This is a genomic window from Moritella sp. F3 (assembly GCF_015082335.1).
Classification (GTDB): domain Bacteria; phylum Pseudomonadota; class Gammaproteobacteria; order Enterobacterales; family Moritellaceae; genus Moritella.
Genome location: NZ_BLRL01000022.1, coordinates 1 through 45,812, shown reverse-complemented (window position 1 = coordinate 45,812; position 45,812 = coordinate 1). Strand labels below are relative to the sequence as shown.

Sequence of the window (45,812 nt, the reverse complement as noted above, 5' to 3'; positions counted from 1 at the left end):
CGCCGATGGTAGTGTGGGGTTTCCCCATGTGAGAGTAGGGCATCGCCAAGCGCCAAATTAGAGAGAGCCGATATCAGAGATGATATCGGCTTTTTTGTGTCTAAAATTTATGAGTTCAGATAACGACTGTATCGAGTTAAGAAGTCAGTGCATCGAATATAATGATGAGTTACGATGCCAGACAATAAAAAACCAGCCTGCGGCTGGTTTTATTGTTTAACCTTATCGTGATTATATAGGCTTACAATGATTAAGCGTGCTCTTTTACACTCTTATAGGCCCATAAAAGCCAAGGTAATAGTAATTCAACATTGGCTGCCTCAACAGTTGCACCGCACCATATACGTAAGCCTGATGGGGCGTCTTTATATGAATTGATGTCATAGGCGACTTGCTGCTCAGCGAGTAACTTACCAAACATTTTCAATTGCTTGTCATTCAATGATAAACGTAAACATACGCTGGTATTAGAGCGATATTCAATTTTATCCGCAAGGAAATCAATCCAGTCATGTTGGCTAACAAAATTGCTTAAGATTGCTAAGTTATTCTCAGAACGAGCAATTGCCGCTTCAACGCCACCAATTTCAGTTATCCAATCTAACGCATCTAAATAATCTGCGACGCATAACATCGATGGGGTATTGATCGTTGCGCCAGTAAAGATGCCATCAATTAACTTACCATTTTGTGTTAACCGGAAAATTTTCGGTAGTGGCCAAGGCGGTGTATATGATTCTAAACGTGCCACTGCAGCAGGACTGAGGATAATCATGCCATGAGCACCTTCTCCACCTAATACTTTTTGCCAGCTAAAGGTTGTTACATCTAGCTTATCCCAATCCATTGGCATAGCAAACATAGCAGATGTTGCATCACAGACAGTTAAACCAGAACGCTGCGCGCTTATCCAGTCAGCGTTTTCCACCTTTACACCTGATGTGGTGCCATTCCAGGTAAAAACGATATCATGATCTGGATTCGTGAGAGACAGATCAGGTAATTGACCATAATCTGCTGTTAATGGATTAACGTCACTAAGCTGTAGTTGATTTTTAATATCACTGAACCAACCTTTACCAAATGATTCCCAGTAGCAAACATCGACGGGTCTTTCACCGAGCAGCGACCACAACATCATCTCCATCGCACCTGTATCTGAAGCTGGTACGATACCGACCTTGTAATCAGAAGGGATCTTTAACAAATATTTTGTTTGTTCAATGGCTTGCTGTAGTGCTGCTTTACCTATGTCAGATCGGTGTGAACGACCAAGTGTGGTAATGTCGAGTTGCGTTAGCTCATAACCAGGACGTTTACTACAAGGTCCTGATGAAAAGTTAGGGTTGTGAGGTTTATTTGTTGGGATCATTAGTTATTCCTTTACTAAAGTGCTATCCATTTTCAACGATTATAGCAATCGCGTTGTCATCAATGAAGTATTTAAACCGGTGATATTTTATCGTCTTTTTAATTACCGCTAGGGTTTGCTATTCACGGCAAATAAACGTATTTTCAACACAGTTTAAATATATAGGAATTGAACATCATGGCTAAAGGCTTAGACAAACATCAACATAGAAAAGATGAATTAAGTGCATTCGGTAAAAATCTAGCTCGACGTGCGCGTTCGCACTGTGAGACATGCGATGCATCAGGCGTAAAACTGAATATTTTCGAAGTTGCGCCAGTACCGACAACCCCTGATTTTGATGATTGTATTCTCATCTGTGATACTTGCAGTGAACAGCTTAATAACCCTAAGCGTATTGATGCTGACCATTGGCGTTGCTTAAATAAATCAATGTGGTCTGAAGTTGCTATTGTACAAGTTACAGCGATCCGTATGTTGCGAGTTCTTGCTGAAAAACATGATTGGGCTGCAGATTTGAATGAAATGGCTTATTTAGAGCCTGAAGTGGAAGAGCGTATTAACAAGGCATAATAAATCTGTTGGTATACGCGGTGAAGTCGTTTGGGTATCTGGATAATTAATGCTATTCTGCGGCTCCATTTTTGTATTGTAGTTTATTTCTGCTATTAAATAAGAGGTCTTTGATGAGCCAAAGTTGTGATGTGATTGTAATTGGTGCTGGTGCAGCTGGATTAATGTGTGCAGCAAGTGCTGGTTACCGAGGTCGCTCTGTATTGGTTCTCGATAATGCCAAGAAAGCGGGTCGTAAAGTTCTTATTAGTGGCGGTGGACGTTGTAATTTTACTAATAATGATCTTTCGACAAGTGCATTCATTTGTTCTAATCCGCACTTTGTTAAATCTGCATTAAGCCGTTATACCGCTTGGAACTTTATTGATCTGGTTGAGCGTCATGGAATTGCTTATCATGAACGTGAGCATGGCCAATTATTCTGTGATGATTCAGCAAAAGATATTGTTGATATGCTACATACGGAATGTGATTGGGCCGGAGTGAAGATCCAATTACGTACTGAAATCCTGTCTATTGAAAAAGCCGATGATGGTCGTTATCATTTACAAACCAGCCAAGGTGCGTTGAATTGTGCATCACTAGTCGTTGCTACTGGTGGTCTATCTATGCCAAAGCTTGGTGCTACACCTTATGGTTATAAGATCGCAGAGCAGTTTGGCTTGCAAGTCAATGCCACTAAAGCGGGCTTGGTTCCTTTTACATTGCAGCAACATGATAAAGACAAATATGCTGATCTATCAGGCGTGAGTTTACCGGCGCGTATTACCACTGAATCAGGTGTGAGTTTTAAAGAAGCGTTGTTGTTTACCCATCGTGGCCTTTCTGGTCCGTCAGTATTGCAGGTGTCATCTTATTGGAACCCTGGTGAAGCGGTTAGTATCAATTTATTACCTGATTCCGAGATAACTGAAACATTAGCTGCTATGACCGCATCGAGTCCCAACCAAGCGCTGAAAACAGCGTTAGCACGTGTATTACCAAAACGTTTAGTTGAGATATTTTACGCTGATGAATTATTACCTGAGTGCACACTTAAGCAATTACAGCATAAAGATCTTAATGATATCTCAACGTTGTTACATAACTGGCAAGTCAAACCGAACGGTACGGAAGGCTATCGTACCGCAGAGGTGACGCTCGGTGGTGTTGATACTAACGAGTTATCATCGAAAACGATGGAAGCGAAAAAAGCCCCAGGTCTATACTTTATTGGTGAGGTGATGGATGTAAGTGGTTGGTTAGGCGGATATAACTTCCAGTGGGCTTGGTCTTCTGGCTGGAGCTGTGGTCAGTTTGTCTAACTTAAAAGATTGATAATAAAATAACCTTCACGAGCAAAACGGAAATGAGGCTGTAGAGATAAATTAGCTGCAGTATTTTCCGTTTTTGGTATCCATTTATCTATCGATCTAGTTAAACGAACTGCACGATGCTCGTATTTATTCTATTGCGATGGCATTACTTTGGGTTAACGCCGTGGTGAATAATTTAACCTGAGTAAAGTTCGTCTCCGCTGCTAATTGTTTGGCTTTTTCCAATGTGGGATAGCTAATACCATCAAAATCGAGCTGTAGCCATTGCTGCTTGTTTTTTACCAATAAACTTTGCCATTGGTGTTGTTGCGTTTTACTTATCTGTAGTGGTGCTTGTACTTGTGCTATACGGCTAATAAATTTATATCGATTTAAGTCATTTTCAAAGATTAATAATACACAGCCGTCTCCTTCACACCAGTCGAGCATGACGAGCAAATCTTGGCGGCCGTTACCATTTAAGTCATATTCACTAAACCAATATTTGGTATTGTCTGTATTGGTTTTATGCATGGCAAAATAGCGCTTGATGGCATTGTTGATTGCAAGTGTACTTGTTGTCGGGGATATGACGTCTTGAGCCTGAAATACTTGCGTTAGCGTATTAAGGTTAGCGCTGCTAAATGATTCTGCTTCAACCTCATCGGTCATCCTATCGAGCGTTAATAGTGCGCCATTAAAACTATATTTCTGATTATTTCGCCATTGTTGGCTTGCTTGCAGTCTGACGCCATCACGTCGGAAGTGATAGATAACGTTGGCTTTATTATCTTGATGTTGGGTGAGCAATAATTTTAACCCTGATGAACCATAGAGGTGCCAGAATCCGCTACTTGTCTGTACTTTGCCATTGCTATATTGGTATTTCACATTGGCTTGTTGATATTTACCAAGTTCTAATTCAATGGTGAGATTGTTATTTTTGTAACGATAATTACCTAACCAAGCCTGTGTATCATCATGCTGATTTGGGTATTTACCACAGCCTGTTATTTGTTTGCCCTTTAAATATAGCTTGGTTTCATACTGCCAATAATTATTACTGCTATCGATACAACCGCTGCCAGTGAAAGACAGCTCTAGTTGTTCACCTTCGCTATTTTCGGTTTCAACGAATGCGCGTAAACCTTTGATAATAACACTTCTTTTAATGGCCCATTTACTATTTAAATCTTTGATTATGAATGTAAACTGGTTCTCTTGAGCATACCCTGTCCAATCTGGTTGTGAACCGCTTATCTCAAATTTTGGCAGCGTACTCTGCGGTCTACAGCTCGCCTTTTTCTGGCCGGACAAATAATGTAGCTCTTCAACACTGGTAATTGCACGCTGATGAAGTGGGTTGAGTGATTGGTTTATTTGACCTTCAAATTCAATATAGGCGGTTGGCTGATCTAAGCGTTTGATTTGAGTGAGGAGATGCTCATTAAGTCGCAGGTTGAATATTTTATCTGAGTGGCATAAACGCATAGTGCGTTGCTGCGGTGTTATCGTCACTATGCCGCTGAAATTGTAATATTTCGCTGGCACGATAGAGATATTTTCTCGTGTATTTACATCTGGTGTTGATGATTTAATGACAAGCGTCGTATCGGGTAGTTGTTTACTACTAGCGATAGAATAAGGACTGTCACTGACGATTGGTTGGTGCTGTTGTTGAGCACAACCTGTGATTAGAAAGAGGCAGAAATAGGTCATAACTCGAAGCATAATTCATCCTTGATATCGAGAGAGATTGAAACGTTGTGAATTAGTTACCGCGAAATCCTTTTCGAGTAACTAATTCATTATTATGCGTTTGCTCTTGAGTAACTACAATATATTTTTTTCTATATAGTGGGCAACGCCATCTTCAGCTGAACTGCCGATCATTTCAAAATGGGGAAGCGCTGCTTTAAGCATGTCTGAAGCATTTCCCATTATTAACCCTTTATCAACCGCTTGCAGCATTTCGATATCATTCATACCATCACCAAATGCGATAGTTTCTGCCATTGTGAAGCCTTTAATTTTGAGTACTTCAGTCAATGCGAGAGCCTTGTTGACATTAATGTCCATGACTTCTAGGCATTCTGGTAATGAGAATGACACATTAAGTTGGGCGCTGTGCTGTGCGTTAATTTGTGCAGCTAAGATAACGAGATCTTCGTGTGGACCACAGAAAAAGAATTTGGCGATACCTGCTTTTTCTAATGTGGTGAGATCAGTCACTTGATAGCTAAATGTAGAGTCTTGACTAAAGCTGAGGATCTCAGGGTTTGGCTTGTCGACAAACCATTCGTTATCACGGTAAATATTGGTTTGAATTGTCTCAGGTAACACAATCTCTGTGATCGTTTGTGCGATCTCAATAGGCACATTTTTACTGTAGATCAAGTCACCTTTATTGTTGTGAACTCGAGCTCCGTTTGAGGTGATGAGATAAACTTCAGCATCAATCGTTTTTCTAATTGCTTCAACATCGACGTTATGTCGACCGGTAGCAATGATGAATTTTTTACCCTGTTTAAGTAACTTGTGAATGGTTACTTTGGTCTGTTCTGAGACAATATGTGCAGGTGTCAGTAACGTACCATCTAAATCAGAAACGATAACTTTATACATCTTAACCTCAATATTTACTGCGTGTATCTAGCGTAGTGCTTGTCGTGAAACTGTCCGTAGTATGTACTCAATATTTGGCAAAGTAATTCAATGCCACTGTGAGTGCTGGGATCCTAAAAATATCCGTTTCTAAGAATAATTCATGTGCAGCGCCAGGGATTAAAACAGGCTCAGCGGGTTGATGCTGATTATGTTCATGGCTTAATGCGCGGCAAAATTGTTGCTGTGCTTCGGCAAGTACAACTTCATCGCCACCTGCTTGCAAGACTAACGTGGGGGTTTTGATATCTCCAGCGTATTGGATTGCGCGGCGACAGGCTTTAATACTTTGTTGCAGCCAGTTAATTGTTGGACCACCTAATTGCGTTTGTGGATAAAAACCATAGCTACGACGGAAAATATCAAAACGCAGTGGGCTATGCGTTAGTTGGTTATTTTCAAACGGTGAATGGACAAAATCCCCTTTACCGGGAGCATAAAATGATTCGGTATGGATGATCTTGTTCACTACCTGCATCGCACGGCTATAAACATTCGCAATAGGGCGTGGTATTTGGCCGAAATTAATCCCAAACATAGGGGATGCAAGTACTGCAGCATCAAAGTCATGGTGGTAGCTTTGCAAGTATAAACTGCCAATTGCGCCTCCCATCGAATGACACAATAAATACTGCTTACTGTGTTGGGTAGGGCTAATGACTTTATCGATAAATAATTTTAAATCGGTGACGTAATCACGAAAATGTTCTACATGGCCTTTATGTAGATTTTTTAATAATCTATCTGACATACCTTGGCCACGATGATCTAAGCAATATACCGAGTAGCCTTGCTGGCAAAGGTCATAAATGAGTTCGCGAAACTTCTGATAAGACTCTGAGCGCCCCCCTAACAATACTATCGCTGGACCGGTTGCATTGGTCACTGCTGATGCATAACGTAGCGTTACATTATCAACACCTTGCAGCGTGTTTTCGATAATTGTTGCATCCCAAAATTGTGCTATTTCATCATGATATCTATCTGCGAGTTGTGATTCAGTCGTTAAATTATATGGATTATCAAATTCGACACATGGGTATTTGCTGGACATGGTTGCAGGAGCTTCTTGTTAATTTTATTGGTGAACATCTATCACTAGACTACCATAATTTAATGAATAAAATGGTGACTTAACTAGCTGTAAATATGTTTAGCATCAAAAAATAACCGTGCGATTGCAGTACTTATCGCTTATTTTATTGTGAACAGAGGCTAAGTAGCGTTAAAAATAGCGAATGAGTACTCATTTAAGTTGGCGATTATCGAAAGCTAAACTAGTCTTGTTTCATTGATAATCGGAAATTTTTGACACTATATCTCGACAATCAAAGGGGTTGCCAATGAAACGTACTCGACTCAAGAAAAAACTTAACTCACTACGACGAACTCGTTGCCACTGGTGTCAAATTACAGAAAAGCTAAAACCGATAGAGACAACTTACAGTACCTTGTTGCAAAGGCGCTAATACCTTAACGTGCAACTAAAAAAGGCGCTTATGATAAGCGCCTTTTTGTTATTTTTAATTTACCGCATTGAGTTATGGGTAAATTAAAGAATGTAGCGGCTTAGATCTTCATCTTCCACTAATTCATTGAGGTATTTACCAACGTAATCACCGTCAACAAGTAGGTTTTCACCATCCTTTTCTGATGCATCGAATGAAATTTCTTCCATTAAGCGTTCCATTACTGTGTGTAAACGACGAGCACCGATGTTTTCAGTTTTTTCGTTAACGTTCCAAGCGGCATTGGCAATGGCATCGATACCAGCTTGAGTAAAGTCGACGTTCACGCCTTCCGTTTTCAGCATCGCAACGTATTGTTCTGTTAGTGACGCTTTTGGTTCTGTAAGAATACGGACAAAATCTTCTGATCTTAGCGCATCTAATTCAACGCGAATTGGTAAACGACCTTGTAGTTCAGGGATCAGGTCAGACGGTTTTGCAACTTGGAAAGCACCTGATGCGATGAATAAGATGTGGTCTGTTTTCACCATACCGTGTTTAGTTGTTACCGTTGAGCCTTCGATAAGCGGTAGCAAATCACGCTGCACGCCTTCGCGTGATACGTCACCGCCAGTTGAATCGCTGCGCTTACAGATCTTATCAATTTCATCGAGGAAGACGATGCCGTTGTTTTCGACTGCGAAAATCGCTTTTTCTTTTAATTCTTCAGGGTTAACCAGTTTTGCAGCTTCGTCTTCAACAAGCTGTTTTAATGCATCTTTGACTTTCATCTTACGGGCTTTAGTTGTAGAGCCGCCAGATAGGTTTTGGAACATGCCTTGTAATTGATTGGTCATTTCTTCCATACCAGGAGGCGCCATTATTTCTACGCCTACTTGCGGTGCAGCAAGTTCGATATCAATCTCTTTATCAGCTAATTTACCTTCGCGTAATTTTTTACGGAAGATTTGACGTGTATTGTCATTACTGGCTTTTTCTTCTTCGCCCCAGTTGTTACGTGGGTTAGGAAGTAGGGCATCAAGTACACGATCTTCTGCATTTTCTTCAGCACGAACGTGGTATTTCTTCATTTCTTGTTCACGAGTCAGTTTTACTGCAACATCGGTTAAATCTTTGATGATTTGCTCGACTTCTTTACCTACATAACCAATTTCAGTAAATTTAGTTGCTTCAACTTTGATAAATGGGGCGTTAGCTAATTTGGCTAAACGACGTGCTATCTCCGTTTTACCGACACCCGTTGGACCGATCATCAAAATATTTTTTGGTGATACTTCTTGACGAAGTTCTTGGTCTAGCTGCATGCGGCGCCAGCGGTTACGTAGGGCGATTGCCACTGCGCGTTTGGCATTTTGTTGACCGATAATATGGCGGTCTAATTCAGAAACGATTTCTCTTGGTGTCATTGAAGACATAATAAGCGTCCTTTAATTCGGTAAAATTTAGTAATCGATAGTTTCAACTGTTTGGAAACCGTTGGTGAATACACAGATATTACCTGCAATAGTCAGGGATTTTTTAGCGATTTCTTCAGCGTCTAGCTCGGTATTTTCTAATAATGCCATGGCTGATGCCTGAGCGAAATTACCACCAGAACCGATAGCGATAAGGTCATTTTCAGGTTGCACTACATCGCCATTACCGGTGATGATAAACGAACTGTTTTTATCTGCTACAGCCAATAAGGCTTCTAGATTACGTAGCACTTTATCGGAACGCCAATCTTTCGCAAGCTCTACAGCCGCACGCTCTAGGTTACCTTGGTGAGCTTGTAATTTTGCTTCAAAACGTTCAATAAGGGTAAATGCGTCAGCGGTGCCACCGGCAAAACCAGCGATAACTTGGCCATTGTATAAACGGCGTACTTTTCTTGCGTTGCCTTTCATTACCGTGTTGCCAAGAGAAACTTGTCCGTCTCCGGCCATTACGACTTTGCCTTCACGGCGTACAGATACAATAGTAGTCACGATAAACTCCATTCTAATAAATTCGAGTGCCACTGGGTCGAAATGAGTGGTACTACATTATGCTAGGTAAAAAAAACGCCTCATATGATATGAAGCGTTTCATTACAATATACCAACTAAGGTGGGTATATTTATTTAGTTTTTCAAGGTTTCCACTGCCAAATTTCACAAGTTGTGACGCCTGCGCGTTTAATTTGGTGGCGTTCTTTTTCTGCTGTTCGTTTACGCTCGTAAGGACCTAAAACGACACGATACCAATTACCAGTATGGCGAACGTTAGCTGTATAACCTTGGAAGGCTATCGTTGCTTTCATCGCCTCTGCTTGTGATTGTTGACGGAATGAACCACATTGCATTTGATAACGAATACCCGTGTCTTGTTGTGGCGGTATTTCGACAATGACTTCTTTATCTTGTAAGTCTTGTGGATACTGCCACACTTCCTTTGGCTTTTCGGGTAATGGTTTTACCGTTAGCTTTTTCGGTTGTGCTTTTTTAACAGGCTCTGGCTGCGTTTCTTCTGCGGTGCCACTGACTTGCGCTAAAAAATAGCCAAGGCCAACAGCAAGCAATAAAAACACTAAGATTGCCAACACTGGGCGTTTCTTTTTCGCCGGAGGTGCCTTTTTAGCTCCCCGCTTTGTTCTCGGCTTCGGGGCGTGCCCCGCGTAATCCTTACGAGCCATAATTTACATACGTTCCAATGTTTCAATGCCCAGTAAATCTAGACCCTGTTTAAGTGTTTTAGCTGTTAATTTAGCCAGTTTAAGACGGCTTAATTTAATTGCTTCATCTTCTGTGCTTAAGATTGGGCAAGCTTCATAGAAACTAGAGAACACGCCAGCCAGTTCAAACAGGTAAGTACATAATGTGTTTGGTGTCGCGCGTTTTGCTACTTGGTGAACGATCTCGTTAAACTGGATTAATTTACCAGCTAACTCTTGCTCTTTATCTTCGTTCAACTGTACTTTTGCAGTTGCTAGTTTAGCGACTGTTTCAGCATCTACCTTGTTGAAGATACTGCCAACACGTGTGCAAGCATAAAGTAGGTAAGGGGCTGTATTACCTTCAAAGCTTAACATTGAGTCGAAGTTGAAGATGTAATCGCTGCTACGGTTCTTAGATAAATCTGCGTATTTAACCGATGAGATACCAACAACGCGTGCGATGTGTTTTAGTTCTTCTTCTGTTAGCGTCGGGTTTTTCGCTTTAACAAGCGTGTAAGCGCGTTCTTCTGCTTCGATAAGTAAATCGACAAGTTTTACTGTGCCGCCTGAACGGGTTTTGAATGGACGACCATCTTCACCATTCATGGTACCAAAACCAAGGTGTTCAAGTGATGTTTCTGGTTTGACGAAACCTGCTTTTTGAACGACAGAGAATACTTGTTGGAAATGCAGAGCTTGGCGTTGATCAACAAAGTACATGATGCGGTTTGCATTCAGTTTTTGTTGACGGAAGCGCATCGCGGCAAGATCTGTTGTCGCGTAAAGGAAACCACCACCATTTTTTTGGATGATGACTGGTAACGGGTCGCCGTCTTTATTCTTGAATTCATCTAAGAATACGCATTTAGCGCCGTTTGATTCTGTTAATAATTCTTGTGCTTCAAGTTCAGCAACAATGTTATGTAGGTCGCTGTTATAGAAACTTTCACCACGCACGTCTTCACGCGTTAATTTTACGTTTAGACGTTTGTAGATTTCATGACAGTGTGCAAGTGACACGTCATTGAATTCTTGCCATAGTTTGTTGCAGTCTTCATCGCCGGATTGCAGCATTACAACCATTTCACGTGCGCGAGTGGCAAAATCTTCAGATTCGTCAAAACGGCCTTTTGCTGCACGGTAGAATACTTCTAGATCAGAAAGCTGCATGCTGATTTCAGCGTTTTCAGCACGTTTTTCTTCCATGTACGCTAGTAGCATACCGAACTGAGTACCCCAATCGCCTACGTGGTTTTGACGAATAACGTTATGGCCAAGTAGTTCAAGTGTACGTGCTACTGAATCACCAATGATTGATGAACGTAAGTGACCTACGTGCATTTCTTTCGCTAGATTTGGCGATGATAAATCAACAACGACATTGTCTGGTGTTATGGCTTTTTGTACTGATAAATTGTCGTCTTCAAGTGCAATGTCAATCTGTTGCGCTAACCAGTTTTGGTTTAGGAAGATGTTGATAAAACCTGGGCCGGCGATTTCAGTACGACTAACTAAGTCTGATTCTGGCAGGTTATCAATGATTAACTGGGCTAACTCACGCGGATTCTTTTTCGCTGGTTTTGCCATCATCATTGCTAAATTCGTTGCTAAATCACCATGAGCCTTGTCGCGGGTACGATCTACTGCGATGCGTGGTTGTGCATCTGCAGGAATGATTTGTTGTTCTTTTAAGATCGTAACGGTTTGCTCGAGTAGCTGTATAATATGCTCTTTCATGGATTCTCTTCGCTAGCAATGATGAAAAATAGATCCAACATTTTAGCGTGATTAGGGCCATTTGACTAGCTAATCAACGGATAAATGCCGATATCCTTACAACATTTCAGTTGGATCCACATCTAACGACCAACGGGCTTTACGTGCAGACTTTAATGCTTCAATTTTGGGCATTATTTGGCGTAATAAATGAGTGATATGCTGACGTTGCGGGCTTTGCAGTAAAAGCTGTAAACGATACTTTCCTGCGCGTTTCTCCATTGGTGCAGGCATAGGGCCTAAACAAAGCAGTTGTGGGTTGTGATTATATTCTTGCACCAGTTGTTTTATGTCGACTAAAAAAGCGTTGGCTTCACTGAACTGGTGTGCTTCTGATCGGAATAAAGCCTGGAAGCTATAAGGCGGTAAACTCGCCATCGAACGCGCATGTAATGCGGTTTGAGCAAAGTGGCTATAGCCATTATTGATCAAATCTTGGATCAGCTCGTGTTCAGGGTGGTGGGTTTGAATCGCAACTTCACCTTGTTTAGCTGCTCGGCCTGCGCGACCTGATACTTGTACAAACAATTGCGCGAGCTTTTCTGGCGCACGAAAGTCGCTGCTGAACAGGGCGCTATCGACATCAATCAAGCCAACTAAAGTAACGTCGGGGAAGTGATGCCCTTTGGCTAACATCTGAGTGCCAATCAAAATACGGAACTCACGTTTGCGTACTGCTTCTAATGCTTTTTCTAAACTGCCTTTACGGCTGGTACTATCTCGATCAATACGGATAATCGGGTATTGCGGAAAATGTTCGGTAAGCATGGCCTCGAGTTGCTCGGTACCAAAACCTGCAGTGATGATCTCGTTGGAATCGCAGCTTGGGCAGCGACGTGGTTTTGGAAACTGTTCATCGCAATGATGACAGTGCAATATATTACGAGACTGATGGTAAGTGTAATAAGTATTACAGCGCTGACACTCTGCCATTGAACCACAGGTATGACACATGACCGCGGGCGCATAGCCTCGGCGATTTAGAAACAGCAGAACTTGATTTCCCGCTGCTAAGTGCGTTGCCATTAACGCGATAAATTCAGTCGACAACCCTGAGTTTAAAGACTGATTCTTAATATCGATCAGGTGATGAATTGGCATCTGGGCATTACCCGCGCGTTGAGTCAGCTGCAAGTGACGATATTTACCTGTCTTGGCATTGTGCAGGGTTTCTAGTGCTGGTGTTGCAGAACCTAGTACCACGGCAATATTATTACGATGCGCTCTGACAATCGCCAGATCGCGGGCGTGATAACGGAATGTTTCTTGTTGCTTCAGTGACCCGTCATGCTCTTCATCAATAATTATCACGCCTAAATCATGCATCGGAGTAAAAATGGCAGATCGCGTACCAATGACGATACCTGCCACACCAGCTTGCGCCTCTAACCAAGCTTCGCGACGTTCTGCGTCATTTAGACCTGAATGTAGGGCTACAATGGGTACATTGAAACGGCGTTTGAAGCGTGAAATGGTTTGTGGCGTAAGACCAATCTCGGGCACGATGACTAACGCTTGTTTACCTGTTTTTAATACTTTTTCGATCACATTTAAATAAACTTCAGTCTTTCCACTGCCTGTCACACCATCGAGTAGGTAAGTGGCAAAATGGTTGATATCAATGGCGGCAATCGTGATCGCTTGTTCGGTGTTAAGTGAGGGGCGATTGTCACTGACAACCAAGTTTTGACGCCAATGTTGGGCATCGTTATCTTGGATCTCAATATACTCTTGGCTGATTAGGCCTTTATCTTGCAGTGCCTTGATGGTCGTTGATTTTATATTAGCTAATTTTAAATGTGACTGCGTTAACCCTGTTTCTGCCAGTAATTTGATGGTCTGTAACTGCGCAGGGGTTAACCGGTTTAACTCCGGCATTGTTAATTGGTGAGCGTTATCGGTTAATTGCCAAAAAGTGTAACTGTTTAATTTAGCGGATTCTAATTTACGTAATAAAACCGGCAATGCTTGTGCAATGACTTCACCTATTGGGTAATGGTAATAGTCGGCGCACCAATTAAAAAAGGCCAACATGTCTGTTGATAAAATAGCATTCTCATCAAGTACATTGATAATGGACTTGAGTTTTGCCAGTGGAAACTCACTGTCGTTTTTAGTTGCCAGGGCAATGCCAATGAGTTGCTTATTCATAAAAGGCACACAGATACGCATACCTGGTTCGATGTGAATATCATCTGAATAGATATAATCAAAGCTTCTGCTTAAATGTACTGGAACGGCAACGGCGACAACGGGCATGAACTCAACTCTCTTTTACGACTTAAATCGGTATTTCAGTAAACAGTTTACGGCGGTTAACTGGGTAATGTCTTGATATTTTCTATTTAATGTTCTAAATGCAGTTTATTTATGCATCAGCTATTGATATTAGGGGGTAAGATCCTATATTATTCGCAGCCTAAAAATTCTATAACTTTATGTGGTGTCTGGCAGTGTTTCAGATGGCGACATAACCTAAATTGAGGTTTCTATGAAACAAGGTATCCACCCAGAGTACTCAGCTATTGAAGCTAAATGTTCATGCGGTAACGTTTTCACTATGGGTTCTACTCGTGGCAAAAATATCACTCTAGACGTATGTTCAAACTGTCACCCATTCTACACTGGTAAGCAACGTACTGTTGATACTGGCGGTCGTGTTGACAAATTCAACAAGCGTTTTGGCGCTCTTTCTGCAAAATAATAATTGTATTTATACAATTTATTGCAGTGAGTCAAAAAGGTACCTTAGGGTGCCTTTTTTTATACCTAGAAAATAATTTGAAACATTTATAAAACTTAAATTTAACCTCATTAATTTCATTTCTATAAAAATCTTCTTCTAAAATTAGCAAAACATATAAAAATAAACACTTCGTACCAGTGCAAAGGTAGAATAAACAACTTAAATTAATGTAGAATCATGCCAACAATATTATTAACCGGTTTAGCTCAGTGTAAAACAAAAGTGAGCTGTGTTAAATTAAAGTTAAATATTTGGCGTTACATTCGATTATTAGTTAATTCCCCAACGTTGTTTCTCACTGCTTGTTATTCTTGAACTAAGACGGTGAGTTATGTGCATTCATTTCATTCAGGATACTGCGTATGTCAGACCTTAGACAGCAAGCATTGGATTACCATGCGAACCCAAAACCAGGCAAAATTGCTATTCAACTTACTACATCTGCAGAAACAGCCGATGATCTTTCGCTAGCATATAGCCCAGGTGTCGCTGAACCAGTGCGTGAAATCGCTGCTAATCCTGATGATGCTTATAAATATACAGCTAAAGGTAACTTAGTTGCTGTTATCACTAACGGTACCGCTATTTTAGGCCTAGGTAATTTAGGTCCATTAGCGTCAAAACCAGTCATGGAAGGTAAAGCGCTATTGTTTAAACGCTTTGCTGATATTGATTCAATTGATATTGAAGTTAAACACCGCACGACAGAAGAATTTATCGATACGGTAGCTAATATTGCTGATACATTCGGCGGCATTAACTTAGAAGATATTAAAGCACCAGAGTGTTTTGAGATTGAAAAAGCCTTGATTGCGCGTTGTAAGATCCCGGTATTTCATGATGATCAACACGGTACTGCTATTGTAACAGCAGCTGGCATGATTAATGCGCTCGATATCCAAGGTAAAGACATTGCTGAAGCTGTGATTGTTTGTATGGGGGCTGGCGCAGCGGCAATCGCTTGTATGGAATTATTAATTTCATGTGGCGCGCAGCGTGAAAAAATCTACATGTTAGATCGTAAAGGTGTTATCCACACTCGTCGTGATGATATTAACGAATACAAACAGCGTTTTGCTAACAACACTGATAAACGCACGCTACAAGATGCGATTAATGGTGCAGATGTATTTGTTGGCGTATCTGGTCCTAATGTATTGTCTGCTGAAGATGTGAAATTAATGGCTGATAACCCAATTATCTTTGCTTGTTCAAACCCTGATCCAGAAATAAAACCTGAATTAGCACATGGTGCACGTCAAGATCTTATCATGGCAACGGGTCGTTCTGATTATCCAAACCAAGTGAATAACGTGTTGTGCTTTCCGTTCATTTTCCGTGGTGCATTAGACGCGCGTGCTAGTGTGATCAATGAAGCGATGAAAGTGGCAGCTGTACATGCCATTCGTGAAATTGCGAAAGAAGAAGTACCGCAATCAGTACTGGCTGCATCTGGCACTACGTCGTTAGTATTTGGTAAGGAATATATTATTCCTAAGCCAATGGATCCACGCTTATTACCACGTGTTGCACGTGCGGTTGCGCTCGCCGCAGTTGAAACGGGTGTATCACGTATTGAGTTACCAGAAAATTACATGCTGTAAATTTACTCGGTAACGCGATCAAATAATTCTATTTGATCGCTCTGACAAACGCCAAGGTCTTTCCTTGGCGTTTGCATTTCTGCGCTTATACTTGTATAAAGAGCCGCTATATTGCCCACATTTAAGGTTTCCATGTCTGAAGAATACGAAATTGAAGTCATCCCTGTTGTTGTTTCTGAAGAACCAATTGAATTATATAAAATTTTAAAAATTGAGAACCTAGTGACCTCGGGCAGTGAAGCAAAGAATCATATTGCTAACGGTTATGTTTATGTCAACGGTGAAGTTGAAACACGTAAACGTAAAAAAATTATGTTTGGTGACATCATCGGTTTTGATGGTGAAGCGTATCAAGTTATGTCTGCCGAAGAGTTAGCATCATATGATGACGCTGATTATGCAGAGACTGATGATGGCGAAGATTTTTCTGAAGATGAATTTGTTGATCCGGCTGCACTTGAGTCAGATTCTGTTGCAGCATACATGACTGAACATGAGCTGACTGAAGACGATTTCATTGCTAATGATACTGCTACAAGCACAGATGTTGAAGCTGATGTTGCCTTTATCACGCCAACTCCTGTTGTAAAACCTGCAGCTGTTAAGCCTGTGATTGAAAGCACTGCCGCGGATACTTGGGAACAGCCTGAGAAGAAGAAAAAGAAAAAACCTGCAGCAAAACAAACGCAGACAGCAAAAGTGGCTGAACCTAAAAAAGCCGAAAAGAAAAAAGGCCGAGCGGCCCCTTTTAGTTTTTAGGGCTTCACCTTTAGAAGTCAGCTTTCGAACCTATCTTTAGGCTTAATGATTAGGTTCTGGCTTGAATTTATTCACGGGCTGCATTGAGATAACGTATGCAGACTGTTGAGATCAAAAAAGGCACTCCTTGCATAAAGGAGTGCCTTTTTTATAACTGCTTCGCTATTCTTTATCGCTTATTTACTGATTAGTCATCTTGCTCTAGATAATCATCAATATTAATGCCTAACGCTAACATTTGCGCTTTCGCTTCTGCAGGGATGTTATCTGGTTTATCTTTTGTTAGATCTTCGTCAGCAGGTAGCGGCTGACCAGTGTAAGCATGTAAAAATGCTTCACATAATAATTCACTGTTAGTCGCATGACGTTGATTATTAATCTGACGGCGAGTTCTTTCATCTGTCAGAACTTTTAATACTTTCAAAGGAATTGAAACAGTGATCTTCTTAACCTGTTCACTCTTTTTCCCATGTTCTGCATAGGGACTAATATACTCGCCGTTCCACTTCGTCATTTTCGACCTTTGCGTAAATTATTATTTAATGAATAAGTAATAAGTCTACCTTTGAATTTGATTGTTGGCAATCAGTATGTAAAGAGCTCTAGACGTCTATTGACCTATTGTGACTTAATGGTGTATGTTTTGAGGTACTAGTCATACATCAATTCGATATTAAGTTCGGGAGAACGCATGGACGCAGTGAAGCGCAGTATTCATAAATTTGGTGGCAGTAGTTTAGCGGATGCCACTTGTTATCGTCGCGTATCGGCGATTATTAGTGAACATACCCAGGCTCAAGATCTGATTGTTGTTTCTGCGGCAGGTAAAACAACTAACCAGTTGTTAGAGTTGTTACAGCTCGCGGAAGATGGTGATCAAGCTGCGCCTGAACGACTTATTGCCACGTGTGAATACCAAGCTAAGCTCATCGCTGAATTATTAATTGATGAATTATGTGCAGAGCTCACCGCTGCGCTGCAAGATGACATTCATACTATCAGCCATTTATTAGAAACTAACCTTGATGTTTACGCTAAAAATCAAATCCTTGCCCACGGCGAAGTATGGTCTGCACGATTGCTAGCGGCTTTGTTGACTCAAAATCAATTACCTGCAGATGATTTAGATTCACGTTTGTTCTTCACTACGGAATTAGCAGCGCAACCTGTTGTTGATGAAATCGTATCGCGTCAAAAATTAGCGGCGTGTTTAGTCACACTCAATAATCGTGTTGTCGTCACTGGCTTTATTGCAGGCGATAGTCAACAGCGCACCGTCACATTAGGACGTAATGGCTCTGATTATTCTGCGACGTTATTAAGTGCATTAGTTGATGCGAGTCAAACCACTATTTGGAGTGATGTTGCCGGGGTATTTAGTGCAGACCCACGCCGCGTTAAAGATGCTGAATTACAAACTAAATTATCGCTGGATGAAGCGGCTGAATTGGCTCGTTTAGGCTCTCCTGTATTACACGCCCGTACCTTACAACCGGTAATGGCGAGTAAACAGCATGTCCAGTTACGCTGTAGTTATACGCCTAGCGAGGGCTCTACGCAGATCCACCGTCGTTTGCCCAAAGGCAAGGGCGCTAAAATTGTTACCTCGATTGATGACCTGTATTTAGTCGATATTGAATTTTCACAAAGTGCTGATTACCAAGCCCAATATAATCAGTTGATTGCTTTATTAGCACTGCAACAGCTGTCGCCAATTTGCATTAAACGCCGTCCAACCGAACATGTTGTGCGTTTAGGTTATACGGCTGAGATAGTTGAATTTGCACTTTCTGCATTACTAGCTTACCAGCAAGCACAACCACAGATCAGTGCTATTGATTCCCGCAGTGGCTTTTGTATGGTGGCGTTAGTGGGCTCGGGTGTGACTGAAAACGCGTTGCAGTCCCATCAGTTTTATCAGCTAATTTCTGAACATAATCTCAGTTTCGTACAAACTGGCGATAATCATTTAAGTATTTGTGCAGTATTGCAAAAAGTTGTACTCGAGCCGTTATTAAAAGAATTACACACTGTGCTATTCAAACAGCCAAAGCGTGTTGGCGTGGTGCTATTTGGTAAAGGTAATATTGGTGCTGGTTGGTTATCGTTATTCGCCCAGCAAATGCATAAAGTACCCGAGCAACAAAACGTCGAGTTGTACTTATGTGGTGTATATGGCTCACAGGGCGGGGTACTCGATTTCAATGGCCTAGATGCAGCGACGATACTTGATAACTTCCAACCGGAAACGTTTGTCTGGGAACAGTTATTATCTAACTTAGCCTTGCATCCGTTTGACGAGTTGGTGGTGATTGATATTACGGCGAGTGAAGCGATTAGCTATTATTATCCTGAATTTGCCCAACATGGTTTTCATCTTATTTCGGCAAATAAATTTGCCGGCGCGGCGAGCAGCGAGTTTTATAATCGCGTTAAGCAAAGTTTTAGTGATAACGAAAGTCACTGGTTATATAACGCCACTGTTGGCGCGGGCTTACCAATCCAGTCATCGATGGATATGCTGCAACACAGTGGCGATCAAGTTACTGCGGTGAGTGGTATTTTCTCGGGTACCTTATCTTGGTTATTCCAGCAATATAATGGTGAAATCGCATTCTCACAATTAGTTGAACAAGCTTGGCAGCAAGGTTTAACTGAACCAGATCCTCGTGAGGATTTATCGGGTAAAGATGTGCAACGCAAATTGCTCATCTTGAGCCGTGAAGCCGGTTACGACATGGAACTGAGCGACATTAAATTAGAGTCGTTAGTAACTGCAGAGCTAATGGATTTTAAAGTGGATGAGTTTTTAGAGCATTGCGAAGAATTAGACGACAAAATACTACGCATGTTTAACAAAGCTAAAAAGCAGGGGTTAGTCTTACGTTACGTGGCCAGCTTTAGCAATAAAGACGTTGCTCAGGTTGGTTTGGAATTTTTAGAACCGACACACCCGTTTGCTAATTTACTGCCGTGTGACAATATCTTTTCGATTAATAGCCACTGGTACCGTCATAATCCATTAGTTATCCAAGGACCTGGCGCGGGTAAAGAAGTGACTGCAGGGGCGATTCAGGCTGACTTGTTCCAATTGTGTAAGCTATTCGCCCGCTAACGACAGTATTTCCTAGTGTTAAACCCTAACACGCACATAATTCATGTTTAAGATGAATTATGTGCGTTGACTTTAGGGGGGAAAGTTGTGATGATTGAGACGTACAGAGCTATGGACGTCTAAACATCTTAAGGGAAGAAGAGTATGAGTTTTCACAACGCACAAAATATTGAAGTATTGAACCAAAGTGTTTCTGAATTGGGGCGTGACATTAACGTTTCATTTGAATTTTTCCCACCAAACTCACCTGCGATGACGTCCACTTTATGGGAGTCAATTAATCGCCTGAAAGCACTAGACCCTAAATTTGTCTCTGTGACCTATGGCGCTAATTCTGGTACGCGTGACCTTACCCATAATATTATCAAACAAATTAAACATGAAACGGGCTTGATCGCGGCACCACATCTCACTTGTATCGATGCAAATCGCAAAGAACTAAAGCAGATCGCAACAGACTACTGGGATAACGGTATTCGTAATATTGTGGCTCTGCGTGGTGATTTACCACCTGGCTTGAATCAACCTGATATGTATGCGGCTGACTTAGTTGCCTTATTGAAGGAAGTGAATGATTTTGATATTTCGGTAGCGGCTTATCCTGAAGTGCATCCAGAAGCAAAAAATGCGCAAGCGGATTTATTGGCGCTTAAAGATAAAATTGATGCGGGTGCCGACCGTGCAATCTCACAGTTCTTCTTTGATACAGAGAGTTTCTTACGCTTCCGTGATCGTTGTGCGGCTGTCGGTATTGATAAAGAGATTGTGCCGGGAATTTTACCCGTTTCAAATTATAAAACCTTATGTAAGTTCTCAAAACTGACCAATGTAAAAGTGCCTAATTGGATGCACAGTCAGTTTGAAGGGTTAGACAATGATCAAGCGACACGTAACCTGGTTGGCGCAAGTATTGCCATTGATCAAGTAAAAGTACTGTCGCGCGAAGGGGTGAAAGACTTCCATTTCTATACGCTAAACCGCGCTGATTTAACGTATGCTATTTGTCATACATTGGGTGTACGTCCAAAATAGTCATCGTACTTATTACTGTGAGCCTGTATTAGAATCAAAAATGCCGACATGATGTCGGCATTTTATTATCTGTTCATTAGTTGATAGTGAAATTGAAAGTTAACCTGTATTACGCATACCAGCTGCAACACCAGCGATACTTACCATTAAGGCTTGTTCGATATCAGGATTCACTTCTTCACTGCTACGTGCGCGGCTTAATAGCTCTGCTTGTAGGATGTTCAGGGGATCTGTGTACGGATTACGTAATTCAATCGACGTTTGGCTCCAAGGCTGACCATCAAGTAAATTAGCATCTGGGGTTAATCCGACAATGAGTTCAGTCGCGAGTGCTAAACTTGCACGCAGCTCCTTACCTAAATGCCATAAATCTTCTGTTACAAGACATTGGTCATAATATTCTGCTAACCAGGCATCGGCTTTCAAAAATACCATTTCAAACATTTCTAAACGGGTATTGAAGAAAGGCCATTGCTGTTGCATTTCTTGTAGCGTTTCACGTTGACCTGAATCAAGCATGTTTTTGAATGCAGCGGTACAACCTAACCAAGCTGGTAGCATTAAGCGGTTCTGTGTCCAAGCAAAGATCCAAGGGATTGCGCGTAAGCTTTCTACGCCACCATTTGGCTTACGTTTTGCTGGGCGGCTACCGAGTGGCAGCTTACCTAATTCTAGCTCAGGTGTCGCAGAGCGGAAGTAAGGTACAAATTTTTCATGGCCTTGGATATATGAACGATATTCTTCACATGAATCCGCTGACATTTTATCCATAGCATCGCGCCACGATTGCTCTGGTGCTGGCGGCGGCAGTAAGTTCGCTTCTAGAATTGCACTGGTGTAAAGGTTTAAGCTTTGCTCTGCGACGTCTGCAAGACCAAACTTAAAGCGGATCATTTCACCTTGCTCTGTTACGCGTAAACCACCTTTGAGTGAACCAGGAGGTTGAGACAGCAGCGCTGCATGTGCAGGAGCGCCACCACGACCGATACTACCACCACGTCCATGGAATAAAGTCAGGTTAATATCTTCTTGCTCACAGATAGCAACTAAGGCTTCTTGTGAACGATATTGCGCCCAAGATGCAGCTATTACGCCCGCATCTTTCGCTGAATCAGAATAACCGATCATAATGTGCTGATGGCCATTGATGTAGTTTTTATACCAATCAATTGCTAATAGGCTTGCTGTTACTGTGCCGGCATTATTCAGATCGTCTAATGTTTCGAATAATGGCGCGACAGGTAGGCGGAATGGACAGCCCGTTTCTTTCAATAATAATTGCACCGCTAATACATCAGAAGCTTTACGTGCCATTGAGATGATGTAGATACCCAGTGATTCTGGATCTTGTTTTGCTACAGTGCGACAAGTATCAAGTACTTCTTTCACATCTGCAGATGGCTGCCAGCAAATAGGGAGCAATGGGCGTTTGTTATTGAGTTCTTGCAGTAAGAAAGCTTGCTTATCTTGCTCGCTCCACTGTGCATAATCGCCCAGACCAAGATAGCGAGTTACTTCTGCTATCACATCTGTATGACGATCGCTGTCTTGGCGAATATCAAGCTTAACTAAGCTCACCCCAAAACATTCAACACGACGGATGGTATCGAGTAACGCGCCTTTGGCAATCACTGCCATGCCTCGGGAATTTAGCGAGTTGTAACAGGCTAATAGTGGTTGGCGTAATTGTGCTGTCGTTGTGATGATGTCACGGCTTTCAGTGTATTCACCTTTCAACTGTGCCGTTAGGCTGGTCAGTGTCTCGGTTAATTCACTGCGTAATTTTTTCAGTAATACACGGTACGGTTCATGACTTTCGCCAACCAATGCACGTAATGTGTCATCACAGTCATTCATGGATAGTTCACTGGTAAGATGCTTTACATCTTTAAGGAACAAGTGGATCGCCATCCAGCGGCTAGTGAGTAGTACTTCTTCGGTTACTTTTGAAGTAACAAACGGATTGCCATCGCGATCACCGCCCATCCAAGAGGTAAACTTAACAGGTGAAGCGTCAATTGGTAATTGATAATCTAAACGGTCTTGTAGGCGTTTATCAAGGCTGCGTAAGAAGTTTGGTACTGCATCCCATAAAGAATTTTCTACAACGGCAAAACCCCATTTCGCTTCATCGACAGGTGTTGGGCGCACGGTTCTTATTTCGTTAGTGTGCCAAGCTTGTGATACCAATTGTTCGATACGTGTCATGAAGACATCGCGTTCTTGATTACTTAATTCAGTCAGCTCTAGCTGGCTAAGGCATTTATTGATGGCGCCATGCTTGTGGATAAGGGTACGACGCGTGATCTCCGTGGGATGCGCAGTCAGCACTAAGTCGATATTTAGATTCTTAACTGCAGAAAGAACATCAGCTTCACTGATTTCAGAATTATTTAATTTTGCAAACAGTTCATCAATGGAGTCGGGTACACAAACATTATCGGCACAGTTACGTGATGTTGTGTGGAACTGCTCTGCGATGTTAGCTAAGTTTAGGAATTGGCTAAATGCACGTGCCACTGGTAGTAGCTCATCATCTGAGAGGCCACGTAACACGGTGAGTAATTGTGCGCGGTCTTTATCATTACCGGCGCGTGATGATTTTGCTAGTTGACGAATGGTTTCAATCTTATCTAGGAACTCTTCTCCAAGATGATCCTTGATTGTATTCCCGAGTACTTGGCCTAATAAGCCAACATTACTTCGTAACGCTGCATATTTATCTGACATACATAATCCTTCAATTCAGTGTGTAATACGGCAACAACTATTATCGTTATGTATGTAAAATAACTATATTTAGAGACATTCGTCAACAAAATCGTGAAGTTAATACGATTAATTGTGATATTGACGGTAATTTTACTACAAAACGATAATTCTTAGTTAGTTTTTACATGATTGTTCAATCAGTTTTTTGATAATAGCTTGAGTTGGTTTCACTTGGGCTAAATCTAAATATTCATCAGGTTGGTGTGCTTGATTGATGCTACCTGGACCCATAACGATAGTATCGCAGCCAAGTTGTTGAATAAAAGGGGCTTCGGTACAGTAATTTACGGGGATAACACTTTCACCAGTTAGTTTTTCAGCTAATTTAATTAATGCTGAGTCGGTATCGCAAGCATAAGCTGGGATAGGCTCATGCAGATGATAAACATCTACTGCGCCAGGCCATTGTTTCATGATCGGTAATAACGCTTGATTGAGTAACATGAACAATTCATCTGGACTGACGCCAGGAATAGGGCGCATGTCTATGTGTAGTTCACAGCTGCCACAGATACGATTCGGGCTATCACCACCATGCACGTGGCCAAAGTTAAGTGTCGGTTGTGGAATAACAAAATGATCGCAGGCGTATTGCTCTTTCAATTTACGCTGTAGTGTTAATAACTGTCCTGTTACTTGATGCATTATTTCAATGGCATTAATACCGTTGGCTGGATCGGAAGAATGCCCACTGCGTCCGGTAATTCTAATTGCTTCTGACATGTGACCTTTATGCATAAATACCGGCACCATGTTTGTTGGTTCACCAATTACCGCATAATCAGGGCGAAAACTTTGTGCAGCTGCTATTGCTCTGGCACCCGCCATTGTCGTTTCTTCATCTGCGGTGGCGAGTATGCGCAAAGGTTTGTCGAGTTTTGTTAAATCAATATTTTTACATGCTTCTAATACAAAGGCGAAAAACCCCTTCATATCGATAGACCCTAAGCCATACCATTTATCGTCTTTTTCGGTCAATTGGAACGGATCTTTAGTCCATAAACCATCATCAAAGGGGACGGTATCTGTGTGACCAGCCAGTAATAAGCCGCCATCACCTTGTCCGTAAGTTGCGACTAGATTAAATTTACCATTAGTTTCAGGTACGCTGGTGATATTAATGCTAAAGCCAAGTTCGTTGAACCAACCTGCAAGTAAGTCGATAACAGGTTTGTTGCTGATATCTAACTCTTTTTCTAATGAGCTGATCGAAGGGGTTAAGATCAGTGATTTATAAAGTTCGTTGAATTGAGGTAGCTGCATATTACGTTCCTGTAATGATTGATTGTTTTTTTATGCATAAAAGTTGCATAAAAATGTAATCTGTTTTATTCTCTAATCATCCTTACTTTACAACGTATGGGTTAGATAATGAATCGTTTTTCATGGTTTCGACGAGACAGTATTTAAAATGCATTGATGTCGCTTAATTTGATTAGGCGAGTGCAATCGAAAAGGGCTCAACTGCCCATCGTTTTACAATTTAGCAAACACGGAAGTCAAACATGTTAAAAACAATCTTAGTCGGAGCGACCGGGTATACCGGTGCTGAACTAGCCCATTACATTACGAAACACCCAGAACTTGAACTTGCTGGTCTGTTTGTTTCTGAACACAGTTTAGATGCCGGTAAATCGTTTTCTTCATTATACGGTCATTTATTAGGTGTTGTTGACCAAACGATTGAACCATTGGCGACAAGTAATATTAAAAACATTTGTGATGACGTTGATATTGTCGTGTTAGCGACAGCGCATGAAGTCAGCCATGATATTGCTGCTGAATTTTTAGCACAGGATGCTGTGGTATTTGATTTATCGGGTGCCTTTAGAGTTAACGATCCCGCTTTCTACGAAAATTATTACGGCTTTAAACATAATTTCGATAAAGAATTGAAAAGTGCTGTTTATGGTTTAGCTGAATGGGCGAGTGCCGATATCGCTGAAGCAAATTTGATTGCTGTTCCTGGGTGTTATCCAACGGCGTCGTTATCAGCACTTAAACCATTAGCACAACACGGCCTTATCGCTGCTGAACAAAAACCGATTATCAATGCGGTGAGTGGCGTGAGTGGTGCAGGGCGTAAAGCGTCATTAGCCTCTGCTTTTTGCGAAGTGAGCCATGCCCCTTATGGTGTGTTTAATCACCGTCATCAACCAGAGATCAGTACGCACTTAGGTCACGAGGTTATTTTCACGCCGCACTTAGGTAGCTTTAAACGTGGCATATTAGCAACCATTAACGTCAAACTGGTTGCTGGCGTAACACCAGAACAAGTAACGGCTGCTTATCAAGAAGCCTATCAAGACCAGCCGATGGTACGGTTATTACCAAGTGGCTGGCCAAGTATTAAAGCAGTCGAGAAAACTGCCTATTGCGATTTAGCATGGCAACAACAAGGACAAGATTTAATTGTTGTGTCAGCGATTGATAACTTATTAAAAGGTGCTGCAGCACAAGCAATGCAGTGTATTAATATTCGTTTTGGTTTTCCAATGACGACGTCACTAGTATAAGGGTACAAACATGACAACTCCTTTAGTATTAAAACTTGGCGGCGCATTACTTGAAAATGAAGCGGCGCTAGCACAATTGTTTACGGCATTGAGTGAGTATAAATCAACGGTATCACGTCCACTTATTCTTGTTCATGGCGGTGGTTGCTTTGTTGATGACCTACTAGCAAAAATGAACATTGTGAGTGAAAAGAAAAACGGTTTACGTATTACACCGGCGAGTGATATTGGTTATATCACGGGGGCACTAGCTGGCACTGCAAATAAAGTATTAATGGCACAAGGTATAAAACTTGGCTTTAACGTTGTTGGTTTAAGTCTTGCTGATGGCGGTATTTCGACAGTCACGCAATCAACAGCAGGACTTGGTGCTGTTGGTGAATGTGAAGCCGGTGACCCAACATTATTAACAGCGTTACTCAGTGGTGGTTTTTTACCAATTATTAGTTCGATTGGTATTGATGCACAGGGACAGTTATTAAATGTGAATGCTGACCAAGCAGCTACTGCTATTTGCGAAACGCTTAATGCAGATTTGGTGATGTTATCGGATGTCGAAGGCATTTTAGATGCGGATATGCAGTTAATTCCTGAAATTAATAGCCATGATGCCGATGAATTGATTACGGCTGGTGTGATAAATGGTGGGATGGAAGTAAAAGTGAGAGCAGCGTTAAAAGCGGCTGCATCATTAAATCGCGATATTAAACTTGCGAGTTGGAAAGTGCCGGAAAGGTTGGTGGCATTATTAAATGGTGAAGTAGAGGGAACGAAAGTTTCTAGCTAATATTGATCAGATAACGGAGTTCGATCATGGAAAATTTATTATCAGTTAAAGGTTTAACTAAACAGCAGATCCTTGACTTATTAGCATTGGCTAAAGCAGTGAAAGCCAACCCGGCGGAATACTCACAAGCATTAGCAGGTAAAAGTATTGTCACCATTTATGAAAAGCAGTCACTACGAACACGTGTAACTTTTGATATCGGTATTCATAAGTTAGGCGGTCATGCCGTTTATCTGGATTCACAAAACGGTGCGATTGGTGAGCGTGAGACGGTAAAAGACTTCGCGGCAAATATTTCTCGTTGGGCTGATGCGATTGTTGCACGTGTGATGAGTCATAAAACGTTAGAGGGTTTGGTTGAGCATGGCAGCGTGCCAGTGGTTAACTCTTTATGCGATTTATACCATCCTTGCCAAGCATTAGCTGATTTCTTAACAATTTCGGAACACTATGAAGATGTTTCTAAAGTAAAGTTAGCATATGTTGGTGAAGGTAATAACGTAACGCATTCTCTTATGCTAACCGGTGCAATTTTAGGTGCTGAAGTGACGGCCGTATGTCCAAGAGGTAGCAGTCCAGACGCGCAAATCGTTAAACAAGCCATTGAACTTGCTGAAATTAGCGGTGGTAAAATTAATGTAACAGATAACCTAGATGACATAGTTGATTATGATGTTATTTATGGTGATACTTGGGTATCAATGGGTGACGACACACCATTGGCACAAGTAAAAGAAAAGTACATGCCGTATCAGATAAACCAAGAGTTATTGATACGCACAGGAATCAAACATGTATTGCATTGTCAGCCGGCTCATCGTGAGTTAGAGATCACATCAGAAGTGATGGATGGCGAACATTCGCTGATCTTTGACCAAGCCGAAAATAGAATGCACGCCCAAAATGCAGTTTTACTGACATTGCTGAAGTAACATATTAAGGAAAATGAAAATGACACAAACAGTTAAGAAAGTAGTAGTAGCGTATTCTGGTGGTTTAGATACTTCAGTGATCTTACCTTGGTTACAAGAGAATTATGACAATTGTGAAATTGTGGCCTTTGTTGCCGATGTAGGTCAAGGGGCTGAAGAGCTTGAAGGTATTGAAGCTAAAGCATTGGCTTCGGGTGCATCTGAGTGCTACGTGGTTGACCTAAAAGATGAGCTTGTAGCTAACTACATTTACCCAACGCTTAAAACAGGTGCTGTATATGAAGGCACTTACCTTCTAGGTACGTCAATGGCACGTCCAATCATTGCTAAAGCACAAGTTGAAGTCGCTCGTAAAGTCGGCGCTGATGCACTTTGCCATGGTTGTACTGGTAAAGGTAATGATCAAATCCGTTTTGAATCTTGCTTTGCCGCGCTTGCACCAGAGCTAACTGTGATAGCACCTTGGCGTATTTGGGACTTAACTAGCCGTGAATCACTACTTGAATACTTAGCTGAACGTGACATTCCAACAGCTGCATCTGCCACTAAAATTTACAGCCGTGATGCTAATGCTTGGCATATTTCTCACGAAGGTGGTGAGTTAGAAGACCCATGGAACCAACCTAGCAAGCAAGTTTGGACTATGACTGTAGATCCAATTGATGCACCGAATGAACCTGAGTTCTTAACGTTATCAGTTATTAAAGGCGAGATCACTGCCGTTAATGGTGAAGCCATGTCTCCTTACCAAACGCTGATGTATCTTAATGAAAAAGCCGCTGTACATGGTGTTGGTCGTGTTGATATCGTTGAAAACCGTTTAGTAGGCATGAAGTCTCGTGGTTGTTACGAAACGCCAGGTGGCACGGTAATGGTGGAAGCACTTCGTGGTATTGAAGAGCTAGTATTAGATAAAACGACACGTAAGTGGAAGCAAACTGTTGCTGCTGAATTCTCACACCTTGTTTATGATGGGCGTTGGTTTACACCTTTATGTGCATCATTACTTGCTGCTGCAGGCACATTAGCAGAAGAAATGAACGGTGAAGTCATCGTTAAAATGTACAAAGGTTCAGTACAAGCAATCCAGAAAAAATCACCAAACAGCCTTTATAGTGAAGAGTTCGCTACATTTGGTGATGATAATGTCTATGATCAAAGCCATGCGGAAGGTTTCATCCGTTTATATTCGTTGTCTAGCCGTATTAAAGCTTTAGCAACTAAGTAACGCTGTAGATGGGGCTAAAACCCCCTCTACTTCGAATAGATGACTTCTAATATAAAGATAGAAAGAATAAGGATGTAACCATGGCACTATGGGGCGGTAGATTCAGTCAAGCAGCTGATGCAAAATTCAAAACATTTAATGATTCACTGCGGTTTGACTATCGTTTAGCTGAGCAAGATATTACAGGTTCAGTGGCATGGTCTAAAGCGCTCGTTGGCGTTGGTATTTTAACGCAGGACGAACAGCTCGCCATTGAAGCTGCGTTGAATGATCTAAAGTTAGCGGTATTAGAAAATCCAGAGCAGATCTTACAAAGTGATGCTGAAGATATTCACAGCTGGGTGGAAACGCAGCTTATTGCGAAAGTCGGTGACTTAGGTAAGAAGCTCCATACCGGGCGTAGTCGTAATGACCAAGTTGCGACGGATTTAAAATTGTGGTGTAAACAGCAGGGTGAGCAACTACTTATGCAACTGGATAAAACCCAGCAGCAATTAGTCACTTTAGCGCGTGAACATCAGCACACTGTGTTACCGGGTTACACCCATCTGCAACGTGCACAACCTGTTACATTTTCTCATTGGTGTTTAGCATATGTAGAAATGTTAGAGCGTGACTTTAGCCGTTTAACAGATTGTTTGAAACGTCTAGATACTTGTCCATTAGGTTCTGGTGCACTTGCAGGTACTGCCTACCCAATGGATAGAACTGAATTAGCTCACACTCTGGGTTTTGCTAGTGCGACTTTAAACAGTCTTGATTCTGTTTCTGATCGTGACCATGTGATGGAGCTAATGAGCACGGCGAGTATGTCGATGATTCACTTGTCGCGTTTAGCTGAAGATTTAATTTTCTATAATTCGGGTGAATCTAACTTTATTGAGCTGGCTGATGCGGTGACATCTGGTTCATCATTAATGCCACAAAAGAAAAATCCGGATGCATTAGAACTGATCCGTGGTAAAACGGGCCGTGTATTTGGCTCACTCAGTGCGATGCTAATGACATTAAAAGCGCTGCCACTGGCATACAACAAAGATATGCAAGAAGATAAAGAAGGCTTGTTTGATGCGCTTGATACCTGGAGCGATTGCCTCGAAATGGCTGCAATGTCATTAGTTGGCATGAAAATCAATGAAGAGCGAACTAAAGAAGCTGCGCTTGGCGGTTATTCAAATGCGACAGAGCTTGCTGATTATCTTGTTGCTAAAGGTGTACCATTCCGTGATTCACACCATATCGTTGGTGAAGCTGTTGTTGCTGCAATACAGAAAGGCGTTCCACTAGAAGCGCTTACGCTTGCTGAATTTAAAGCGTTTGATGTATTGATTGAGGATGATGTCTATCATCATTTATCCCTTGATGAAACATTAGCGAAACGTAAAGCACAGGGTGGGGTATCACCGGTACAAGTTGAATTTGCTTTAACCAATGCTGAAAAGCGTTTAGAAGAACGTGATACTTCAGGTATTAGTATCCGTGCTGCACGGTTAACCGATCTTGATGATATCGAGCGTATGGTAAATTACTGGGCAAATATAGGTGAGAACTTACCACGTAGTCGTCCTGACCTAGTCAAAGCTGTCGGTACCTTTGCTGTCACTGAGAAACACCACCAAATAACAGGTTGTGCGTCTATTTATGTTTATGATACCGGACTTGCTGAGATCCGTTCATTGGGTATTGAACCGGGTTATCAAGGCGGTGGGCAGGGCAAAGCTGTTGTCGAATACATGTTGCGTAAAGCAGAACAGATGGCTATTCAAAAAGTGTTTGTATTAACACGCGTCCCTGAATTCTTTATGAAACTTGGCTTTAGCTCAACCAGCAAATCAATGCTACCTGAAAAAGTGTTGAAGGATTGTGATATTTGTCCACGCCAGCATGCCTGTGATGAAGTGGCGCTGGAGTTTAAGTTAGGTGCGGTAAACCAAAGTATTAGTGTTAAACCAGAACTATTAGCCTCTTAACTGCTAGCATACTAAATTATAGTACCTTTATATTAAGCACCCGATTGTGGGTGCTTTTTTTGTTTATCATTCTGTGATTAAGAAACTTGAACTTAATCAATACTGTCTGTATAGTACCCAAACAAATTACGGTAACGATTAATCGCAATGAGCATCTTTAAGGTGATTCAAGGCGTTATGACTGAATAAAATCGATGTGATGATTAATTTCTTTATGTTGATCTTTTTCTTGCTAATGGCAAGAGGTCATGTATAATACGTTCCACTTGCTTAGGCAAGAAACTGAATCACTATGTTATTATTTTAGCCTTGAGTTAAAGTATTAGTGGTCAGTCATCAAGACTCCCGATAGGGGAGTCAACAAGTTAAAGATATCGCGTTCACAGTCTATTTTATAGATGTGGAATGTCGAATTTTTGTGTGTGTTTAACTTTATTGGAGCTCTGGTCTAATGCAGAACCAAAGAATCCGTATCCGCTTAAAAGCGTTCGATCATCGTCTTATCGATCAGTCTACAGCGGAAATCGTTGAAACTGCAAAACGCACTGGCGCACAAGTACGTGGACCTATTCCACTACCAACGCGCAAAGAGCGTTTCACAGTGCTTACTTCTCCGCACGTTAACAAAGATGCGCGTGACCAGTACGAAATTCGTACTCACAAGCGCCTGGTTGACATCGTTGAGCCAACAGAAAAAACCGTTGACGCTCTAATGCGTTTAGATCTAGCTGCTGGTGTTGATGTTCAAATCAGCCTTGGCTAGTCAGTTCTAAAACAACGATTTATATTGAGGTTATTATAATGATCGGTCTAATCGGACGTAAAGTTGGTATGACACGTATCTTCACTGAAGATGGCGTTTCTATCCCAGTATCCGTTATTGAATGTGAGCCTAACCGCGTTACTCAAGTGAAAACACTTGAAACTGACGGTTACCGCGCACTTCAAGTGACCACTGGCACGAAAAAAGCTAGCAGAGTAAACAAGCCAGAAGCGGGTCATTTCGCTAAAGCTAAAGTTGAAGCTGGTCGTGGCCTTTGGGAATTCCGTCTGGAAACAGGCGAAGGCGAAGCTGTTGAAGTTGGCGCTGAGCTAAACGTAAACATCTTTGCTGAAACGGCTAAAGTAGACGTTACAGGTACATCTAAAGGTAAAGGTTTCGCAGGCGTTATTAAACGTTGGAACTTTGCTATGCAAGATGCTACTCACGGTAACTCTCTTGCTCACCGTGCACCGGGTTCAATTGGCCAATGCCAAACTCCAGGTCGCGTGTTTAAAGGCAAAAAAATGGCAGGTCACATGGGAGCAGAGCGTGTAACGATCATGTCTCTTGATGTGGTACGTGTTGATAGTGAACGTAACCTAGTACTTGTTAAAGGTGCTATTCCAGGTGCGATCAACGGCAACGTAATTATCAAACCAGCTGTTAAAGCTTAATCCGAGGATATTAGTAATGGAATTGATATTGAAAGACGCACAAGGTGCTCTTGAAGTTTCAGAAACTACCTTCGGACGTGAGTTTAATGAAGCTCTGGTTCACCAGGTAGTTACAGCGTATGCTGCTGGCGCGCGTCAAGGTACTCGTGCTCAGAAAAACCGTTCTGACGTTGCAGGTGGTGGTAAAAAACCATGGCGTCAAAAAGGTACTGGTCGTGCTCGTGCAGGTACTGCAAGCAGCCCGATCTGGCGTAAAGGTGGTGTTACTTTTGCTGCGCGTCCACAGGACCACAGCCAAAAAGTTAACACTAAGATGTACCGCGGAGCGATCAAAAGCATCCTTTCTGAATTGGTACGTCAAGAGCGTCTTATTGTAGTTGAACAGTTCGCTGTTGAAACTCCTAAGACTAAAGAATTAGTTGCTAAACTGAAAGACTTTGATTTGAACGACGTTCTAATCGTAGGTGCTGAAGTTGATGAGAACTTATTCTTAGCTGCTCGTAACCTTTACAAAGTTGATGTTCGTGACGTTGCTGGTATTGATCCAGTTAGCCTAATCGCGTTCAACAAAGTTGTTATGACTGCTGCTGCAGTTAAGCAGATTGAGGAGAACTTAAAATGATCAGTGAAGAACGTTTATTGAAAGTTATCCTAGCGCCACATATCTCTGAAAAGAGCACTATGTCTGCTGAAAACAACAACACAATCGTTTTCAAGGTTGCACTAGATGCAACTAAAGCTGAAATTAAAGCAGCTATTGCAAAACTTTTTGAAGTTGAAGTTAAAAATGTAAGCACATTGGTACTGAAGGGTAAAACTAAGCGCACTGGCGCTCGTTTTGGCCGTCGTTCAGACATCAAAAAAGCTTACGTTACTCTAGCTGACGGCGCTGACATCGATTTCGGCAGTGCTGAATAATCAAGGGGATTCTGAATAATGGCTATTGTTAAGTGTAAGCCTACTTCTCCAGGTCGTCGCCACCTTGTTAAGGTAGTGAACCCGGATTTGCATAAAGGCAAACCACATGCTCCACTTTTAGAGAAAAAATCTAAATCTGGTGGCCGTAATAATAACGGTCGTATTACTGTTCGTCATCACGGCGGCGGTCATAAGCAACATTACCGTATCATTGACTTAAAACGTAATGATAAAGATGGTATCCCTGCAACAGTTGAACGTCTGGAATATGATCCAAACCGTTCTGCTAACATTGCACTTGCTCTTTACGCAGATGGTGAACGTCGTTACGTTCTAGCTGCTAAAGGTATGCAAGCTGGTGATATTATCGTTTCTGGTGTTGATGCAGCTATTAAAGCTGGTAACACATTACCAATGCGTAACATCCCAGTAGGTACAACTGTACACGCTGTGGAAATGAAGCCAGGTAAAGGTGCTCAAATTGCACGTTCTGCTGGTACATACGTACAAATCATTGCTCGTGATAACTCATACGTTACTCTACGTCTTCGCTCTGGCGAAATGCGTAAAGTATTAGTAGATTGTCGTGCAACGATTGGTGAAGTTGGTAACGCAGAACACATGCTTCGCCAACTTGGTAAAGCTGGTGCTAGCCGCTGGCGCGGTGTTCGCCCAACAGTACGTGGTGTTGTAATGAACCCGGTTGATCACCCGCACGGTGGTGGTGAAGGTCGTACTTCTGGTGGCCGTCATCCGGTTTCACCTTGGGGTATGCCAACTAAGGGTTACAAAACTCGTAAGAACAAGCGTACTGATAAACTTATCGTACGTCGTCGCAACAAGTAATTTTATAGAGGTATCACCATGCCACGTTCTCTCAAGAAGGGTCCTTTCATAGACCTACACTTGCTGAAGAAGGTAGAGAAAGCGGTGGAAAGCGGGGAAAAAAAACCAGTTAAGACTTGGTCCCGTCGTTCTATGATCATTCCAAATATGATTGGTCTGACCATCGCTGTCCATAATGGTCGTCAACATGTACCAGTTTTCGTTACTGACGAAATGATTGGTCATAAGTTAGGCGAATTCGCACCGACTCGTACTTATCGCGGCCATGCTGCAGATAAGAAAGCTAAAAAGCGTTAGGAGAAATTAGATGGAAGCATTAGCTAAACACCGTTTCGCCTCAGGCTCTCCACAGAAAGCACGTTTGGTCATTGACCTTATCCGTGGTTTACCAGTGGAAAAGGCTCTTGAAGTTTTAACTTTCAGCACTAAAAAAGCTGCTGTACAAGTTAAAAAAGTTCTTGAGTCAGCTATCGCAAACGCTGAACACAACGAAGGTGCGGATATTGATGAGCTAGTAGTAGCTACAGCGTTTGTTGACGCTGGTCCTACTATGAAGCGTATCATGCCACGTGCTAAAGGTCGTGCAGATCGCATCTTGAAGCGTACTAGCCACATCACAATTGTTGTAGCAACACGCTAAGAGACTAGGAGAAAACAATGGGTCAGAAAGTTCATCCAAATGGTATTCGCCTAGGTATCACCAAGCAGTTTAACTCTACTTGGTTTGCGAATACTAAAGACTTCGCCGACAATTTGTACGGTGATTTCGAAGTACGTCAGTTCCTTACTAAGAAACTGAAAAATGCATCTGTTTCACGTATCGTTATCGAACGTCCAGCGAAAAGCATTCGTGTGACTATTCACACTGCTCGTCCTGGTGTTGTTATCGGTAAGAAAGGCGAAGACGTAGAAAAACTACGTAATGCTATCGCTAAGATGACTGGTACTTCTGCACAAATCAATATCGCAGAAATCCGTAAGCCTGAACTAGATGCTAAATTAGTAGCTGAAGGTATCGCTTCTCAACTTGAACGTCGTGTTATGTTCCGTCGCGCTATGAAGCGTGCAGTACAAAATGCAATGCGTTTAGGTGCTAAGGGTATTAAAGTTCAAGTAAGCGGTCGTTTAGGCGGCGCAGAAATCGCTCGTGCTGAATGGTATCGTGAAGGCCGTGTGCCTCTACATACACTTCGTGCAGATATCGATTACTCAACTGCAGAAGCTCTTACAACTTACGGCATCATCGGTGTGAAAGTTTGGATCTTTAAAGGTGAAGTTCTAGGTAAGCTACCGCTTACTCAAGAAGTTGAAGCACCTTCGAAGCCTAAACGTCGCAGTCGTGGCCCTAAAGCTGCTAAATAGGAGACTCTGATATGTTGCAACCAAAACGCATGAAGTTCCGCAAAATGCACAAAGGCCGTAACCGCGGTCTTGCAAAAGGCGGAAACGTAACTTTCGGCGAATTCGGTCTTAAAGCTACTGGTCGTGGTCGAATTACTGCTCGTCAAATCGAAGCAGCACGTCGTGCTATGACTCGTCACGTTAAGCGTCAAGGTCAAATCTGGATCCGTGTGTTCCCAGACAAACCGATTACACAAAAGCCGCTTGAAGTACGTCAAGGTAAAGGTAAAGGTAGCGTTGAGTATTGGGTTTGCCAAGTACAACCTGGCAAAATCCTTTATGAAATGGCTGGAGTTCCTGAAGAATTGGCACGTGAAGCATTCAGCCTAGCTGATGCGAAACTTCCAATTTCTACAACTTTCGTAACTAAGACGGTAATGTAATGAACGCTAGCGAACTTAAACAAAAAAATGTTGAAGAGCTAAACGCTGAGTTACTTAACCTACTACGTGAGCAATTTAACTTACGTATGCAGTTAAGTACTGGCCAACTAGCACAAACGCATTTAATTAAAAATGTACGTCGCGATATCGCGCGTGTTAAGACCATCCTGAACGAAAAGGCGGGTGTATAATATGAGCACTATTCGTACTGTACAGGGTCGTGTTGTTAGCAACAAAGGCGATAAAACTATCGTTGTTGCTGTAGAACGTAAAGTGAAACATCCGTTATACGGTAAGTTCATCAAGCGTACTACTAAACTACACGCACATGATGAGAATAACGAATGCCAACTGAATGATGTTGTGTCTATTCGTGAAACTCGTCCAGTGTCTAAGCTTAAAACTTGGGCATTAGTAGAAGTATTAGTAAAAGCTTAATTTTAAGTTTATACTAAGTTCTACATTATATATAACGGCTCCTTTTATGGGGTCGTTTGTTTTTTAGTCGATTCCCGTTGCTTTTTTCAAAGCCGTGGTGTTATAATGCGCCACCTCTTGAGATAGAGGGGACCCGTTTAGTTCATGTTGGACTAAGTGGAATAATTGCGGAGCACTAATAATGATCCAAATGCAGTCTACGTTGGACGTAGCCGATAACTCAGGCGCACGTCGCGTTCAGTGTATCAAGGTCCTAGGTGGTTCGCACCGCCGCTATGCACGTGTTGGTGACATCATCAAAGTTACTGTGAAGGAAGCAATTCCTCGCGGTAAAGTAAAAAAAGGTGATGTTCTAAACGCAGTGGTTGTGCGTACTAGGTCAGCAATCCGTCGTACAGACGGTGCAGCTATCCGTTTCGACCGTAACGCAGCTGTTATGCTTAATGCTAACGGCGCGCCGATCGGTACTCGTATCTTTGGCCCAGTTACTCGTGAACTTCGTACTGATCAGTTCATGAAAATCGTATCTCTGGCACCAGAAGTACTATAAGGAACGAAAAATGGCAGCTAAAATTTTAAAAAATGATGAAGTTATCGTTGTTGCAGGTAAAGATGCTGGTAAACAAGGCAAAGTTACTGAAGTAAGAGCAGACGGTAAACTATTCGTTGAAGGCGTTAATCTTATCAAGAAACACCAAAAGCCAAACCCACAATTGGGCGTAGCTGGCGGTATTGTTGAGAAAGAAGCAGCTTTAGACGCATCAAACGTGGCACTATTCAACCCTGCAACTAGCAAGGCTGATCGTGTCGGTTTCCGATTTGAAGACGGCAAAAAAGTTCGTTTCTTCAAATCTACTAATGAACTTGTTTAATTGGAGTTAACTGTGGCGAAACTGCATGAATACTACAAAGAAACGGTAGCGTCTGAACTTAAAACTAAGTTCGGCTATAAATCTATCATGCAAGTCCCTCGGATTGAAAAGATCACCCTTAATATGGGTGTGGGCGAAGCAATCAATGATAAAAAAGTATTAGAAAATGCTGCTGCTGATATGGCTGCAATTTCTGGTCAAAAACCATTGATTACTAAAGCTCGTAAATCCGTTGCTGGCTTTAAGATCCGTGAAGGATATCCTATTGGTTGTAAAGTTACCCTACGTGGTGAGCGTATGTGGGAATTCTTTGAGCGCCTAATCGGCATCTCAATTCCACGTATCCGCGATTTCCGTGGCCTGAACCCTAAATCGTTCGATGGTCGTGGTAACTACAGTATGGGTGTTCGCGAGCAAATCATCTTCCCAGAAATCGATTACGATAAAATCGATAAAATTCGTGGTATGGACATTACTATTACTACGACTGCAAATTCTGATGAAGAAGGTCATGCTCTGCTGACTGCCTTTAATTTCCCATTCCGTAAGTAAGGTAGGGTCATGGCTAAGCAATCAATGAAAGCGCGCGACGTAAAACGCGCGAAGCTAGTAAATAAATTCGCTGAGAAACGTGCTGAATTAAAAGCAATTATCTCTGGCGTGAATACTTCAGACGAAGATCGTTGGAATGCAGTTCTTAAATTGCAATCGTTACCTCGTGATTCTAGTGAGAGTCGTCAGCGTAATCGCTGTAACATCACTGGCCGCCCTCATGGCTACCTACGTAAATTCGGTTTAAGCCGTATTAAACTACGTGAGCACATGATGCGTGGTGAAGTTCCAGGTCTTAAAAAGGCTAGTTGGTAAATCACTAATTTCGGGAGTATACGAAAATGAGCATGCAAGATCCTATTTCGGATATGCTAACACGCATCCGTAACGGTCAGTCAGCCTCTAAGGTTGCAGTTAAAATGCCTTGTTCTAAGCAAAAAGTTGCACTAGCAGCTTTGCTTCAAGAAGAAGGTTACATTAATGGTTACGCTGTTTCAGGTGAAGTGAAAGCTGAACTTGAAGTGACTTTGAAGTATTTCGAAGGCAAAAGCGTAATTGAAAAAATTGAGCGCGTTAGTCGCCCAGGTCTACGCATCTACAAAGGAAGTAATGATCTTCCTAAAGTGATGGGTGGCTTAGGTGTTGCTATCGTTTCTACTTCTAAAGGCATGATGTCTGACCGTGCAGCTCGTAAAGCTGGCATCGGTGGCGAGATCATCTGCTACGTTTCTTAAGGGGTTAAATATGTCTCGTGTTGCTAAAGCACCAGTTGCCATCCCTGCAGGCGTAGAGATCTCTCTAAATGGTCAGGAAATCACTGTTAAAGGCGCTAAAGGCACTTTAACTGCTGTTGTTAACTCATCTGTTGTTCTTACGATCGCTGATGAAAAAGTTTCTTTTGGTCCTGTTGAAGGCGTAAAAGATGCTTGGGCTCAAGCTGGTACAGCTCGTGCTAACGTTAACAATATGGTTAAAGGTGTAGCTGAAGGTTTTACTAAAACTCTTCAACTAAATGGTGTTGGTTACCGTGCAAATGTTAAAGGTTCTGATGTGAACCTGACATTAGGTTTCTCACATCCTGTAGTATATAACCTTCCAGAAGGTGTTACTGCAGTTTGCCCAAGCCAAACTGAAATTGTAATTAATGGCGCTGACAAACAAAATGTTGGTCAAGTTGCAGCAGACATCCGTGCATTCCGTCCGCCTGAACCTTATAAAGGTAAAGGTGTTCGTTATTCTGATGAAGTTGTGCGTCGTAAAGAAGCCAAGAAAAAGTAGGGTAATACTATGGATAAGAAATCTGCACGTCTTCGTCGCGCAACTCGCGCACGTAAGAAAATGCAAGAATTGGGTGCTACACGTTTAGTGATTAACCGCACTCCAAGCCATACTTATGCACAGGTTATTACACCGAATGCGGAAGTATTGGTTTCTGCTACAACAACAGAAAAAGCAGTTCGTGAAATGATCAGCTATGGCGGTAACGTTGAAGCAGCTAAAGTAATCGGGAAACTGGTTGCTGAGCGAGCTATCGAAAAAGGCGTTACTAAAATTGCTTTCGATCGTTCAGGTTTCCAATATCACGGTCGTGTTGCAGCATTAGCTGATGCCGCTCGTGAAGCTGGCCTTCAGTTCTAGTCAGGAGTAGGAAATGTCTAAAGTTGAAAACCAAACAGGTGATCTGCAAGAGAAATTAATTGCAGTTAATCGTGTTTCAAAAGTTGTTAAAGGTGGTCGTATCTTCAGCTTCACTGCTCTTACAGTAGTGGGTGACGGTAACGGTCGCGTTGGTTTTGGTTATGGTAAAGCACGTGAAGTTCCAGCTGCTATTCAAAAAGCAATGGAAAAAGCGAAGCGTAATATCGTAAGCATTGAACTAAATGGTGTGACTCTTCAACATCCAGTTAAGGGTCGTCATTCTGGTTCTAAAGTATTCATGCGTCCAGCTTCAGCTGGTACAGGTATCATTGCCGGTGGTGCAATGCGTGCAGTACTAGAAGTTGTTGGTATCCATGACGTACTTTCTAAATGTTACGGTTCTACTAACCCAATTAACGTTGTACGAGCTACAATTGGCGCGCTTACTGGTATGCAATCACCAGAACAAATCGCTGCTAAACGTGGTCTACCTGTTAAAGAAATTCTGGGGTAATAAACCATGGCTAAAATTAAAGTAACTCAAACTAAAAGTGCAATCGGTCGTTTACCTAAACACCGTGCGACACTTGTTGGTTTAGGCCTTCGTAAAATCAACCACAGTGTAGTATTGGAAGATACAGCATGTGTACGTGGTATGGTTAATAAAGTAGCTTACATGATTAAAGTGGAGGAAGCGTAATGTTTTTAAATACTCTATCTCCAGCAGCTGGTTCTAAGCCAAGCGCTAAACGTGTAGGCCGCGGTATCGGTTCTGGTCTAGGCAAAACTTGTGGTCGTGGCCACAAAGGTCAAAAGTCCCGCTCTGGCGGCGGCATTCGTCCTGGCTTCGAAGGCGGTCAAATGCCTTTGAAACAACGTTTACCAAAATTTGGTTTCACTTCACGTAAGCAACTGGTAACAGCTGAAGTACGTTTGAATGAAATCGCTAAAGTTGAAGGTGACGTTGTAGATCTAAACACACTTAAAGCAGCAGGTCTTGTTACTAAAAACATCCTGTTTGTTAAAGTTGTTTTATCTGGTGAAATCACTCGACCAGTTACAATTCGTGGCATTAAAGCTACGAAAGGTGCTGTTGAAGCGATTGTTGCTGCAGGCGGTCAAATCGAAGGATAGTACAAATGGCTAAAAAACCAGGGTTGGAAACGAATAAATCTCAAGGTGGCTTATCAGAATTGAAAAGTCGTTTATGGTTCGTGTTGGGTGCTATTATAGTATTCCGCGCAGGCTCTTTTGTTCCGATTCCTGGTATTGATGCCTCTGTACTTGCTACGCTGTTTGATTCGCAAAAGGGTACCATCTTAGAAATGTTTAACATGTTCTCTGGTGGTGCGCTTGAGCGAGCGTCTATTTTTGCGTTGGGTATTATGCCGTATATTTCGGCCTCTATTATCATACAGTTATTAACTGTAGTTAATCCTACACTTGCCGAATTGAAAAAAGACGGTGATGCAGGACGACGCAAAATTAGCCAGTATACCCGTTACGGAACATTGTTCTTAGGTACTTTCCAAGCTATTGGTATTGCTAAAGGCTTACCTAACATGGTTGATGGACTTGTCCATAATCCAGGGTTAAGTTTTTACTTTACTGCTGTAGTGAGTTTAGTAACTGGTACTATGTTCTTAATGTGGTTAGGTGAACAAATTACCGAACGCGGTATTGGTAATGGTATCTCAATATTAATTTTTGCAGGTATTGTTGCTGGTATGCCGCCAGCTATCGGACAAACAGTTGAACAGGTTATCGATGGTAACCTTCACGGCTTGTTATTGTTGGTATTAGCTGGTGTAGTTTTTGCTGTTACATATTTTGTTGTATTTGTAGAGCGCGGTCAGCGTAGAATTGTGGTAAACTACGCAAAACGCCAACAAGGACGACGTGTTTTTGCAGCTCAAAGCACGCATTTACCGTTGAAGCTTAACATGGCCGGTGTTATTCCAGCTATTTTTGCTTCGAGTATAATTTTGTTTCCTGGAACGCTTGCACAATGGTTCGGTCAGAATGAAGGTTTATCTTTCCTTACTGACATTTCCTTGGCTCTACAGCCAGGACAACCTTTGTATGTAATGCTTTATGCAGCAGCAATTATCTTCTTCTGTTTCTTCTATACAGCGTTGGTATTTAACCCACGCGAAACAGCAGATAATTTGAAGAAGAGCGGGGCGTTCATCCCAGGTATTAGACCAGGCGAACAAACTTCAAGGTATATAGATAAAGTAATGTCACGATTAACTCTAGCGGGTTCTTTGTATATTACATTCATTTGTCTAGTACCATTGTTCATGACACAAGCTATGGGTGTGCAGTTCTATTTCGGTGGAACATCACTACTTATTATGGTTGTGGTAATCATGGACTTTATGGCTCAAGTTCAGACCCATTTGATGTCTCATCAATATGGTGACGTACTTAAGAAAGCTAATTTAAAAGGTTAATCCTCGTAAATTAGTTTGAGCATGTCCTATAACAGTTACGGAGTAAGAAATGAAAGTTCGTGCATCTGTTAAAAAGATTTGTCGTAATTGCAAAGTGATCAAACGTCACGGTGTAGTACGCGTAATCTGTGTTGAACCAAAGCATAAACAACGCCAAGGTTAAGCAAAATTAGGAACTTGGATTAGATTGATTAATCTTTTTCAAGTTTCTATTGCAATATATCTCTCTTCTGAGTATCCTTACGGGCTTTTCGAAGAGAGCAATCTTTTTTATTTAACACCTTAAGTGGAGTGGTATAGTGGCCCGTATAGCCGGCATTAACATTCCTGATCAAAAGCATACAGTCATTGCCCTGACTGGTGTTTTCGGTATTGGTGCAACACGTGCGAAAGCAATTTGTGTTGCAACTGGTATCGCTGAAACAGCTAAGATCAGAGAGCTAGAAGAAGCTCAACTAGAACTTCTTCGCGAAGAAGTAGGTAAATACACTGTTGAAGGTGACCTACGTCGTGAAGTAAGTATGAATATCAAGCGTCTGATGGACCTCGGTTGTTACCGTGGTATTCGTCACCGTCGCAGCTTACCTCTACGTGGTCAACGCACTAAAACAAATGCGCGCACCCGTAAAGGTCCGCGTAAAGCTATCAAGAAATAGGAGCTGACGAGTAATGGCTAAAACCCCAACTCGCGCTCGTAAGCGCGTTAAAAAGCAAGTTGCTGACGGTATTGCACACGTTCATGCTTCTTTCAATAACACTATTGTGACAATCACAGATCGCCAAGGTAATGCTTTATCTTGGGCAACTGCAGGCGGCTCAGGCTTCCGTGGTTCTCGTAAGTCAACTCCATTCGCTGCGCAGGTTGCTGCTGAGCGTGCTGGTGAAATGGCTAAAGAGTACGGTTTGAAAAATTTAGAAGTTATGGTTAAGGGCCCTGGTCCTGGTCGTGAATCTTCTATTCGTGCATTGAATTCGATTGGTTATAAAATTACTAACATCACTGATGTTACACCAATCCCTCACAATGGTTGTCGTCCACCTAAAAAGCGTCGCGTATAACGCTTTTAGGAATATTGGAGAAAGAACATGGCTAGATATTTGGGCCCAAAGCTCAAGCTTAGTCGTCGTGAAGGTACAGATCTTTTCTTGAAAAGTGGCGTACGCGCGATTGAATCTAAGTGTAAAATTGATAACGCACCTGGTGTACATGGTGCTCGTAAACCTCGTCTATCTGACTACGGTTTACAACTACGTGAAAAGCAAAAAGTTCGTCGTATGTACGGTGTACTTGAAAAGCAATTCCGTAACTTATATAAAGAAGCTGCTCGTCTAAAAGGTAACACTGGTGAAAACCTACTTGCTTTATTAGAAGGCCGTCTAGATAACGTTGTTTATCGTATGGGCTTTGGTTCTACTCGTGCGGAATCGCGCCAGTTAGTAAGCCACAAAGCAATCGTTGTAAACGGTAAAGTTGTAAATATCCCTTCTTACAAAGTGAAAGTTAACGATACAGTTAGCATTCGCGAGAAGGCTAAGAAGCAAGCTCGTATCGCTTCAGCTCTTGAAATTTCAGAGCAGCGTGAGAAAGCATCTTGGGTTGAAGTTGACAGTAAGACACTTGAAGGCGTTTTCAAACGTGCTCCTGAGCGTTCTGATCTGTCTGCAGACATCAACGAACAGCTTATTGTTGAACTTTACTCTAAGTAAAGTTAACTTCATAAGAGAGGACATACATGCAGGGTTCTGTAACAGAATTTCTAAGACCAAGACTTGTTGATATTGAGCAAATTAGCTCAACACGTGCCAAGGTAACACTTGAACCGTTAGAGCGTGGCTTCGGTCATACTCTAGGTAATGCTTTACGTCGTATTCTACTTTCTTCTATGCCAGGTTGTGCTGTAACAGAAGTTGAGATCGACGGCGTACTCCATGAGTACAGCAGTAAAGAAGGCGTTCAAGAAGATGTTCTTGAAATTCTTCTTAACTTGAAAGGTCTTGCAATCAAACTTGAAGGCAAAGACGAAGCGTTACTAACTTTAACTAAGTCAGGTACAGGTCCTGTATTGGCAGGTGACATCACTCATGATGGTGATGTTGAGATTGTAAATCCAGAACACGTGATTTGTAATTTAACCGGTCAAGCAGATATCAGTATGCGTATTCGTGTTGCTAAAGGACGTGGTTACGTTCCTGCTTCAACTCGCGTACATGCTGATGATGAAGAGCGTCCTATCGGTCGTTTGCTTGTTGATGCTGCATTCAGCCCTGTAAGCCGTATCGCTTACAATGTTGAAGCTGCTCGTGTAGAGCAACGTACTAACCTTGATAAGTTAGTAATCGATATGGAAACTGATGGAACATTAGATCCTGAAGAAGCTATTCGTCGTTCTGCTACAATTCTGGCTGAACAGCTTGATGCTTTCGTTGATCTTCGTGATGTAACGGAACCAGAGCAGAAAGAAGAGAAGCCAGAGTTCGATCCGATACTGCTACGTCCTGTTGATGATTTAGAACTTACTGTTCGTTCAGCTAACTGTCTTAAAGCAGAAGCTATTCACTATATTGGTGATCTTGTACAACGTACTGAGGTTGAGTTACTTAAAACACCTAACCTTGGTAAGAAGTCTTTAACTGAAATTAAAGATGTTCTAGCGTCACGTGGTCTTTCTCTAGGTATGCGCCTAGAAAATTGGCCGCCAGCAAGTATCTCGGACGAATAGTAAACACTAGTCAAAAGATTTTTGTAAGAAGGATAAGTTCATGCGCCATCGTAAGAGTGGTCGTCAACTAAATCGTAACAGCAGCCACCGTCAGGCTATGTTCCGTAATATGGCATGTTCTTTAGTTAGCCACGAGATCATTAAAACGACTCTGCCTAAAGCTAAAGAACTACGTCGTGTAGTTGAGCCTCTAATTACACTTGCTAAAACGGATAGCGTAGCTAACCGTCGTCTAGCATTTGCACGTACCCGCAGCGATGAAGTTGTAGGTAAACTATTTAAAGAATTAGGCCCACGTTTCGAAAACCGTTCAGGCGGTTATACTCGAATCTTAAAATGTGGTCTACGTACTGGCGATAAAGCTCCTATGGCTTACATCGAACTAGTAGATCGTCCAGCTGTTGAAGCTGCTGACGAAGAATAGTTTTAAATAGTATTAAAAGCCAGAGCTAGCGCTCTGGCTTTTTTATTTCTAAATTCCCATCTTTTTATCTTCTTAAATTACTCATCATTATATTCTGAATCATTTTTCTCGTTTGTAGATTTCGCAATGCTTAACGACAATACCTATTCCCCTTTCGACTAGACACCTAATACCATTTACACCGGTTGATGCGCATTTTTAGCTGTAAATAATGCTGTTTGCTATTTTTAAGCGGTTTAGGCTGATAAAGTTACTCAAAGTCTATTTTTTGTACTAATTTATGTTTTTTAATAATTTCTAATTTTAGCGCTTGCCAATGTGATCTAAATCTCTATAATGCGACCTCACTGACACGGCAACAGCCGCTCAGTATGCTCTTTAACAATTTATTCAAGCAATCTGTGTGAGCACTTGCAGAGATATAATGACCAAATATTATATCA

The 45,812-nt window shown here is 41.9% G+C and carries 52 protein-coding genes; 40 read left to right on the top strand and 12 right to left on the bottom strand.

All coding sequences use genetic code 11. The features are described from left to right. Positions 1-250: 250 nt before the first annotated feature. Positions 251-1,372, bottom strand: coding sequence for a phosphoserine transaminase (locus JFU56_RS21660; protein ID WP_198439295.1), 1,122 nt, complete (start codon positions 1,370-1,372; stop codon positions 251-253). A gap of 177 nt (positions 1,373-1,549) precedes the next feature. On the opposite strand from JFU56_RS21660, the gene JFU56_RS21655 reads away from it, so the two are divergent. Together JFU56_RS21655 and JFU56_RS21650 are read left to right on the top strand one after the other, a co-directional pair. After that, positions 1,550-1,945: a phnA protein gene (locus JFU56_RS21655; protein WP_198439294.1), complete on the top strand. Its 396-nt coding sequence runs from the start codon at positions 1,550-1,552 to the stop codon at positions 1,943-1,945. A 113-nt stretch (positions 1,946-2,058) separates the two neighbouring features. Next, on the top strand, positions 2,059-3,249 hold the full coding sequence (locus JFU56_RS21650; RefSeq protein WP_198439293.1) for an NAD(P)/FAD-dependent oxidoreductase: 1,191 nt from the start codon (positions 2,059-2,061) through the stop codon (positions 3,247-3,249). 138 nt (positions 3,250-3,387) lie between these two features. On the opposite strand, the gene JFU56_RS21645 is transcribed toward JFU56_RS21650, so the two are convergent. From JFU56_RS21645 to priA, 8 genes are all read right to left on the bottom strand, one after another. Further along, positions 3,388-4,971: a hypothetical protein gene (locus JFU56_RS21645; RefSeq protein ID WP_198439292.1), complete on the bottom strand. Its 1,584-nt coding sequence runs from the start codon at positions 4,969-4,971 to the stop codon at positions 3,388-3,390. Between the two features lie 102 nt (positions 4,972-5,073). Next, positions 5,074-5,865 (bottom strand): Cof-type HAD-IIB family hydrolase, encoded by a 792-nt coding sequence (locus JFU56_RS21640; RefSeq protein ID WP_198439291.1) that lies wholly within the window; start codon positions 5,863-5,865, stop codon positions 5,074-5,076. 67 nt (positions 5,866-5,932) lie between these two features. Beyond that, positions 5,933-6,958 (bottom strand): alpha/beta fold hydrolase, encoded by a 1,026-nt coding sequence (locus tag JFU56_RS21635; protein WP_198439290.1) that lies wholly within the window; start codon positions 6,956-6,958, stop codon positions 5,933-5,935. 498 nt (positions 6,959-7,456) lie between these two features. After that, positions 7,457-8,788, bottom strand: coding sequence for an ATP-dependent protease ATPase subunit HslU (hslU, locus tag JFU56_RS21630; protein WP_198439289.1), 1,332 nt, complete (start codon positions 8,786-8,788; stop codon positions 7,457-7,459). Between the two features lie 27 nt (positions 8,789-8,815). Next, complete coding sequence (gene hslV / locus JFU56_RS21625; RefSeq protein ID WP_017223566.1) at positions 8,816-9,340, bottom strand: ATP-dependent protease subunit HslV; 525 nt, start codon at positions 9,338-9,340, stop codon at positions 8,816-8,818. A gap of 143 nt (positions 9,341-9,483) precedes the next feature. Beyond that, positions 9,484-10,026 carry an SPOR domain-containing protein gene (locus tag JFU56_RS21620; protein ID WP_198439288.1) on the bottom strand — a complete coding sequence of 181 codons (543 nt, stop codon included), beginning with the start codon at positions 10,024-10,026 and terminating at the stop codon, positions 9,484-9,486. A 3-nt stretch (positions 10,027-10,029) separates the two neighbouring features. After that, positions 10,030-11,784, bottom strand: a complete 1,755-nt coding sequence (gene argS, locus JFU56_RS21615; RefSeq protein WP_198439287.1) for an arginine--tRNA ligase — start codon at positions 11,782-11,784, stop codon at positions 10,030-10,032. Between the two features lie 96 nt (positions 11,785-11,880). Next, entirely contained in the window at positions 11,881-14,082 is a 2,202-nt protein-coding gene (gene priA, locus JFU56_RS21610; protein WP_198439286.1) for a primosomal protein N', read from the bottom strand. 232 nt (positions 14,083-14,314) lie between these two features. Here priA and rpmE point away from each other — a divergent pair, with 232 nt between their 5' ends. The 3 genes from rpmE to JFU56_RS21595 all read left to right on the top strand — a co-directional run bounded on the left by rpmE (position 14,315) and on the right by JFU56_RS21595 (position 16,932). Next, positions 14,315-14,527: a 50S ribosomal protein L31 gene (gene rpmE, locus JFU56_RS21605; RefSeq protein ID WP_198439285.1), complete on the top strand. Its 213-nt coding sequence runs from the start codon at positions 14,315-14,317 to the stop codon at positions 14,525-14,527. A 404-nt stretch (positions 14,528-14,931) separates the two neighbouring features. Continuing rightward, a complete protein-coding gene (locus JFU56_RS21600; RefSeq protein ID WP_198439284.1) occupies positions 14,932-16,173 on the top strand; it encodes a malic enzyme-like NAD(P)-binding protein in 1,242 nt (413 codons plus the stop codon). A 132-nt stretch (positions 16,174-16,305) separates the two neighbouring features. Then, the gene (locus JFU56_RS21595; protein ID WP_198439283.1) at positions 16,306-16,932 is read left to right on the top strand and encodes an RNA-binding S4 domain-containing protein; all 627 of its coding nucleotides are present in this window, start codon (positions 16,306-16,308) and stop codon (positions 16,930-16,932) included. Positions 16,933-17,119: 187 nt separating this feature from the next. Here JFU56_RS21595 and metJ read toward each other — a convergent pair whose 3' ends face one another. After that, on the bottom strand, positions 17,120-17,446 hold the full coding sequence (gene metJ / locus JFU56_RS21590; RefSeq protein WP_101060747.1) for a met regulon transcriptional regulator MetJ: 327 nt from the start codon (positions 17,444-17,446) through the stop codon (positions 17,120-17,122). A 177-nt stretch (positions 17,447-17,623) separates the two neighbouring features. Here metJ and metL point away from each other — a divergent pair, with 177 nt between their 5' ends. Both metL and metF read left to right on the top strand, forming a co-directional pair. Then, on the top strand, positions 17,624-20,047 hold the full coding sequence (metL, locus tag JFU56_RS21585; RefSeq protein WP_198439282.1) for a bifunctional aspartate kinase/homoserine dehydrogenase II: 2,424 nt from the start codon (positions 17,624-17,626) through the stop codon (positions 20,045-20,047). Between the two features lie 144 nt (positions 20,048-20,191). After that, positions 20,192-21,079, top strand: coding sequence for a methylenetetrahydrofolate reductase (gene metF / locus JFU56_RS21580; RefSeq protein WP_198439281.1), 888 nt, complete (start codon positions 20,192-20,194; stop codon positions 21,077-21,079). A 99-nt stretch (positions 21,080-21,178) separates the two neighbouring features. On the opposite strand, the gene ppc is transcribed toward metF, so the two are convergent. Both ppc and argE read right to left on the bottom strand, forming a co-directional pair. Then, entirely contained in the window at positions 21,179-23,809 is a 2,631-nt protein-coding gene (ppc, locus tag JFU56_RS21575; protein WP_198439280.1) for a phosphoenolpyruvate carboxylase, read from the bottom strand. A gap of 156 nt (positions 23,810-23,965) precedes the next feature. Continuing rightward, a complete protein-coding gene (gene argE, locus JFU56_RS21570) occupies positions 23,966-25,114 on the bottom strand; it encodes an acetylornithine deacetylase (RefSeq protein ID WP_198439279.1) in 1,149 nt (382 codons plus the stop codon). A gap of 242 nt (positions 25,115-25,356) precedes the next feature. Between argE and argC the strand changes: the two genes are divergently transcribed. The 33 genes from argC to rplQ all read left to right on the top strand — a co-directional run bounded on the left by argC (position 25,357) and on the right by rplQ (position 45,369). Then, positions 25,357-26,367: an N-acetyl-gamma-glutamyl-phosphate reductase gene (gene argC / locus JFU56_RS21565; protein WP_198439278.1), complete on the top strand. Its 1,011-nt coding sequence runs from the start codon at positions 25,357-25,359 to the stop codon at positions 26,365-26,367. Positions 26,368-26,377: 10 nt separating this feature from the next. Further along, a complete protein-coding gene (gene argB / locus JFU56_RS21560; RefSeq protein ID WP_198439277.1) occupies positions 26,378-27,154 on the top strand; it encodes an acetylglutamate kinase in 777 nt (258 codons plus the stop codon). 26 nt (positions 27,155-27,180) lie between these two features. After that, complete coding sequence (locus tag JFU56_RS21555) at positions 27,181-28,086, top strand: ornithine carbamoyltransferase (protein WP_198439276.1); 906 nt, start codon at positions 27,181-27,183, stop codon at positions 28,084-28,086. Between the two features lie 19 nt (positions 28,087-28,105). Next, on the top strand, positions 28,106-29,314 hold the full coding sequence (locus JFU56_RS21550; RefSeq protein WP_198439275.1) for an argininosuccinate synthase: 1,209 nt from the start codon (positions 28,106-28,108) through the stop codon (positions 29,312-29,314). A gap of 80 nt (positions 29,315-29,394) precedes the next feature. Then, a complete protein-coding gene (gene argH, locus JFU56_RS21545) occupies positions 29,395-31,284 on the top strand; it encodes an argininosuccinate lyase (protein ID WP_198439274.1) in 1,890 nt (629 codons plus the stop codon). Positions 31,285-31,735: 451 nt separating this feature from the next. Continuing rightward, the gene (gene rpsJ, locus JFU56_RS21540) at positions 31,736-32,047 is read left to right on the top strand and encodes a 30S ribosomal protein S10 (protein ID WP_017223583.1); all 312 of its coding nucleotides are present in this window, start codon (positions 31,736-31,738) and stop codon (positions 32,045-32,047) included. A gap of 35 nt (positions 32,048-32,082) precedes the next feature. After that, positions 32,083-32,721, top strand: a complete 639-nt coding sequence (gene rplC, locus JFU56_RS21535) for a 50S ribosomal protein L3 (RefSeq protein ID WP_196805533.1) — start codon at positions 32,083-32,085, stop codon at positions 32,719-32,721. A gap of 16 nt (positions 32,722-32,737) precedes the next feature. Continuing rightward, entirely contained in the window at positions 32,738-33,343 is a 606-nt protein-coding gene (gene rplD / locus JFU56_RS21530) for a 50S ribosomal protein L4 (RefSeq protein WP_019442261.1), read from the top strand. Further along, the gene (rplW, locus tag JFU56_RS21525; protein WP_019442262.1) at positions 33,340-33,639 is read left to right on the top strand and encodes a 50S ribosomal protein L23; all 300 of its coding nucleotides are present in this window, start codon (positions 33,340-33,342) and stop codon (positions 33,637-33,639) included. The genes rplD and rplW overlap by 4 nt, the downstream gene beginning before the upstream one ends. Positions 33,640-33,657: 18 nt before the next feature. After that, entirely contained in the window at positions 33,658-34,485 is an 828-nt protein-coding gene (rplB, locus tag JFU56_RS21520) for a 50S ribosomal protein L2 (protein ID WP_019442263.1), read from the top strand. 18 nt (positions 34,486-34,503) lie between these two features. Next, entirely contained in the window at positions 34,504-34,782 is a 279-nt protein-coding gene (gene rpsS / locus JFU56_RS21515; protein ID WP_019442264.1) for a 30S ribosomal protein S19, read from the top strand. 10 nt (positions 34,783-34,792) lie between these two features. Further along, entirely contained in the window at positions 34,793-35,125 is a 333-nt protein-coding gene (gene rplV / locus JFU56_RS21510) for a 50S ribosomal protein L22 (RefSeq protein ID WP_019442265.1), read from the top strand. A 17-nt stretch (positions 35,126-35,142) separates the two neighbouring features. Further along, entirely contained in the window at positions 35,143-35,847 is a 705-nt protein-coding gene (gene rpsC / locus JFU56_RS21505) for a 30S ribosomal protein S3 (protein ID WP_019442266.1), read from the top strand. 11 nt (positions 35,848-35,858) lie between these two features. Beyond that, positions 35,859-36,269 carry a 50S ribosomal protein L16 gene (gene rplP / locus JFU56_RS21500; protein ID WP_019442267.1) on the top strand — a complete coding sequence of 137 codons (411 nt, stop codon included), beginning with the start codon at positions 35,859-35,861 and terminating at the stop codon, positions 36,267-36,269. Continuing rightward, positions 36,269-36,460 carry a 50S ribosomal protein L29 gene (rpmC, locus tag JFU56_RS21495; protein WP_006034643.1) on the top strand — a complete coding sequence of 64 codons (192 nt, stop codon included), beginning with the start codon at positions 36,269-36,271 and terminating at the stop codon, positions 36,458-36,460. The genes rplP and rpmC overlap by 1 nt, the downstream gene beginning before the upstream one ends. Position 36,461: 1 nt before the next feature. Beyond that, on the top strand, positions 36,462-36,707 hold the full coding sequence (gene rpsQ, locus JFU56_RS21490) for a 30S ribosomal protein S17 (RefSeq protein WP_019442268.1): 246 nt from the start codon (positions 36,462-36,464) through the stop codon (positions 36,705-36,707). A gap of 181 nt (positions 36,708-36,888) precedes the next feature. Beyond that, entirely contained in the window at positions 36,889-37,257 is a 369-nt protein-coding gene (gene rplN, locus JFU56_RS21485; protein WP_019442269.1) for a 50S ribosomal protein L14, read from the top strand. A 10-nt stretch (positions 37,258-37,267) separates the two neighbouring features. Further along, the gene (rplX, locus tag JFU56_RS21480) at positions 37,268-37,579 is read left to right on the top strand and encodes a 50S ribosomal protein L24 (RefSeq protein ID WP_019442270.1); all 312 of its coding nucleotides are present in this window, start codon (positions 37,268-37,270) and stop codon (positions 37,577-37,579) included. Positions 37,580-37,591: 12 nt separating this feature from the next. Further along, positions 37,592-38,131: a 50S ribosomal protein L5 gene (gene rplE / locus JFU56_RS21475; RefSeq protein WP_019442271.1), complete on the top strand. Its 540-nt coding sequence runs from the start codon at positions 37,592-37,594 to the stop codon at positions 38,129-38,131. Positions 38,132-38,140: 9 nt separating this feature from the next. Next, the gene (rpsN, locus tag JFU56_RS21470) at positions 38,141-38,446 is read left to right on the top strand and encodes a 30S ribosomal protein S14 (protein WP_017223597.1); all 306 of its coding nucleotides are present in this window, start codon (positions 38,141-38,143) and stop codon (positions 38,444-38,446) included. Between the two features lie 26 nt (positions 38,447-38,472). Then, positions 38,473-38,865: a 30S ribosomal protein S8 gene (gene rpsH / locus JFU56_RS21465; RefSeq protein WP_019442272.1), complete on the top strand. Its 393-nt coding sequence runs from the start codon at positions 38,473-38,475 to the stop codon at positions 38,863-38,865. Positions 38,866-38,875: 10 nt separating this feature from the next. Next, positions 38,876-39,409: a 50S ribosomal protein L6 gene (gene rplF / locus JFU56_RS21460; protein ID WP_019442273.1), complete on the top strand. Its 534-nt coding sequence runs from the start codon at positions 38,876-38,878 to the stop codon at positions 39,407-39,409. A gap of 9 nt (positions 39,410-39,418) precedes the next feature. Then, the gene (gene rplR / locus JFU56_RS21455; protein ID WP_019442274.1) at positions 39,419-39,769 is read left to right on the top strand and encodes a 50S ribosomal protein L18; all 351 of its coding nucleotides are present in this window, start codon (positions 39,419-39,421) and stop codon (positions 39,767-39,769) included. Between the two features lie 13 nt (positions 39,770-39,782). Continuing rightward, entirely contained in the window at positions 39,783-40,283 is a 501-nt protein-coding gene (rpsE, locus tag JFU56_RS21450; protein ID WP_019442275.1) for a 30S ribosomal protein S5, read from the top strand. Between the two features lie 6 nt (positions 40,284-40,289). After that, positions 40,290-40,469: a 50S ribosomal protein L30 gene (rpmD, locus tag JFU56_RS21445; RefSeq protein WP_019442276.1), complete on the top strand. Its 180-nt coding sequence runs from the start codon at positions 40,290-40,292 to the stop codon at positions 40,467-40,469. Further along, positions 40,469-40,903, top strand: coding sequence for a 50S ribosomal protein L15 (rplO, locus tag JFU56_RS21440; protein ID WP_019442277.1), 435 nt, complete (start codon positions 40,469-40,471; stop codon positions 40,901-40,903). The genes rpmD and rplO overlap by 1 nt, the downstream gene beginning before the upstream one ends. A 5-nt stretch (positions 40,904-40,908) precedes the next feature. Beyond that, entirely contained in the window at positions 40,909-42,225 is a 1,317-nt protein-coding gene (gene secY / locus JFU56_RS21435; protein WP_019442278.1) for a preprotein translocase subunit SecY, read from the top strand. 49 nt (positions 42,226-42,274) lie between these two features. Next, positions 42,275-42,388 carry a 50S ribosomal protein L36 gene (rpmJ, locus tag JFU56_RS21430; RefSeq protein ID WP_011770886.1) on the top strand — a complete coding sequence of 38 codons (114 nt, stop codon included), beginning with the start codon at positions 42,275-42,277 and terminating at the stop codon, positions 42,386-42,388. A 136-nt stretch (positions 42,389-42,524) separates the two neighbouring features. Next, a complete protein-coding gene (gene rpsM, locus JFU56_RS21425) occupies positions 42,525-42,881 on the top strand; it encodes a 30S ribosomal protein S13 (protein WP_017223603.1) in 357 nt (118 codons plus the stop codon). Between the two features lie 13 nt (positions 42,882-42,894). Continuing rightward, positions 42,895-43,284, top strand: a complete 390-nt coding sequence (gene rpsK / locus JFU56_RS21420) for a 30S ribosomal protein S11 (protein WP_019442279.1) — start codon at positions 42,895-42,897, stop codon at positions 43,282-43,284. A gap of 27 nt (positions 43,285-43,311) precedes the next feature. Further along, on the top strand, positions 43,312-43,932 hold the full coding sequence (gene rpsD / locus JFU56_RS21415; protein WP_017223605.1) for a 30S ribosomal protein S4: 621 nt from the start codon (positions 43,312-43,314) through the stop codon (positions 43,930-43,932). 26 nt (positions 43,933-43,958) lie between these two features. After that, a complete protein-coding gene (locus JFU56_RS21410; protein ID WP_019442280.1) occupies positions 43,959-44,945 on the top strand; it encodes a DNA-directed RNA polymerase subunit alpha in 987 nt (328 codons plus the stop codon). 40 nt (positions 44,946-44,985) lie between these two features. After that, on the top strand, positions 44,986-45,369 hold the full coding sequence (gene rplQ, locus JFU56_RS21405) for a 50S ribosomal protein L17 (RefSeq protein WP_019442281.1): 384 nt from the start codon (positions 44,986-44,988) through the stop codon (positions 45,367-45,369). The last annotated feature ends 443 nt before the right edge of the window (positions 45,370-45,812 follow it).

Excerpts from the sequence above, each read along its gene's own strand:
- JFU56_RS21660 (WP_198439295.1), bottom strand. The coding sequence starts at position 1,372 with ATGATCCCAACAAATAAACCTCACAACCCTAACTTTTCATCAGGACCT.
- JFU56_RS21655 (WP_198439294.1), top strand. The coding sequence starts at position 1,550 with ATGGCTAAAGGCTTAGACAAACATCAACATAGAAAAGATGAATTAAGT.
- JFU56_RS21650 (WP_198439293.1), top strand. The coding sequence starts at position 2,059 with ATGAGCCAAAGTTGTGATGTGATTGTAATTGGTGCTGGTGCAGCTGGA.
- JFU56_RS21645 (WP_198439292.1), bottom strand. The coding sequence starts at position 4,971 with ATGCTTCGAGTTATGACCTATTTCTGCCTCTTTCTAATCACAGGTTGT.
- JFU56_RS21640 (WP_198439291.1), bottom strand. The coding sequence starts at position 5,865 with ATGTATAAAGTTATCGTTTCTGATTTAGATGGTACGTTACTGACACCT.
- JFU56_RS21635 (WP_198439290.1), bottom strand. The coding sequence starts at position 6,958 with ATGTCCAGCAAATACCCATGTGTCGAATTTGATAATCCATATAATTTA.
- hslU (WP_198439289.1), bottom strand. The coding sequence starts at position 8,788 with ATGTCTTCAATGACACCAAGAGAAATCGTTTCTGAATTAGACCGCCAT.
- JFU56_RS21620 (WP_198439288.1), bottom strand. The coding sequence starts at position 10,026 with ATGGCTCGTAAGGATTACGCGGGGCACGCCCCGAAGCCGAGAACAAAG.
- argS (WP_198439287.1), bottom strand. The coding sequence starts at position 11,784 with ATGAAAGAGCATATTATACAGCTACTCGAGCAAACCGTTACGATCTTA.
- priA (WP_198439286.1), bottom strand. The coding sequence starts at position 14,082 with ATGCCCGTTGTCGCCGTTGCCGTTCCAGTACATTTAAGCAGAAGCTTT.
- rpmE (WP_198439285.1), top strand. The coding sequence starts at position 14,315 with ATGAAACAAGGTATCCACCCAGAGTACTCAGCTATTGAAGCTAAATGT.
- JFU56_RS21600 (WP_198439284.1), top strand. The coding sequence starts at position 14,932 with ATGTCAGACCTTAGACAGCAAGCATTGGATTACCATGCGAACCCAAAA.
- JFU56_RS21595 (WP_198439283.1), top strand. The coding sequence starts at position 16,306 with ATGTCTGAAGAATACGAAATTGAAGTCATCCCTGTTGTTGTTTCTGAA.
- metJ (WP_101060747.1), bottom strand. The coding sequence starts at position 17,446 with ATGACGAAGTGGAACGGCGAGTATATTAGTCCCTATGCAGAACATGGG.
- metL (WP_198439282.1), top strand. The coding sequence starts at position 17,624 with ATGGACGCAGTGAAGCGCAGTATTCATAAATTTGGTGGCAGTAGTTTA.
- metF (WP_198439281.1), top strand. The coding sequence starts at position 20,192 with ATGAGTTTTCACAACGCACAAAATATTGAAGTATTGAACCAAAGTGTT.
- ppc (WP_198439280.1), bottom strand. The coding sequence starts at position 23,809 with ATGTCAGATAAATATGCAGCGTTACGAAGTAATGTTGGCTTATTAGGC.
- argE (WP_198439279.1), bottom strand. The coding sequence starts at position 25,114 with ATGCAGCTACCTCAATTCAACGAACTTTATAAATCACTGATCTTAACC.
- argC (WP_198439278.1), top strand. The coding sequence starts at position 25,357 with ATGTTAAAAACAATCTTAGTCGGAGCGACCGGGTATACCGGTGCTGAA.
- argB (WP_198439277.1), top strand. The coding sequence starts at position 26,378 with ATGACAACTCCTTTAGTATTAAAACTTGGCGGCGCATTACTTGAAAAT.
- JFU56_RS21555 (WP_198439276.1), top strand. The coding sequence starts at position 27,181 with ATGGAAAATTTATTATCAGTTAAAGGTTTAACTAAACAGCAGATCCTT.
- JFU56_RS21550 (WP_198439275.1), top strand. The coding sequence starts at position 28,106 with ATGACACAAACAGTTAAGAAAGTAGTAGTAGCGTATTCTGGTGGTTTA.
- argH (WP_198439274.1), top strand. The coding sequence starts at position 29,395 with ATGGCACTATGGGGCGGTAGATTCAGTCAAGCAGCTGATGCAAAATTC.
- rpsJ (WP_017223583.1), top strand. The coding sequence starts at position 31,736 with ATGCAGAACCAAAGAATCCGTATCCGCTTAAAAGCGTTCGATCATCGT.
- rplD (WP_019442261.1), top strand. The coding sequence starts at position 32,738 with ATGGAATTGATATTGAAAGACGCACAAGGTGCTCTTGAAGTTTCAGAA.
- rplW (WP_019442262.1), top strand. The coding sequence starts at position 33,340 with ATGATCAGTGAAGAACGTTTATTGAAAGTTATCCTAGCGCCACATATC.
- rplB (WP_019442263.1), top strand. The coding sequence starts at position 33,658 with ATGGCTATTGTTAAGTGTAAGCCTACTTCTCCAGGTCGTCGCCACCTT.
- rpsS (WP_019442264.1), top strand. The coding sequence starts at position 34,504 with ATGCCACGTTCTCTCAAGAAGGGTCCTTTCATAGACCTACACTTGCTG.
- rplV (WP_019442265.1), top strand. The coding sequence starts at position 34,793 with ATGGAAGCATTAGCTAAACACCGTTTCGCCTCAGGCTCTCCACAGAAA.
- rpsC (WP_019442266.1), top strand. The coding sequence starts at position 35,143 with ATGGGTCAGAAAGTTCATCCAAATGGTATTCGCCTAGGTATCACCAAG.
- rplP (WP_019442267.1), top strand. The coding sequence starts at position 35,859 with ATGTTGCAACCAAAACGCATGAAGTTCCGCAAAATGCACAAAGGCCGT.
- rpmC (WP_006034643.1), top strand. The coding sequence starts at position 36,269 with ATGAACGCTAGCGAACTTAAACAAAAAAATGTTGAAGAGCTAAACGCT.
- rpsQ (WP_019442268.1), top strand. The coding sequence starts at position 36,462 with ATGAGCACTATTCGTACTGTACAGGGTCGTGTTGTTAGCAACAAAGGC.
- rplN (WP_019442269.1), top strand. The coding sequence starts at position 36,889 with ATGATCCAAATGCAGTCTACGTTGGACGTAGCCGATAACTCAGGCGCA.
- rplX (WP_019442270.1), top strand. The coding sequence starts at position 37,268 with ATGGCAGCTAAAATTTTAAAAAATGATGAAGTTATCGTTGTTGCAGGT.
- rpsN (WP_017223597.1), top strand. The coding sequence starts at position 38,141 with ATGGCTAAGCAATCAATGAAAGCGCGCGACGTAAAACGCGCGAAGCTA.
- rpsH (WP_019442272.1), top strand. The coding sequence starts at position 38,473 with ATGAGCATGCAAGATCCTATTTCGGATATGCTAACACGCATCCGTAAC.
- rplF (WP_019442273.1), top strand. The coding sequence starts at position 38,876 with ATGTCTCGTGTTGCTAAAGCACCAGTTGCCATCCCTGCAGGCGTAGAG.
- rplR (WP_019442274.1), top strand. The coding sequence starts at position 39,419 with ATGGATAAGAAATCTGCACGTCTTCGTCGCGCAACTCGCGCACGTAAG.
- rpsE (WP_019442275.1), top strand. The coding sequence starts at position 39,783 with ATGTCTAAAGTTGAAAACCAAACAGGTGATCTGCAAGAGAAATTAATT.
- rpmD (WP_019442276.1), top strand. The coding sequence starts at position 40,290 with ATGGCTAAAATTAAAGTAACTCAAACTAAAAGTGCAATCGGTCGTTTA.
- rplO (WP_019442277.1), top strand. The coding sequence starts at position 40,469 with ATGTTTTTAAATACTCTATCTCCAGCAGCTGGTTCTAAGCCAAGCGCT.
- secY (WP_019442278.1), top strand. The coding sequence starts at position 40,909 with ATGGCTAAAAAACCAGGGTTGGAAACGAATAAATCTCAAGGTGGCTTA.
- rpmJ (WP_011770886.1), top strand. The coding sequence starts at position 42,275 with ATGAAAGTTCGTGCATCTGTTAAAAAGATTTGTCGTAATTGCAAAGTG.
- rpsK (WP_019442279.1), top strand. The coding sequence starts at position 42,895 with ATGGCTAAAACCCCAACTCGCGCTCGTAAGCGCGTTAAAAAGCAAGTT.
- rpsD (WP_017223605.1), top strand. The coding sequence starts at position 43,312 with ATGGCTAGATATTTGGGCCCAAAGCTCAAGCTTAGTCGTCGTGAAGGT.
- JFU56_RS21410 (WP_019442280.1), top strand. The coding sequence starts at position 43,959 with ATGCAGGGTTCTGTAACAGAATTTCTAAGACCAAGACTTGTTGATATT.
- rplQ (WP_019442281.1), top strand. The coding sequence starts at position 44,986 with ATGCGCCATCGTAAGAGTGGTCGTCAACTAAATCGTAACAGCAGCCAC.